The sequence below is a fragment of the Lactococcus sp. S64 genome (genome assembly GCF_016516525.1).
Classification (GTDB): domain Bacteria; phylum Bacillota; class Bacilli; order Lactobacillales; family Streptococcaceae; genus Lactococcus; species Lactococcus lactis.
Window position 1 is genome coordinate 57,672 of the sequence record NZ_JACVUQ010000008.1, and the last position, 49,063, is coordinate 106,734.

At 34.6% G+C, this 49,063-nt stretch carries 49 protein-coding genes and 1 pseudogene (1 of these 50 running past the window's edge); 8 read left to right on the top strand and 42 right to left on the bottom strand.

Annotated elements, in window-relative coordinates:
* The 16 genes from aroA to IAE51_RS09315 form a co-directional block, all read right to left on the bottom strand.
* On the bottom strand, positions 1 to 545 hold the beginning of the coding sequence (gene aroA, locus IAE51_RS09240; RefSeq protein ID WP_103055050.1) for a 3-phosphoshikimate 1-carboxyvinyltransferase. 748 nt of this gene lie to the left of the window's left edge; 545 of the gene's 1,293 nt are visible here — the first part of the coding sequence; it begins with the start codon at positions 543 to 545; its stop codon lies beyond the left edge, outside the window.
* Between the two features lie 120 nt (positions 546 to 665).
* Entirely contained in the window at positions 666 to 1,730 is a 1,065-nt protein-coding gene (locus IAE51_RS09245) for a prephenate dehydrogenase (RefSeq protein ID WP_200095217.1), read from the bottom strand.
* Positions 1,731 to 1,732: 2 nt separating this feature from the next.
* Positions 1,733 to 2,608 (bottom strand): HAMP domain-containing sensor histidine kinase, encoded by an 876-nt coding sequence (locus IAE51_RS09250; RefSeq protein ID WP_003132784.1) that lies wholly within the window; start codon positions 2,606 to 2,608, stop codon positions 1,733 to 1,735.
* A complete protein-coding gene (locus IAE51_RS09255; protein ID WP_003132782.1) occupies positions 2,595 to 3,266 on the bottom strand; it encodes a response regulator transcription factor in 672 nt (223 codons plus the stop codon). The genes IAE51_RS09250 and IAE51_RS09255 overlap by 14 nt, the downstream gene beginning before the upstream one ends.
* Positions 3,267 to 3,268: 2 nt before the next feature.
* Positions 3,269 to 4,333, bottom strand: a complete 1,065-nt coding sequence (locus IAE51_RS09260) for a VanZ family protein (RefSeq protein ID WP_058203951.1) — start codon at positions 4,331 to 4,333, stop codon at positions 3,269 to 3,271.
* 180 nt (positions 4,334 to 4,513) lie between these two features.
* The gene (locus IAE51_RS09265; RefSeq protein WP_029344276.1) at positions 4,514 to 6,514 is read right to left on the bottom strand and encodes an FtsX-like permease family protein; all 2,001 of its coding nucleotides are present in this window, start codon (positions 6,512 to 6,514) and stop codon (positions 4,514 to 4,516) included.
* Positions 6,507 to 7,286: an ABC transporter ATP-binding protein gene (locus tag IAE51_RS09270; RefSeq protein ID WP_012898329.1), complete on the bottom strand. Its 780-nt coding sequence runs from the start codon at positions 7,284 to 7,286 to the stop codon at positions 6,507 to 6,509. The genes IAE51_RS09265 and IAE51_RS09270 overlap by 8 nt, the downstream gene beginning before the upstream one ends.
* 14 nt (positions 7,287 to 7,300) lie before the next feature.
* On the bottom strand, positions 7,301 to 7,444 hold the full coding sequence (locus IAE51_RS09275) for a hypothetical protein (protein ID WP_014570691.1): 144 nt from the start codon (positions 7,442 to 7,444) through the stop codon (positions 7,301 to 7,303).
* A 30-nt stretch (positions 7,445 to 7,474) separates the two neighbouring features.
* A complete protein-coding gene (locus IAE51_RS09280; protein WP_200095219.1) occupies positions 7,475 to 7,834 on the bottom strand; it encodes a YxeA family protein in 360 nt (119 codons plus the stop codon).
* A 119-nt stretch (positions 7,835 to 7,953) separates the two neighbouring features.
* The gene (gene aroC / locus IAE51_RS09285; protein WP_058223215.1) at positions 7,954 to 9,120 is read right to left on the bottom strand and encodes a chorismate synthase; all 1,167 of its coding nucleotides are present in this window, start codon (positions 9,118 to 9,120) and stop codon (positions 7,954 to 7,956) included.
* A gap of 30 nt (positions 9,121 to 9,150) precedes the next feature.
* On the bottom strand, positions 9,151 to 9,747 hold the full coding sequence (locus IAE51_RS09290) for an HAD family hydrolase (RefSeq protein WP_200095221.1): 597 nt from the start codon (positions 9,745 to 9,747) through the stop codon (positions 9,151 to 9,153).
* Positions 9,748 to 9,751: 4 nt separating this feature from the next.
* Entirely contained in the window at positions 9,752 to 10,351 is a 600-nt protein-coding gene (locus IAE51_RS09295; RefSeq protein ID WP_200095223.1) for a DUF1054 family protein, read from the bottom strand.
* 111 nt (positions 10,352 to 10,462) lie between these two features.
* A complete protein-coding gene (locus IAE51_RS09300; protein ID WP_200095225.1) occupies positions 10,463 to 11,386 on the bottom strand; it encodes a DMT family transporter in 924 nt (307 codons plus the stop codon).
* A gap of 110 nt (positions 11,387 to 11,496) precedes the next feature.
* Positions 11,497 to 12,567, bottom strand: coding sequence for a 3-dehydroquinate synthase (gene aroB / locus IAE51_RS09305; protein ID WP_058203548.1), 1,071 nt, complete (start codon positions 12,565 to 12,567; stop codon positions 11,497 to 11,499).
* On the bottom strand, positions 12,564 to 13,424 hold the full coding sequence (locus IAE51_RS09310; RefSeq protein ID WP_012898335.1) for a shikimate dehydrogenase: 861 nt from the start codon (positions 13,422 to 13,424) through the stop codon (positions 12,564 to 12,566). The genes aroB and IAE51_RS09310 overlap by 4 nt, the downstream gene beginning before the upstream one ends.
* Before the next feature lie 167 nt (positions 13,425 to 13,591).
* Entirely contained in the window at positions 13,592 to 14,248 is a 657-nt protein-coding gene (locus IAE51_RS09315; RefSeq protein WP_003132768.1) for a VTT domain-containing protein, read from the bottom strand.
* A 380-nt stretch (positions 14,249 to 14,628) separates the two neighbouring features.
* Here IAE51_RS09315 and IAE51_RS09320 point away from each other — a divergent pair, with 380 nt between their 5' ends.
* The gene (locus IAE51_RS09320) at positions 14,629 to 16,773 is read left to right on the top strand and encodes an amino acid ABC transporter substrate-binding protein/permease (protein WP_017864907.1); all 2,145 of its coding nucleotides are present in this window, start codon (positions 14,629 to 14,631) and stop codon (positions 16,771 to 16,773) included.
* Positions 16,774 to 16,788: 15 nt separating this feature from the next.
* Complete coding sequence (locus IAE51_RS09325; RefSeq protein WP_003132766.1) at positions 16,789 to 17,532, top strand: amino acid ABC transporter ATP-binding protein; 744 nt, start codon at positions 16,789 to 16,791, stop codon at positions 17,530 to 17,532.
* A 108-nt stretch (positions 17,533 to 17,640) separates the two neighbouring features.
* Here IAE51_RS09325 and IAE51_RS09330 read toward each other — a convergent pair whose 3' ends face one another.
* The 22 genes and pseudogenes from IAE51_RS09330 to IAE51_RS09435 form a co-directional block, all read right to left on the bottom strand.
* The gene (locus IAE51_RS09330; RefSeq protein WP_200095226.1) at positions 17,641 to 19,560 is read right to left on the bottom strand and encodes a hypothetical protein; all 1,920 of its coding nucleotides are present in this window, start codon (positions 19,558 to 19,560) and stop codon (positions 17,641 to 17,643) included.
* Positions 19,561 to 19,581: 21 nt separating this feature from the next.
* Entirely contained in the window at positions 19,582 to 20,223 is a 642-nt protein-coding gene (locus IAE51_RS09335) for a hypothetical protein (protein WP_021722181.1), read from the bottom strand.
* A 115-nt stretch (positions 20,224 to 20,338) separates the two neighbouring features.
* A complete protein-coding gene (locus IAE51_RS09340) occupies positions 20,339 to 20,764 on the bottom strand; it encodes a F0F1 ATP synthase subunit epsilon (protein ID WP_004255278.1) in 426 nt (141 codons plus the stop codon).
* 184 nt (positions 20,765 to 20,948) lie between these two features.
* Positions 20,949 to 22,358: a F0F1 ATP synthase subunit beta gene (gene atpD / locus IAE51_RS09345; RefSeq protein WP_010906126.1), complete on the bottom strand. Its 1,410-nt coding sequence runs from the start codon at positions 22,356 to 22,358 to the stop codon at positions 20,949 to 20,951.
* 132 nt (positions 22,359 to 22,490) lie between these two features.
* A complete protein-coding gene (locus IAE51_RS09350; protein ID WP_017864910.1) occupies positions 22,491 to 23,360 on the bottom strand; it encodes a F0F1 ATP synthase subunit gamma in 870 nt (289 codons plus the stop codon).
* A 15-nt stretch (positions 23,361 to 23,375) separates the two neighbouring features.
* Entirely contained in the window at positions 23,376 to 24,878 is a 1,503-nt protein-coding gene (gene atpA, locus IAE51_RS09355; RefSeq protein ID WP_004255265.1) for a F0F1 ATP synthase subunit alpha, read from the bottom strand.
* 186 nt (positions 24,879 to 25,064) lie between these two features.
* Positions 25,065 to 25,592 carry a F0F1 ATP synthase subunit delta gene (locus IAE51_RS09360; RefSeq protein WP_012898339.1) on the bottom strand — a complete coding sequence of 176 codons (528 nt, stop codon included), beginning with the start codon at positions 25,590 to 25,592 and terminating at the stop codon, positions 25,065 to 25,067.
* 1 nt (position 25,593) lies between these two features.
* The gene (gene atpF, locus IAE51_RS09365; protein WP_010906128.1) at positions 25,594 to 26,100 is read right to left on the bottom strand and encodes a F0F1 ATP synthase subunit B; all 507 of its coding nucleotides are present in this window, start codon (positions 26,098 to 26,100) and stop codon (positions 25,594 to 25,596) included.
* A gap of 14 nt (positions 26,101 to 26,114) precedes the next feature.
* The gene (gene atpB, locus IAE51_RS09370) at positions 26,115 to 26,828 is read right to left on the bottom strand and encodes a F0F1 ATP synthase subunit A (RefSeq protein ID WP_004255255.1); all 714 of its coding nucleotides are present in this window, start codon (positions 26,826 to 26,828) and stop codon (positions 26,115 to 26,117) included.
* Positions 26,829 to 26,872: 44 nt separating this feature from the next.
* Positions 26,873 to 27,088 carry a F0F1 ATP synthase subunit C gene (locus IAE51_RS09375; protein ID WP_004255250.1) on the bottom strand — a complete coding sequence of 72 codons (216 nt, stop codon included), beginning with the start codon at positions 27,086 to 27,088 and terminating at the stop codon, positions 26,873 to 26,875.
* Positions 27,089 to 27,272: 184 nt separating this feature from the next.
* Complete coding sequence (locus tag IAE51_RS09380) at positions 27,273 to 28,049, bottom strand: alpha/beta hydrolase family protein (RefSeq protein WP_058206315.1); 777 nt, start codon at positions 28,047 to 28,049, stop codon at positions 27,273 to 27,275.
* A gap of 284 nt (positions 28,050 to 28,333) precedes the next feature.
* A pseudogene (locus tag IAE51_RS09385) lies at positions 28,334 to 30,542 on the bottom strand (DNA internalization-related competence protein ComEC/Rec2).
* Positions 30,523 to 31,170, bottom strand: a complete 648-nt coding sequence (locus IAE51_RS09390) for a ComEA family DNA-binding protein (protein WP_058223210.1) — start codon at positions 31,168 to 31,170, stop codon at positions 30,523 to 30,525. Before IAE51_RS09390 ends, IAE51_RS09385 begins: the two are co-directional and overlap by 20 nt.
* A gap of 59 nt (positions 31,171 to 31,229) precedes the next feature.
* Complete coding sequence (locus tag IAE51_RS09395) at positions 31,230 to 32,591, bottom strand: ABC transporter permease (RefSeq protein WP_021214597.1); 1,362 nt, start codon at positions 32,589 to 32,591, stop codon at positions 31,230 to 31,232.
* A complete protein-coding gene (locus IAE51_RS09400; RefSeq protein ID WP_004255238.1) occupies positions 32,588 to 33,520 on the bottom strand; it encodes an ABC transporter ATP-binding protein in 933 nt (310 codons plus the stop codon). Before IAE51_RS09400 ends, IAE51_RS09395 begins: the two co-directional genes overlap by 4 nt.
* Before the next feature lie 104 nt (positions 33,521 to 33,624).
* On the bottom strand, positions 33,625 to 34,023 hold the full coding sequence (locus IAE51_RS09405; RefSeq protein WP_004255236.1) for a hypothetical protein: 399 nt from the start codon (positions 34,021 to 34,023) through the stop codon (positions 33,625 to 33,627).
* A gap of 113 nt (positions 34,024 to 34,136) precedes the next feature.
* A complete protein-coding gene (locus IAE51_RS09410) occupies positions 34,137 to 34,700 on the bottom strand; it encodes a GNAT family N-acetyltransferase (protein WP_004255233.1) in 564 nt (187 codons plus the stop codon).
* Between the two features lie 172 nt (positions 34,701 to 34,872).
* Positions 34,873 to 36,051, bottom strand: coding sequence for an SLC13 family permease (locus IAE51_RS09415; RefSeq protein WP_012898345.1), 1,179 nt, complete (start codon positions 36,049 to 36,051; stop codon positions 34,873 to 34,875).
* Between the two features lie 380 nt (positions 36,052 to 36,431).
* Positions 36,432 to 37,088, bottom strand: a complete 657-nt coding sequence (tenA, locus tag IAE51_RS09420) for a thiaminase II (protein WP_004255229.1) — start codon at positions 37,086 to 37,088, stop codon at positions 36,432 to 36,434.
* 35 nt (positions 37,089 to 37,123) lie between these two features.
* Positions 37,124 to 37,429 carry a CHY zinc finger protein gene (locus tag IAE51_RS09425; RefSeq protein ID WP_200095228.1) on the bottom strand — a complete coding sequence of 102 codons (306 nt, stop codon included), beginning with the start codon at positions 37,427 to 37,429 and terminating at the stop codon, positions 37,124 to 37,126.
* A 16-nt stretch (positions 37,430 to 37,445) separates the two neighbouring features.
* Complete coding sequence (locus tag IAE51_RS09430) at positions 37,446 to 38,417, bottom strand: biotin--[acetyl-CoA-carboxylase] ligase (protein WP_200095231.1); 972 nt, start codon at positions 38,415 to 38,417, stop codon at positions 37,446 to 37,448.
* 5 nt (positions 38,418 to 38,422) lie between these two features.
* Positions 38,423 to 38,992, bottom strand: coding sequence for a biotin transporter BioY (locus IAE51_RS09435; protein WP_004255224.1), 570 nt, complete (start codon positions 38,990 to 38,992; stop codon positions 38,423 to 38,425).
* A 143-nt stretch (positions 38,993 to 39,135) separates the two neighbouring features.
* On the opposite strand from IAE51_RS09435, the gene IAE51_RS09440 reads away from it, so the two are divergent.
* Genes IAE51_RS09440 through IAE51_RS09465 form a run of 6 tightly spaced genes read left to right on the top strand, consistent with a single transcriptional unit; the run spans position 39,136 to position 43,741 of the window.
* Positions 39,136 to 40,377: an AMP-binding protein gene (locus IAE51_RS09440; protein ID WP_200095233.1), complete on the top strand. Its 1,242-nt coding sequence runs from the start codon at positions 39,136 to 39,138 to the stop codon at positions 40,375 to 40,377.
* Positions 40,367 to 41,515, top strand: a complete 1,149-nt coding sequence (locus IAE51_RS09445; RefSeq protein WP_200095235.1) for an acetyl-CoA C-acyltransferase — start codon at positions 40,367 to 40,369, stop codon at positions 41,513 to 41,515. The genes IAE51_RS09440 and IAE51_RS09445 overlap by 11 nt, the downstream gene beginning before the upstream one ends.
* Complete coding sequence (locus IAE51_RS09450; RefSeq protein ID WP_195936205.1) at positions 41,512 to 41,862, top strand: hypothetical protein; 351 nt, start codon at positions 41,512 to 41,514, stop codon at positions 41,860 to 41,862. Before IAE51_RS09445 ends, IAE51_RS09450 begins: the two co-directional genes overlap by 4 nt.
* A complete protein-coding gene (locus tag IAE51_RS09455) occupies positions 41,837 to 42,130 on the top strand; it encodes a hypothetical protein (protein WP_015426950.1) in 294 nt (97 codons plus the stop codon). The genes IAE51_RS09450 and IAE51_RS09455 overlap by 26 nt, the downstream gene beginning before the upstream one ends.
* Complete coding sequence (locus IAE51_RS09460; protein WP_233611054.1) at positions 42,127 to 42,873, top strand: SDR family NAD(P)-dependent oxidoreductase; 747 nt, start codon at positions 42,127 to 42,129, stop codon at positions 42,871 to 42,873. The genes IAE51_RS09455 and IAE51_RS09460 overlap by 4 nt, the downstream gene beginning before the upstream one ends.
* Positions 42,874 to 42,895: 22 nt before the next feature.
* Positions 42,896 to 43,741 (top strand): nitronate monooxygenase family protein, encoded by an 846-nt coding sequence (locus IAE51_RS09465; protein ID WP_200095239.1) that lies wholly within the window; start codon positions 42,896 to 42,898, stop codon positions 43,739 to 43,741.
* Positions 43,742 to 43,817: 76 nt separating this feature from the next.
* Here the strand turns inward: IAE51_RS09465 and esaA are convergent, their stop codons facing one another.
* The 4 genes from esaA to IAE51_RS09485 form a co-directional block, all read right to left on the bottom strand.
* Positions 43,818 to 46,625, bottom strand: a complete 2,808-nt coding sequence (gene esaA, locus IAE51_RS09470; RefSeq protein ID WP_200095241.1) for a type VII secretion protein EsaA — start codon at positions 46,623 to 46,625, stop codon at positions 43,818 to 43,820.
* Positions 46,626 to 46,719: 94 nt separating this feature from the next.
* Entirely contained in the window at positions 46,720 to 47,034 is a 315-nt protein-coding gene (locus tag IAE51_RS09475; RefSeq protein WP_200095243.1) for a DUF4176 domain-containing protein, read from the bottom strand.
* A gap of 17 nt (positions 47,035 to 47,051) precedes the next feature.
* Entirely contained in the window at positions 47,052 to 47,924 is an 873-nt protein-coding gene (locus tag IAE51_RS09480) for a hypothetical protein (RefSeq protein WP_200095245.1), read from the bottom strand.
* The coding region (locus tag IAE51_RS09485) for a hypothetical protein (protein ID WP_200095248.1) at positions 47,917 to 49,063 on the bottom strand (1,147 nt) is incomplete at its 5' end. The genes IAE51_RS09485 and IAE51_RS09480, both read right to left, overlap by 8 nt.

Genomic DNA, 49,063 nt, shown 5'->3' on the forward strand with positions numbered 1-49,063 from the left:
CCTTCTGCCTGTAAAGCAGCAAAAATTACAGCTGATTTTACCTGAGCCGAAGCCACCGGAAGAACATAGTCAATTGCCTTCAAATGCGTGCTTCCTTTAATTGTCATCGGTAATTTAACCTTATCAGTTTGACCAGTAATTTCTGCCCCCATCAATTGTAAAGGAGTTGCTACACGATCCATTGGTCTTTTTGATAAACTGTCATCACCAAACAAAGTAGTTTCAAAAGGAAGGCCTGCTAAAATTCCCGATAAAAGACGAGTTGAAGTTCCGGAATTTCCCATATCCAGTGCTTTTTCAGGAGCCTTAAGTTCTGAAATTCCTTTACCGTGGACAGTAATCACCTCACCCTTATCTTCAATCTCAACTCCCATCGCACGGAAAGCTTCAATAGTAGATAAGACATCTTCTCCACGTAAAATATCATAAATAACAGTTTTTCCTTTAGCAATAGAGCCAAACATAATACTACGATGTGAGATTGATTTATCTCCTGGAACTTTTAAACGTCCTTTTAAGCCTTGCGAATTTATCTTTAATTTCATTATATTATCCTAAACATTTTTTAGTATTTATTATAGCATAAAAGGGCGCTCAGAGCCCTTTTATTTTCAACAATTTTTCCTAAGATTTTAAGACTAAGAAAGTCCTATCTTTAATCTTTATCAAACAACTGTAAAATCAGTTGCTTTTTCAATAATTTCTCGTGCTTCTTTTAAATCTTCCGCTCTCTTAAATGAAATTTGAAGTTGACCATGAATATCTTCGCGATTTTCTTCATTAATTTTTACATTTGTTATTGAGAAATCTTCTAGTAAGCCTAAAACCTTTAAAACAACTCCTTTTTCATCGGGAACCGAAATAAATAAATCATAAAAGTTTGGCAGAGCCCCTTTATGAATTTCCATGGCTTGACGGATTTTTTTACCTTGTTCAAAAAAGTGTTCTATAGCCGCAGAATCTTCATTAGCAATTTTTAAAGCAATTTCATCTAATTGTTTTTTGAAATTTTCTATTCTATCAATCGTAATTTCTGGATTTGATAATAAGACACTTGTCCACATCAAACCGTCAGCCTCTGCAATTCTAGTTAAATCTCTAAAACCACCAGCCGCTAAATGTTTCACTAAAGGATGTTCTTTTGAAAAATCATCTGACTGCCAAACAAGGGCCGAAGCCAAAATATGCGGGAAATGAGAAACCTGCCCAGTGACTCGGTCGTGCTCTTTTGCATCTAAAATAATAAATTTGGCATGAAGTCCTTTAAGTAAATCACGTAATTCTTGGTTTTCTTGGGTCAAAACATAATAAGCATTTTCAAATAAATTAATATCTGCCGCCATTACTCCTGATTTATGAGAGCCAGCCATCGGATGTCCACCGATAAATCGTACTTTGTCTTCATCAAAAAGTTGATTTGCCAGTTCAACAATTTCGCTCTTGGTTGAACCTGTATCTGTAATCAAAAGACCTTTTTTTAAATTCAAAGTTGCTAGCTTTTTCAAAAGCTCCAAAGTGGTTATAATTGGAACAGCCAAAATAATAATATCTGCTTTTTGAGCTCCTTCAACTAAGCTAACTTTAGAATCAATAATTCCGCGCTTTTGAGCAATTTCTTGAATGTTCTCACGATCAGAGCCAAGAATTTCAAAATCAGGATGAGCTCTTTTTATCCCTAAGGCAATTGAACTTCCAATGAGACCAAGTCCAATGATTAATATTTTTTTCATTTTTATTCTTTCGTTATTGTCACAGACGTCCCATTTCCAATTTCAGAGTTAATTGAAATTTCAAATTCTAATTTATCTAAAATTAATTTAGATAAATAAAGTCCAAGACCTGTTGACTTTTGTTGAATCCGACCATTATATCCAGTAAATCCATGTTCAAAAAGGCGAGGAAGGTCTTCTTTTAATATCCCAATCCCACTATCTTGAATGATTAATTCACCAGTTTTAATTTTAATTAGAATCCCACCTTCTTTGGTATACTTTACAGCATTATTCAGTAATTGCTCAACAGCCAGACTCAACCATCTTTGGTCACTATTGACTAACCATTCACCTTCAATTTGGATTGAAAGGTTTTTCTGAATAAAAAAGCTACTATATTTTTTGACTAATTCTTTCACAAGTGAAGCCATACTCACTTTTTCAAATCTGAAATCAGTAGCTAAATTATTAATTCTTTGATATTCCAGAAGAATTTTTAGATAATTTTCTAAAGAAAAAACCTGATTCTTCAGCTCCTCACTATTAACTTGAGTTTGAGTCATTAAATCAATAGCTGCCAAAGGGACCTTCATCTGGTGCGACCAGACCCTGATAATATCTTCCATTTCACGCTCAGCAAGATTTTGTTGTTCTAACTTTTTTTGCAACTCTTCGTTGTCTTTCACTACTCTCTCAATAGCTTCACAGTTTGCTTTCCATCGAAAATAGGATGAGATAAGGTAAATAATAAAAATAATGACAGCAAATAAAGTACTGTTAACAAATGCCATCATTGGTAGATGCCAAAGCCAAAATGTCACAATATAAATAGCTGACATAAGCAAAAAGACACCAATTTGTGGAATTTTAGACTTAAAAAATTTAAACCAGAGCATAACCACTTCCTCTTTTTGTCATAATATGCTTATCAAAGCCAATTTCACCAAGTTTTTTGCGTAAACGAGTCATTTTTACATTTAAAGTATTTGCATCAATAAATTCATCTGTTTGCCACAACTCTTGTAGAATTTTTTCCTTGGTCACCACTTCACCATTTCCACGAAAAAGAAGAGTTAAAATTTTATTTTCAGAACTTGTTAGCTCAATTTCTTCGCGTTCACCTTCTTGAGTTGAAATCAAAGTATTTTCAGATAAAACATAACCAGCAAATTCTAACTTTTCAATCCCTGAAAAAGAATAACTTCTGCGCAGTAAAGCTTTTATTTTTGCATTTAAAATTTCTAATGAAAATGGCTTGGTTACAAAATCATCAGCTCCTTGATTCATAGCGGTTACTTGATTCATGTCATCCGATGCCGAAGAAATAAAGATAATAGGAATTTGGGAAAGCTTTCTTAATTCATTTGTCCAATAAAAACCACTATAAAATGGTAGCCCAATATCCATTAATACTAAATCTGCTTCAAATTCCATAATTTCTTGTTTTACTGCTCGAAAATTGGAAACACTTCTGACTTGAAATTCTTTTTCTAAGGCAATCTTAATTGCTTTCACAATAATTTCATCATCTTCTACAATAAATATTTTAGTCATATTCACTCCTCATTTGTTTTCAATTTTGCTATCATTTCTGTATCACTCACTCTTTCATACCAAAGTTTTCTTGTTTTCGAGAGAAAAGCAATTAAAACATCTAGTAGAGGTAAAAGACTCAATCCTAAAAAGAGTAAAATAAGTAAAAAGTTTTGTCCCAATTGTTCCTGAGGTATTGTACCTGAACGTTGAAGAAAATATTCTGCTGAGACAATCAAAGCAAAGTTTCCAAAAGATAAAAATTGGCGCAAAGCAATTCTGAAACGATTTTTAGCTTTTATTTGAATTCTCAATAATAATTGACCTGGCGTTGCTTTGAGAACTAGCGGGACAAGTCCTAAAATTATTAATTCTGAATAATAGCCTGTTGGAAGAAATAGACTTCCAATGATAAAAATAAGAACCAAATCAACTAAAAAGGCAATGAAACGTCTTGAAAGACTAACTCTTGAACTTTCAACCTTAGTTGCATCCAAATCTGGTAAAAATCGACTAAAAATAACCGCAATTCCAAATCCAATTAAACTTCCAAGCGTATTAATCATTAAATCATCAACATCAAACAAACGATAAGGTCGAGGATATAGTCCAAAAAGAGCTGACCTTTGGATAAGTTCAAATGATAAAGTTAGCAAAAAGCTTAAAACAAAAGTTTGTTTAAATGAGCGTTTAAATAAATATCTTAAATAAAGGCCAAAAGGCAAGGTTAAAAGTAGATTAAAAAATGGTTGGATAAATGTTGAATCTTTTAGAGCTGCAAGCCAAGTTGAAGGTTCATTTATATTAAAAGGACTATATAAAATAAATTGACGAACAAACTCAAATGGAACTAAGTTTTGCTTTGGACCTGTCATTTTTGCTACTTCACTCACAGGAGGAAGCGGGAAAATTGTCATGGCATAAGCGCAAATGAGATAAAGAATAAATGAAAAATTGACAAAAAAGCGCCAAAAATTAATCCGACCATACCGACGATATTGTACAATCAAATATGGAATTAATGATATAAATAAAAATATAAAAAAGAGAAGAACTCCAATTTGAATTGAATGAAGATAGATCGTCATATTTTCCTTTCCCTAAAGGTAACTATTTTTCTCTAACAAAAGATACATTTAGTGCCGAGAAAACCATTGTTTTTGTTCCTTTTATTATATCAAAAGTAGCTCTCTTTTGTAGCTTTTTCCTTCCCTTGTTTCTTCTATATGGATTTAAACAAAAAAAAAGGCATATTTATGCCTTCTTTTTTATCTTTCAACAATTTTGTAGTAAACACGACTCGTTGCCTTATAAATGAGATAATAAATAAGGGCAAGAATTGCAATAGTGACTAAAGAAATTGTTAAAATAACGGAACGATCAGTAATATCAAACAACATTATTATTTTTTCAATCATGAGATAAGCACCGGCAAAGTGACAAATAGTAATAACTAGTGGAAGGAAGAATATCATACGAACTTGAGATTTGATTGTTTTTTGTACTTCTTCTTTTGAAAGTCCCACTTCTTGTAAGATTTTAAATGAGCGTTTATCTTGTGCCCCTTCGGAAAGTTGTTTGTAGTAGATGATTAATGCAGCTCCAAGAATGAAACTAATTCCTAAAACAAATCCAACAAATACAAGTCCACCAATTTCAGCACGCTGGTCTTGCAAAGCTTCACTACGATAAGAAATTGTTAAATCTTTATTATTTTTAAATTCTTCTTTGAAAGCTTTTGTAAATCTCTTTTCATCAACTGGTTTAAGGTCAAAAAGAATCGTTGTATTTGCTAGATTTTCAAAACCTTGTTGACCACTTATAGCCTTATTAAAATTAGCAAGCGCTTTTTCAAAAGCTTGGTCATTAGCGAAAACAATCATCATATTCTTAGATGAAATTGTAGATGTACTACTTGAAGGGAAATCTTTAACTGACTTGAGATTTTCCTTAACCTCATATGTTTGACCATACCAAGTTACTTCTTTAGGATTAATTGTTGAAGAATTTTTCTTAGATAAATCTATGAGTAAAACTTGATTATCTTTTAAAGATGGAATTTTTTTATTTCCTAAGGATTGTAAACTTTGAATAGTTGTCATTGTCGCATAATAAGAATCCTTATCAAATGACCTTCCTAATTTATTTGAAGTAATAAATTTATCTTTAGAACTTGGAGTTTTATCAACTTGTAAGTCTTGGACGTAGTATAAATTGGCGATATTATCAATATCTATTTTTTTACTATCTGCGGCACTTTTAATTCTATCAATAGTTTCTTCTCTATTCTCATTAGGAGAAACGGAGAAAACTTGTGCTTCTCTTGTATAGAATGTTTTAACCATGTTCTCAGTGCCGAGGAAAACTCCTAAACTAACTACCACCGTCACAATAGTCATTGATAACAAAATTGTGATATTTCCTAGACCAACTGCATTTGCTTTCATTCGATAAAGCATAGAGCTAGTTGTGATGAAATTATTTGGTTTATAATAACTTGGGCGTTTCTTTTTGAGTTTAAGGTACCAAACAGTGAAACTAATATAAAAGAGATAGGTTCCAAAGATAACCAACAAGACAGCGATAAAGAATTTCAACAAAGCTGATATAGGATTATCCACAGTTAGAGCGATATAATAACCTGCTCCAAGAAGAATAACAGCAGCAATAGCGAAAAATAAATTTGATTTTGGTTCTTTTTCGCCTTTCGACTCTTCTCTTAGAAGATCAAGACTTGAAGAGCGCCAGATAATCCAGACTCCAATCATCATTAATATTAAAAAGAAAACAAAGAAGAGAATGGCTAGTATAATAATGGCACCAGGGCTAATAACTAAGTTAAAGTAATTTCCCCCAATCATATTTACAAAAACCAAGAAGAGAAATTTTGAAAAGGCAATTCCACAAATTGTTCCAACAATTACAGTGATGATATAGCTTAAAAGCAACTCTAAAAATGCTACTCCAACAATTCTTGTTTTACCAAAACCAAGAATATCATAGAGTCCAAATTCTTTAGAACGTTGAGTTTGTAAAAAGCGATAACTATAAATTAAGATAAGAACTGCAAAAATTGATAACACAATTAATGCAAAACTCATAATTTGTGAAAGTGAACTTCCCCCTCTTAATTTATGAATTGAGGGGGATAAGGCGATTGATGCAGTAACAAAAATCATTACGAACATCGTAACTGAGGCCATTAAAAAAGGTGCAAAACTTTTAAATCCCTTTTTGATGTTATTGGCCGCAAGTTTTAAACTAAGCATTTAAGGACACCTCCTCATCCTCTGATGCTCCCAAGAAAGCAGTCATTGAAAGAGTAATTTCTTTTGCAAATTCAGTTGAGCTTTTTTCACCACGATAAAGTTGATGGTAAAGAACACCGTCTTTTATAAAAAGAACACGTTTCGCATGGCTTGCAGCTAAACTTGAGTGAGTAACCATGATAATGGTTTGACCACTATCATTAATTTCTTCAAAAAGGTTGAGTAAGTCTTCTGAGTTTTTAAAGTCCAAAGCAGCTGTGGGTTCATCGGCAAGAACTAAATCAGGTTGGCTAATCAAGGCACGTGCTACAGCAACCCGCTGTTTTTGTCCTCCTGAAAGTTCAAAAGGTTGTTTTTCTAAGAGATTTTCAATGTTTAGTTTAGGTGCGAGAATTTTTAGTCTACTCTTCATTAATTCTACGCTTGATTTTGATAAAACGAGTGGAAGGTAAATATTGTCTCTGACGTTAAGGGTATCAAGTAAATTGAAATCTTGAAAGACAAAACCGAGATGATCACGTCTAAATGCAGAAATTTCTTTATCTTTAATAGCCGTAATGTCTTCTTTATTTAAGAGTACTTGTCCAGAAGTTGGTTTTTCAAGAGTTGATAGGATATTCAACAAGGTTGTTTTTCCTGAACCAGATTCCCCCATAATGGCAATATATTCGCCTTCTTCTACACCAAAATCAATGTCAACTAGGGCTGTGGTTTCTTCTTTTGAAAATCTTGTTTTAAAAATTTTCTTGAGATGTTTTACTTCGAGTAACATGTTTTTCTCCTATCTTATCTTTCAATTTCGTTCTTTTTATTTATTTTAGCTAAACGTGTTCGCATTGCCTTCATGGAATAAAGGAGGCAAGCGCCCATTAGTGAAGACAAAATAACTGTAATGGTCATTAGCATAATATTAATTTGCAAAAATGTCATGTTCTTTCCTCTTTCTTTCTGAGACTATTTTTATGAGTTATTATTTAATTTCTTAAGGGCTTCTTTAGGAACCTCTGACTTTTTAACTTCTTCCCAAGAGGTTACTCCTTTAACGGAATTAACTGTTAACTTCAGGTAAGCTTCTTTACGGAGATTGTGGTCTGCCATAAAGTTAACTTTTTTCTCCTTACCATCTTTTTGATACGAATTTATATCATAAATATATTCCGTATATTTATCGCCTGAATCTGTTCTTCCACTTTTTTCTTTGCCATTTTTGGTAATTTGAACATAGTAAGTTCCTCCACCATAAGTTACTTTGTACCATGCAAATCCCGATCCACCGATAAGGACGATAAGTGCTAATATTCCAAAAAATATTTTTTTCATTTTGTTCTCCTTAACTTTTCTTGATAAGTTCATTGTAACAAGAAATATTCGTCTGAAAACTTACAAATTCGTAAGTTATTTATTATATAAAAAAAGCCAGAGACTGGCTTATTTTTTTCTTAATATTCTGATAAACGTTTTTTGTAGTTATCCACAGCAATTTTCAGTTCATTCATTGTATCTGAATTAAATTTATCACAGATTTCTTGAGCGACTACCGTTGCTACTACATTTTCCATCACAACTCCTGCTGCTGGAAGAGCGGTTGGGTCAGAACGTTCTACACTTGCTTTGTAGGGTTCATGGCTTTCGGTATCAATAGACATCAAGGGTTTATACAATGTTGGAATAGGTTTCATGACTCCACGGACGATGACTTGTTCACCATTTGTCATTCCTCCCTCAAAACCGCCTAACTGATTACTTGAACGAGTGTAGCCTTTATCCTCAGACCAGATGATTTCATCCATCACTTGACTTCCTGGTCGTTTTCCTGCTTCAAATCCAAGTCCAAATTCAACTCCTTTGAAGGCATTGATAGAAACAACCGCAGCAGCAATTTTTGCATCCAACTTTCTGTCATATTGGACATAAGAACCAAGACCTGCCGGAACTCCTTCTACTCTGGTTTCAATTATTCCACCAATTGTATCTCCAGCTTTTTTTATTTGGTCGATGTAATTGCGTAATTCTTCTGCTTGACTCTCATCAAAAATAGACAAATCGCTAAGGCCAGCTGTCTGACGAATCTCTTGAACACTTAAATTTTCTGGACTTGTAATTTCTCGTCCGCCAAAATTTACGACATGATTAGCTATTTCAATTTCTAATTCGTGAAGTAGTTTTTTTGCCACAGCTCCAACCGCAACACGCATTGTTGTTTCACGCGCTGACGAACGTTCTAAAACATTTCGTAAGTCTTCAAATTCATATTTCATTCCGCCAACTAAATCGGCATGTCCTGGGCGTGGTTTGGTCAAACGACGTTGTTTTTTAATTTTATCTTCAACATCTTGGGCTGCCATAATCTGTTCCCAATTCTTGAAATCACGGTTTGTAACATTAAGTGTAATCGGGCTACCAATTGTTTTTCCGTGTCGAACGCCTGAAGTAATTTCAACTTGGTCAGACTCAATTTTCATCCGTCCGCCACGACCATAGCCGCCTTGACGACGTTTAAGTTCAATATTAATATCTTCTGCTGACAATGAGAGACCGGCTGGCACTCCTTCAATAATTGCTGTAAGTCTTGGGCCGTGAGATTCTCCCGCTGTAAAATAACGCATTTTATACCTCCATTTTTAGTAACTTTTTACTTATTTCATTTCAAAAATTTGAATAATATCTGTTAATTTATTAATTTGCTGTGAATTTTTTGCTGAAAGAAAATTGATTGATTGAATGCCACTATTATGGGCTGCTTCAATATCAAGGATTCGGTCACCAATATAATAGGTTTCTTCAGGCTTTAATTTATACTTCTCAAGTAAATAATTGATTGCTTCAGGATGAGGTTTTCTTTTAAATCCATTTTCAGAAGTGACTATTTCTAAAAAATAGGGGGAAATTTCCAGCTGATTAAGCAAATCATAAGCATTTTTGCCTTTGTGAGTATAAATGAAATTTTGAATCTTTTCTTTTTGAGTCCAATCTAAAACGGCTTTTGCACCAACCATTAATTTAATTTCGTCATTTTTAGCTGTTGAATTTGTCGTGAAATCTTCTTTTATTTCTTGAAAAGGAACGGTTTGTTCTTTTAGTAAAGCATTGACTGACTGACCTTTTATAAAATTATATACTGTTTCTCGGTCAAATGGTAGGTTAAAGTTTGCAAATGATTCGGACAAGGCTTCTAAAAACACCTCATAGCTATCAATTAGTGTTCCATCTAAATCCCAAATAAATGTTGTCATTAGATTATGCCTCCATTAATTTTTGATAAATCGGTAGGAGTTGGTCAATTGTTTCTATCATTTCCGCTAGAATTATTGAGTCCTCTTTGCCGTTAAATCTTTCTTTAGGCCAAAGCCGTCCAATTTCCAATTCAGATTTTTTTACTTTTCCTAAGCGTTCAGCGGCTTCTCTAAATGCTGACAGGGGATAAATTTCTGCTTTTGTATGGTCCTTTGAGATTACGTAATCTTCTGTCAGTAACTTTTCTACTGACAGATTTGTCAGTAAGTTGGCGTATTCTTTTTGCTTTTTAGGCTGGTCTATCATTGATAAATAAATAAAAACGTAATCTTCCCAAATTCCTAATTGAAAATGGGCTTCCATTTTATAACCACGGACTTTTGTGGAAATTGCTGACCAAGTGTTTTCAGGCGCATTTGCTGTTCTTCTGCGATGTTGAGCGATGTGAAAGTAAAATTCTTGATTTGGAATTTTTACTGACAGCTCTGTCAGTAACTTTTGACCAATTTCAGAAAAAACAGGTTGAATTTCAGAACGAATCTCAGTCATTCTTGGTTCTAAACCTTCTATTTTAAAAATTTCAAATGATTTTTGAGTAAACATTTTAGAGTGATTATCCTCAATTTTCTAAGTTCTTTTATAGATATTACTGCTTAGTGAACGCGCAGACGGAAGGCAGTGAGCGTGAAGTCCTGTTCCATATTACTAGCTACTTTATAAAAATTTAATGAATATTATTCCGGTCAGCATAATTAGAATCCCAACAATTTGCCAAATTTGAATGCCATATTTACTTGAGCGCCACCAACCAAATTGTTGAACCAACATACTGCCTAAAATTTGTCCAATCAAGCCCATCATAATTGTCAGCCCTGCACCAATTTGCGGAACAGCAACGACTGTTGCAAAAACGAATGAGGCTCCTAAAAATCCACCAATTCCATTCCAAGGTTTTGCTTTTTTTAATTCTGAAATTTTTGGCAAACGGTGGTCAATAAAAAGAGACACGATAAAAATAGCTAAAAATCCAATGAAGAACGAAACAAAGGCTGCTTGTGCAGTATTTTCAAGTAAAACTCCCAATCGGCCATTAATTGCTTGTTGAGCAGCCGACATTGCCCCAACGATGACCGCCCAAATTCGCCAGCCTAGTAAGTTAGTTTGGTGCGTTTCTGCTTCTTTTTCTTTTAAATTAGGAAGAACAACCGCGACAATAACACCAGCTAAAGTAATAACAATTCCCAAAAAGCGCATCAGAGTCATCGGAAGTTGCATGGCATGAAACCAGCCAAATGAATCAATAAGTGTCCCCATCAATATTTGACCCAAAATAGGTAAAATCACTGTTTGGACAGCTCCTAATCTTGGAAAAAGTAAAACATTAGACGTTAGGAAAATCCCACCAAGAACCCCACCAATCCATATCCATGCTGGGTGTGAGCCAACAAATTGAAAACTAGGAAAAAGTGTTTGACTTGTCACTATAGTGATGATTCCTAAAAAAATCGAACCAACAAAGTTGGAAATTCCAGAGGCTAAAAATGGTGAGCCAACAATTTTTCGTAAATCCGCATTGATTGGATTTTGATTAGCAAGTAAAAAACCGCCAACTAAAGCAAAAGCTAGGTAAATATACATCGTTTCTCCTTTAAATAAGTGTTTTTACAGCTTTTATAAAAGCTGGGAGTTTTTTAATGCTACCACATTTTTGTAATTTTTAGATAGGGTTCCTCTCCGAATAACTCAAGTTATTTTTTGAGATAGTCTTTCATTTCTTCAAAAGTCACTTCATTAATTTTAGCAGTGCCAATTTCAGGAACAATAACGGTTTTGATGATTCTTCCTCGTGCTTTTTTATCATGAGTTAAGGCTTTAAACAAAAGCTCTTCATCCCAAGGTTGATATTCGTCAGGTAAACCAAATTTTTTGACCATCTTTCGGATCTGGTCAGTAATTCCTTTGGGCATAAGACCTTTGAGTTCGGCAATTTTACTGATTTGAACCATTCCAATAGCAACTGCTTCTCCATGCATCACTTTTCCATAGCCTGCAGTATTTTCAACAGCATGTCCAATTGTATGACCAAAGTTCAAATAGAGCCGTACACCATTGTCTAATTCATCATCAACAACCACTTTTCGTTTTACTTCACAAGACCGATAGATAATTTCTTCAATCTTATCAAGCTTTTTTACCAAATCATCCGCTGACAAGTCTGTCAGTAAATTCCAGAGGTCTTTGTCAGCAATTAGGGCGCACTTGATGACCTCCCCCAGTCCTTCACGGAATTCTCTTTGACCGAGCGTTTGCAGAACTTCTGGGTCAATTAACACGCCGTCAGGCTGTGTAAAAGTCCCAATCATATTTTTAGCCATTTTGGAATTAATTCCTGTTTTCCCACCAATAGAACTATCCACTTGGGCGGTCAAACTTGTTGGAATTTGTAAGAAATGGATGCCACGCATGTAAGTAGAAGCTACAAAACCAGCTAAATCACCTGTTACTCCACCACCGAGTGCAATAATTCCGTCAGAACGAGTCAATCCAAATTCGGCACAAAAGTTCCAAGCATTTTCGGCTGTCAGTAAATTTTTACTAGCTTCTCCTTCCGGAAATTCAAAAGTTGCCACTTCAAAACCTACTTTTTCAAGTTGGTCAACAACTTTTTGACCATAAAGTCCATTGACATGATTATCAGAAATCAAAACAATTTTTTGCTTCTTCCACAATGAAGAAACCCAAGTTCCAATATTAGCCAAGGCCCCATTTTCGATGATGACATCATAGGGATATTCTGGTAAATTCACATTTAATTTCATGCTTCTTTCTCCATTTCTAATGTAATTTCTGCAACAGGCATTTTTTTACCTGTCCATAAATAAAAGCTTTCCGCCGCCTGTCCAATGAGCATGCCAAGTCCATTTTCAGTTTGAGCTCCTTGCCCTTTTGCCCAACGTAAAAATGGTGTTTCTCTAACTTTATAAATAGCATCTACCACCAAAAGTTTTTCAGGAAGAACTAAGCTCTTTTCCAGCGGCAAAGATTCTCCATCCATTCCAACTGAGGTTGCATTTACTAATAAGTCGGTCTGTTTCAACTCTTTTTGTAATCTATCAGCTTCAGATAAGTCTGTCAGTAAAATTTCAATCCCTGTTTTTACTGACAGCTTTTCCAATTTCTCTTTTAGCGGAATATATGAGGCCGATTTTCTTGCTGCGACCACAATTTTTTTAGCTCCAGACAAAGCTGCCTGAGCAATAATTGCAATTGCTGCACCCCCTCCACCAAGAATAAGCATTTGTTTATTTTGGATATTGAAATGATATTTTTCTAAACTATTGAAAAATCCTATACCATCTGTATTGTGTCCAATTAATTTTCCTGATTGATTGACAACTGTATTAACAGCTCCAATTAATTCAGCTGCCGGACTCAATTCGTCCATAAATGGAATAATTTCTGTTTTATAAGGCATTGAAATATTAAGTCCATACATGTCCAAAGTACGAACATTATCCACAATAGCTGGCAATTTTTCAGCCTCAACTTCCCATGCTAAATAAACACCATTTTCATTCGTTAAATCAAAAGCCAGATTATGAATAAATGGTGACAAGCTGTGTTTAATTGGGTTTGCTACAACAGCAGCCATACGAGTGTAGCCGTTAATGTTCATAAAAATTCTCCAAAATTACTGATGAAACTACTAATATATCCATAATTGCGCAAGACGCAAAAGGCTCAACTATGCTAGTGTCTTTGTCAGTAAATTCTATTGTCATTGACATATCAATCGATAAAAAAAAGGACTGACAGTTTTGTAAGTCCTATTTTATCATAAAGTTAAGCTTCCTTGCGACTTCCAAGAACGCGTTTCAAAATGCCAATAATTGCCGGTAGTAGTGACACAAAGACAATAGCAATCATGATGATTTCAAAATGTTTTTTAACAAAAGGAATTCCACCAAATAAATAGCCTGCACCTAAGGCAACAATAACCCAAGCAAAACCACCGATGAAGTTAAAGAAAATAAACTTTTTATGTGGCATTTTACCAGCACCAGCTGTAAATGGAACAATCGTCCGAATGATTGGCATGAATCGCCCTAAGAAAATGGCCCAAGAACCCCATTTTTCAAAAAATTGATGAGCTTCTTCCATATATTCTGGTTTTAAGAAACGAGAAAGCCATTTATGTTTTGGAATGACATCCCCAAATCTTCGACCAATTTCATAATTCAACAGATTAGCAATGAAGGCAATAATCCCCATCACCAAAATCAATAAGCCAATAGATAATTTTCCGTTTGACATTGCTGCCAAAGAACCAACAAAAAATAAAATGGAATCCCCAGGCAAGAAGGGGAAAATCACTAATCCTGTTTCAATAAAAATAATCGCCCCTAAAACAACATATATCCAAATATGACCATTAGGCATCTGGGCAAAATTAGCCATCCAGTCATTAAAGAAACCAAAAATCGAAAGTTGTACAAACATAATATTCCTTTTCAAAAGTTAAAAATTCTTACAATAGTTTTGTTTACTTAAATAGAATACATCCATAAAGAATTCATTCAAGCACTCGTTCAATTTTACAACAAAAAGGGCCTTTTGACAATAACAACTTTCTTATAATTTATCAGAGAAATCTCAAAACTAATGGTCAAACAATGTCAGAAAACCTAACATCAGCTTGCTTATAAGCAACTTTTGTGGTATAATTTTTCCAGAATAAAATAAACTGAGCTTAGCTCCTAATAAATATAGGAAACTAAAAGAATGTTATTCCAACACTTATTTAGAAGAACATTTTTTTAATTTTCATTTTTTTATATTTAAAAGAAGACAAGCTCAAATCTCATATTCGAGGAGACAAAATGAAGAAATTATTTTTCGCTCTGGCAATGATGCTTGCCACTGTTACAGCTTTCCTAGTCGCACCTTCGGTTAAGGCCGAGACAACTGTAAAAATTGCATCCGATAGCTCATACGCTCCATTTGAATTTCAAAATGGTCAGAAAAAATGGGTAGGGATTGATGTTGATATCATGCAAGAAGTTGCTAAAATCAATGACTGGAAATTAGAAATGTCATATCCTGGTTTTGATGCAGCTCTCCAAAACCTTAAAGCTGGACAAGTAGATGGTGTAATTGCAGGAATGACAATCACTGACGAACGTAAAGAAACTTTTGATTTTTCAAATCCTTACTATACATCAGCATTAACCATTGCTACAACTAAAGACTCTAAACTTTCTGATTACAGTGATCTTAAAGGTAAAGCAGTTGGAGCAAAAAATGGGACTGCTGCACAAACATGGCTTCAAGAAAATCAAAAGAAATATGGTTACACAATCAAAACCTATTCTGACGGTGTTCATATGTTTGCCGCTCTAAGCTCTGGTAATATTGCTGGAGCAATGGACGAAGTTCCAGTTATTTCTTACGCTATGAAACAAGGGCAAGATTTAGCAATGAACTTCCCATCAATCTCCCTTCCAGGAGGCTATGGTTTTGCCGTAATGAAAGGCAAAAATTCAACGCTTGTCGATGGTTTCAATAAAGCACTCGCTGAAATGAAATCAAACGGAGATTATGATAAAATCCTCAAAAAATATGGGATTACTGCCACTAAAAAAGCAACCCCTAAAAAAGATGTTTACACCATTGCTTCAGATAATAGCTTCGCTCCATTTGAATTCCAAAATGATGATAAACAATTCACTGGTATCGACGTTGACTTGCTTAACGCTATTGCTAAAAACCAAGGTTTCAAACTAAAATGGAATTTCATCGGTTTCCAAGCAGCTGTTGACTCTGTTCAATCTGGACATGCTGACGGAATGATGTCAGGAATGTCAATCACTGATGCTCGTAAACAAGTTTTCGATTATGGTAGTCCTTACTATTCTTCAAACTTAACTATTGCCACATCAAGTACAGATGACTCTATCAAGTCATGGAAAGACCTTAAAGGTAAAACTCTTGGTGCTAAAAACGGAACTGCTTCTTTTGATTATCTTAATGCCCATGCAAAAGAATATGGCTACACTGTAAAAACTTTTACTGATGCAACAACCATGTATTCATCATTGAATAACGGTTCTATCAATGCTCTAATGGATGACGAACCCGTCATTAAATACGCCATTAAACAAGGGCAAAAATTTGCCACTCCAATTAAACCAATTCCTGACGGACAATATGGATTTGCTGTTAAAAAAGGAAGCAATCCAGAGTTGATTGAAATGTTTAACAATGGTTTAGCAAATCTCCGTGCCAATGGTGAATATGATAAAATCATTGATAAATATTTAGCGAGTGATGCTAAAACAATCCAATCAAGTGCAAAAGAAAATACTTTCTTTGGTATTTTACAAAATAACTGGGAACAAATTGGCCGTGGTCTACTCGTTACTCTTGAACTTGCCATTCTCTCATTTATCTTAGCAATGATCGTCGGAATTATCTTTGGACTCTTCTCAGTAGCTCCAAGCAAGATTCTACGTACAATTGCACGCATCTATGTTGACCTTAACCGTTCAATTCCGCTTTTAGTGTTAACAATCTTTATCTTCTACGGAATTCCTAACCTGTTACAAATCATTACGGGTCACCAATCACCACTTAATGAATTTACAGCGGGTGTTATCGCCCTTACTTTGAACTCTTCTGCTTATATTGCAGAAATCGTTCGTTCTGGTGTTCAAGCTGTACCTTCTGGACAAATGGAAGCCAGTCGTTCACTTGGTGTGACTTACCTGACATCAATGCGCAAGGTTATCTTACCTCAAGCCATTAAAATTACAATCCCTAGTTTGATTAACCAATTCATCATCACATTGAAAGATACAACATTAGTTTCAGTTATCGGACTTGTTGAATTGCTCCAAACAGGTCAAATTATCGTGGCACGTAACTTCCAAGCCTTCCGTGTTTATGGATTAATTGGTTTAGTTTACATGATTGTCCTCCTCTTCTTGATGTGGATTGGACGTCGCGTAGAAAAAAGAATGAAATAAGGAGAACATACTAATATGGGAATCAATACTCAAATCGAAGTCACTGATCTTCACAAATCTTTTGGAAAAAACGAAGTTCTAAAAGGAATTACAACAAAATTTGAAAAAGGTGATGTAGTCTGCATCATTGGCCCTTCAGGTTCTGGAAAATCAACTTTTCTTAGAGCTTTAAATGGGCTTGAAACAGCTACTTCTGGCGATATTATTATTGACGGATTTAACCTTACTGATAAAAATACAAATCTTAATCTTGTTCGTCAAAACGTTGGAATGGTTTTCCAACATTTCAATCTTTTCCCAAATATGACTGTGATGCAAAATATTACTTATGCTCCAGTTGAACTGAAAAAGATGTCAAAAGATGATGCAGATAAAAAAGCAATTCAACTTCTTGAAACAGTTGGCTTGTTAGATAAAAAAGATGCAATGCCTGAAATGCTTTCAGGAGGTCAAAAACAACGTGTTGCTATCGCCCGTGCCCTCGCAATGAATCCTGACGTTATGCTCTTTGACGAGCCAACCTCAGCACTTGACCCTGAAATGGTTGGTGACGTTCTAGCCGTTATGCAAAAATTGGCCGAAGAAGGAATGACAATGCTTATTGTTACTCACGAAATGGGCTTTGCACGTAAAGTTGCTAACCGCGTAATCTTTACGGATGGTGGAGTTATCTTGGAAGATGGTACACCAGAAGAACTCTTTGATAGCCCAAAACATCCCCGTTTACAAGACTTCTTATCAAAAGTTTTGAATGCATAAAATAGAAAAATCCCATTAAAATTTAAATGGGATTTTTTTATTTATTCATTCTCTATTTTATTATAAATACAAGTGTTTTTGAAAAAATAAAAACCAGAGCTCTGGTTTTTATTTTTTTACTATTTTCAAAAATTTATAAAACTTATTAAATCCTGTAATTGTTCCAATAGCAACTACACCGCCAGCAAATATTCCAGCTGTTCCTGCCACTTGTATTTCCAAATTATGAGCTGACACGTTTGGATATTTAGACTGCTCGTTATTTATTGCTACAACAGATGATTGAGGCATTTGGGAAATCTCTGTAGGCATTTTTAAAGGCAGTTTAAGTGGTGAATCAATCTCTTTGTTTACTTCTTTGAAGGTATCATTTGATTCACTATTAGGTTTCTCATTTTTATGAATTGCTTCTTTTTTTATAGTTTCTTGTTCCTGTGGTTGATCTACTGTTGTTGAATCCTTGCTAGTTTGTTTACCTTGTTCATTTTTTCTTTTTGCTGTAGAACTCTGCTTACTTGAATTGTTATCACTTGTGGTAGGTACAACAACTTTTGAAACAATGAGTGTAAAGTGCAACTCTTGATTTTTATATTTCTCACCTGAGATTGCATCTTTTAAAGTAGCATATTGCTGACCATCAGTTGTCACTACTTTCGAAATATAGTAATTGTCCGGTAAATTAGGGAGTTCAGGCATAATAACTGCTTCATTTATCTCACCTTCAGTATCATTAATTGTTGGCAGTAAAATCGACTGGTCTACCACATCAGAACTATATTGATAATTAAAATATGCTTTTCCAATAGGAAGCTTCTTATAAGTAACATTAATTACATTATTTTCCGCATCATTATTTGCCACAACTAAAGGAGGGGCAGACACAAAAATATACCCGGGTATTTCTGGCGTAAGGAAAGAAAAGGTATTTATATCAACAATATCCCTGAGCTGTTTACCTAACACCTTAATTGTATCTCCCACATTAGCGTTTATAATGGAAGGGGAAAAATTTGTTATTGGTTGGTTGGTATCTTGATCAAGATAGTTAACCTGAACACTCTGCGTTCCTTTATAAGCATTAAACTCATCTTCTGTACTCGAATAGGTCAAACGTCCAAAATTACCTCCAGTCGAGCCAATTATTCCCAGTGACATTGAACGAGCAACTGTTATTTTTTCCGAAAGAGTTGTAGCTTTCCCCCCATTTTCTGACGAGATTGTATATGTTAATTCCCCTGTTACATTCTTATCATTAGTAAGTGTGCTACTTGGCTGCCAATCTATTTTCATATTTTCAGTAATTGTACTTCCAGTATTTGGAACTGAAGTGGTTGGATAAGCCTGTTTAATTAACTCCCCCAAATTATTTGTCTGACGAATTGAAACATTGTTGGATGCCGCGTTTTCTGTACCAGATCCGTCTAAATCTACATCAGAGTTTTGATATAGATCTCTACCCATGAAGATTGAATCTGACAGGCCACCAATACCCAAATACTTTCCAACAACATTTGAAGTCCCATCGGCAGCTAAATTTGATTTCAAATTATTTGCAATAAAATCTGTAGATTTTGGTGTTAAGATAAATCCTAGAGAATCACCAGCAGCAAAAGGGTCTGTACTAGAATTAGCTTGTAATGAAAAATTACCCGAAAAGCTGACTTTCTGAGTCATATCAATCGCACCATTAAATAAAGCATATCCAGCAGATTTAGACTTATTATTTACTAAATTCACTGAAAAGGTAGACGTTTCTACAGTCTCAGCTGACCCTATATTTGTCCATAACGCCGAATTCTGATTCGACTGCGGAGGATAGATATGGTTTCCAGTATCAAAACTCTGATCTGGAACTAGCTGAGAAATTGTAGTATCTGCCTGAACACTCTTGTAGAAAGCATCATTTAAAAAATGGAATGACAGTGTATAAGTGAAAATTATTATAAAAAGAATCAATTTTGAACAAAAATTAATTTTCTTTATTAAATAAGAAGTTGTTAACTTAAAATATTTGTCGTTATTGTTCAAACTTAATTCCTTTCTTATAAATTACTGTAATTGACTTTCACTCACTAACTGCCTTGATTTAAGAAGAGCACTCTTTTCATTCATAATTAAATCACGAACTTGCAAATCTTGAGATTCTAATTCTAATAAGTTAATCGCTTCTGATAAATTCTTAACTTCTTTATCTTCTATACATCCGATGATATAATTCAAGCTTCGCGAATTAAGATATTTTTCTGGTAGTTGAGGCACCTCTAAAATTTCTTCTTTTAGAATCTGGTTTATTTTTTTTATAATTTCATTTTCTTTTTTTTGATATTTTTTCAAAAATAATCTTTTAACCATTCTTTTCCCTAAAGGAAAATAGTCTCTCATCCATAACCATTGGGAGCCTATACGTATACCATTACCTAACACCAGGGCAACAAAACTGATTGAGAACATTCTTACAAAAACTTCTGTGGCACCTGTTTTTGCTGCTACTCTCCCAAACATACCAGATTTTTCGGTCATAAACCAAACAATTAAAATCGAAGAAATGAGAAATCCTAGAAAAATTGCTTGCCACTCAACCTGACGGGCGACTCGTCGTTCATAATTTTGTTTCAGCTCATCTGAACTTTGCAAAAGTTCTTCTAGCTTTGTTAGTACATCCAATAGCTGATGACAATAATCAAGAATCACGTTGCCCCTCTCTAATTTGCAGTATTTTATTTAAAGAACTCCATCAATTTTAACATGTTTGTCTTTATTTTGCAATCTTATTCCCTTAAAATAAAAAAACACCCGTAGGTGCTTTTTATCTATGAGACGAAACATTCAACCGGTTAAGCGCTCGGTGGAGTGCTACTTCCGCTCTATTTATTTCATCTGATTTCTTCTCAGCTTTAGCAACTTCAAGTGCTTTTTCAGCTCGAATTTTTGCACGTTCCGCACGTGATACATCAATATCACGATTACGTTCTGCAGAGTCTGCAACAATTGTTACAAGACTATCTTTTATTTCGATAATTCCACCATTTACTGCAATATAATCAACATGTGTTTCATCATCTGGACGACGAACTTTAAGTTCATCAATTTCAAGTCCAGCAATCGTTGAAATCATATTTGGCAAAATACCAATTTCACCATTCGTAGTTCGAGCAGTAATGTAATTTGCATGGTGATCGTAAATCATACCAGCAGGGGTAATTACTTGAAGTGTCATGACGTTTTCAGACATTCGATTCCTCCAATTTTTTCTATGAAAATTTAAATTACAAAGATAAAAAATACTTTTCTAAAAACAAAACTCTAATAGTCACTCAAATTTTACAATTCAATCAACTTTTACTGACAGAATTTTTTGTCAGTAATTTTTTTAGTCAATAGAGTATTTTCACTTTCTCAATTCATCAGAAATCGAATTAATAACCCATTGATTTTGCTTTTTCGAGTACATCTTCAATTGGACCTACACCACGGAAAGCATCTTCAGGGACTTCGTCATATTTACCTTCCAAAATTTCTTTGAAGTCATGAACAGTTTTGTCAATTGGTACATATGAACCAGGTTGACCAGTAAATTGTTCCGCAACGTGGAAGTTTTGCGAAAGGAAGAATTGGATACGACGTGCACGTCCAACGAGAATTTTTTCATCGTCAGACAATTCATCCATACCAAGAATGGCAATAATATCTTGCAATTCTTTATAACGTTGGAGGACACGTTGAACTTCCATTGCCACTTCATAGTGTTCTTCACCAACAATTTCAGGTGTAAGCGCACGTGATGATGAAGCAAGTGGGTCAACGGCTGGATAAATACCCATTTGTGTCAAACGACGTTCCAAGTTAGTTGTTGCATCCAAGTGAGCGAAGGCTGTAGCTGGCGCTGGGTCAGTATAGTCATCGGCAGGGACATAAATCGCTTGGATAGATGTAACAGAACCCTTCTTAGTAGAAGTGATACGTTCTTGCAATTGCCCCATTTCAGTAGCAAGTGTTGGTTGGTAACCAACGGCAGAAGGCATACGTCCCAAAAGGGCAGAAACTTCTGAACCAGCTTGTGTGAAACGGAAGATGTTGTCAATGAAAAGCAATACGTCTTGACCTTGAACATCACGGAAATATTCCGCAATTGTCAAACCAGTAAGGGCAACACGCATACGTGCTCCTGGTGGTTCATTCATTTGACCAAAGACCATGGCAGTTTTTTCAATAACGCCTGATTCTTTCATTTCCCAGTAAAGGTCATTCCCTTCACGAGTACGTTCCCCAACACCAGTAAACACAGAAATACCTCCGTGTTCTTGGGCGATGTTGTGAATCAATTCTTGAATAAGGACGGTTTTACCAACTCCGGCACCACCGAAAAGTCCGACTTTACCACCTTTAAGGTAAGGTGCAAGCAAATCGACAACTTTAATCCCAGTTACGAGAACTTCGTTTGCAGTTGACAATTCGTCAAATGTTGGAGCTTTTTTATGGATAGGATTACGTTCTGCATCAGCAGCAAATTCTTCCCCACCGTCAATAACATCACCAAGGACGTTAAAAACACGACCAAGAGTGGCTTCCCCAACAGGAACGCTGACTGCTTTACCTGTATCAAGGACTTCAAGTCCACGAGTCAAGCCATCAGTAGATTCCATAGCGATTGTACGAACTGCACCATCACCAAGTTCCAAAGCAACTTCAAGAGTAATTTTTGTTTTTAGGCCATTGACATCTTTGTAGACAATCAAGGCATTGTTAATCTCAGGCAATTTGGCATCAGAACCAAATTCCACGTCAACGACGGGACCGATAATCTGAGTAATTTTACCAGAACTCAATGTTTTTCCTCCTGTTTTTATTTTCTGTCAAAGAACAGAATTTCTATTCATTTTTATGTTTGTCAGTAAAAATTTTACTGACAAAAACAATTAAGATTCAAAGCCATCACTGACAGAATTCCTATCAGTAAATTAAAGCGCTGAGGCTCCTGCAACGATTTCCGTAATTTCTTGCGTAATCGATGCTTGACGAGCACGGTTGTATTGAATAGTCAAATCATTGATAACAGAGTGAGCATTATCAGTTGCAGTACGCATTGCTGTCATACCTGCAGCATGTTCTGCTGTCTTAGCATCAACGATTGAACCATAAATCATACTTTCAGCGTATTGTGGCAACAATTGGTTTAAGATTGTTTCACGATCTGGTTCTAATTCAAATGTTTCAAGAGATGGTTTTTGTTGTCCTGATTCTTCAAAAGAAATAGGCAACATTTTTTCCATACGTGCATCACTTACCAATGAGTTCACATGATGATTATAGCAAACATAGAGTTCATCGAATTCTTCTGCTTGATATTCAGTTACCGCTTCTGTAACAATCGCTCTAACTTCTTCAAAAGTTGGTTGGTCTGAAAGACCACGAAGGACATAAGAAACTTTAACATTGCGTGCTTTGAAGAAATCTGCTCCAGTACCGCCAAGTGCAAGAATAGTATATTCACTTTCATTAGCATGACGTTTACGGATAGTATTCATGACAGATTTCAAAATATTTGAATTATAGCCACCGACAAGTCCACGATCCGAAGTAATTACAAGATAGCCAGTTTTTTTGACTTTTCTTTTTATCATCATTGGATTCTTTGCTGGCTCTTTGTCTGAGGAAACTAAATCAGTTGTAATTTTACGAACTTTTTCAGCATAAATTTGAAATGCTTTGGCATGAGATTCAGCTTTTTGAAGTTTCGCAGCGGAAACCATTTGCATGGCTCCAGTTATTTGACTTGTTTTCTTCGTTGAGGCAATCTTAGTTTTTATTTCATTAAGTGAAGCTCCCATTAGTTAGCCTCCTTATTAATAATTCGTTGTATTTTTGAATGCTTTAATTGCTTCGTCGAGTTTTGCTTCTTCTGGCAAATCTTTAGTTTCAGTAATCACGTTCAAGAGTTCTGCATAATTTGCATCGAAGAAATCGAACATTTTTGTTTCAAAATCAAGAACGTCATCAACTGGAACATCATCAAGATGACCATGAGTCAATGCATAAAGAATTAAAACTTGTTTTTCAACAGCCAGTGGTTTGTGCAATGGTTGTTTCAAAACTTCAACGGTACGACGACCACGATTCAATTTTGCTTGAGTCGCTTCATCAAGATCAGAACCAAATTGAGTAAAGGCTTCAAGTTCACGGAATGACGCAAGGTCAAGACGCAAAGTACCAGCAACTTTCTTCATGGCTTTGATTTGTGCAGCACCACCAACCCGAGAAACTGAAGAACCAGCATCGATGGCAGGACGTACACCTGAATAGAATAAGTCATTTTCAAGGAAAATTTGACCGTCAGTAATAGAGATAACGTTTGTTGCAATATAAGCTGAGATATCTCCGGCTTGTGTTTCAATGAATGGCAGTGCAGTCATTGAACCACCACCAAGATCGTCAGATAATTTGGCAGCACGTTCCAAAAGACGTGAATGTAAGTAGAATACGTCACCTGGGTATGCTTCACGACCTGGTGGACGGCGGAGCAAGAGTGAAAGTTCACGATAAGCAACCGCTTGTTTTGATAAATCATCATAAACAACTAAGACGTGTTTACCGTTGTACATGAATTCTTCACCCATTGCAGCTCCAGCATAAGGAGCGATGTAAAGAAGTGGTGAAGGTTGAGAAGCTGACGCAGTTACGACGATTGTATAATCCATCGCACCGAGTTTGCGGAGCGTTTCAACTTGTGTACGAACAGTTGATTCTTTTTGTCCAATCGCAACGTAGATACAGATCATATCTTGACCCTTTTGGTTCAAGATTGCATCAATAGCGACTGATGTTTTACCTGTTTGACGGTCTCCGATAATCAATTCACGTTGTCCCCGTCCAATTGGAACGAGGGCATCAATCGCTTTAAGACCAGTTTGCAATGGTTCAGAGACTGATTTACGTTGCATAACACCAGGAGCTTTTGCTTCAACAGGACGAGTTTTACCAGTATTAAGTTCTCCAAGTCCATCAACAGGTTGTCCAAGTGGATTTACAACACGTCCGATGAGTTCTTCACCAACTTGGATTTCCATGATTTTACCTGTACGTTTTACAGTGTCACCTTCACGAATTGAGAGGAAATCACCAAGTACGATAATACCAACGTCTGTCGCATCCAAGTTTTGCGCCATACCAAGGACACCATTTGAAAACTCAACAAGCTCACCGCTCATCGCATTTTCAAGGCCATAGGCACGGGCGATACCGTCACCAACATAGGTAACGACACCAGTTTCAGCAACTTCAAAATCTGGTGTGAAATTTTCAATTTGTTTTTTAATCAGTGAGCTGATTTCATTAGCTTTAATTGCCAAAAATATGCTCCCTTCTAGAAATTTTTACTAGTTCAAGGCTATTTAGCTTTAAACTGCAGTTATACCGTTTGAGCATGATAGGTAAGATTTGAAATTACCTTTATATGTTCTCAAAAGTTTAACAGTATGATTTTGAAAAATTTTCCACTGAGTTTTGAGCAGAGAAAGAAAATTTTTCTATCCTGATTAGAGGATTTCAGCGGCGATTTTAGCCAATTGTGTTTTTAGTGAGGCGTCAATAATTTTTCCACGAGAATTCACAATGAATCCACCGAGAATTTTTTCATTGACTGTGTTAATTACTGTTACTTCATTTAGGTCAAATTTTGCTTTCGCCATAGCTGTAAATTTTTCAATCTGAGCATTTGTCAAAGCAATGCTTGAAACCACCTCAACGTCAGCAATCTTAAACATATCATCTGCTGCATTTTTAGTTTCATCAAGTATTTCACCCAAATCTCCTAAACGACCATTTGAACGAACGGTATTAAGGAAATTTGACATTACTTCTGAAGAAGTTTGAAGTAAAGTATCAATCAATTCAGATTTTGCAGAGAATGAATAAACTTCGCTACTTAAAAAAGCAGCCAAGTTATCTTCTTTGAAAAGTTGAATCATTTCGCTAACTTCAGAAAGAATTGCTTCAAGTTGTCCTTTTTCTTGGGCAACTTCTAGTAAAGCTTTACTGTATTTTTGTGAATTTACTTTTGTCATCTTATTCTCCTAACTTAGCGAGATAAGAGTCGATTAATTCCTGTTGTGCAGAAGCATCTAATGATTGTCCAATAAGCTTTTCAGCAATTTGAACTGAGATGTCCGCAACATCGCCTTTAACTGTGTTAAGAGCTTCTTTGCGTTCTTGCTCGATATCTTCTTGCGCACGTTTTTTCAAACTAGTTGCTTCTTCATTTGCTGTTGCAAGTACTTTCGCACGGTTTTGTGAGGCAGTATCGTTTGCAACTTGAATGATGTTAGCAGCTTCTTCTTTTGAACCTGCAAGTTCTGCTTGACGTTGTTTAACCAAGTCAGCAGCTTGTTTGTTGTTCGCTTCTGCTGCATCGATATCATCAGATATTTTTTTCGCACGACTTGCAAAAACACTAGTAATTGCATTCCATGCAAAGAGGCGCAACAATACCAATAAGATAATAAATGCACCAGATACAACGATGATGTTACCGAGAACGGTATTCGGAGCAGCTTCTAATAATAATGTTGACAATTTCTACTCCTTTCTTAATGTTCTGCTATAATTTTGTGGCTAATGTACAAGTTTGTCAAAAGGACAAAGACATAAGCTTGGAGGGCTGAAATGAAAAGTGAAAAGCCAATCCATGCAACTTCAAGAATCCACGCAACTGGAAGCATCCACATGGTTGATTGAATCATACCGGCGATAAGACCAAGCATGATTTCACCCGCGAAGATATTCCCATAAAGCCGTAAACCAAGTGAAAGTGCATTTGTAAATTCTTCCAGAATATTCATTGGAAGAAGACCTTTCGGATCTTTCCAGAAGGCAACTTTGAGGTAACCTTTAAAACCGAATTTTTGTACACCTAGTGTATTTGACATTACAACAACAAGTAGTGCAAGAGTCAAATCGACTGTTGGATTTGCAGTTGGTGATTTCCAAAGGGAAACATCACCTGGCGTACTAATTTTGGTTACTAGCCCAATGCAGTTGGCAATAAGAAGGAAAGAAAAGAGGGTAAAGTTCATGAGCGCAAAGCGTGGTGCTTCATGAGGGCCGACGTTATCTTTGGAAACTCCATTGACAAAATCAACAACCCACTCAAGAACATTTTGTTTACCTTTGGGTTTGAGCTGCATATTGCGGCTCGCCCAGAATACCAGACCGAACACAATGAGGACAGTCACAAAAGTCATTACTGTGATTGTTCCATCAAATGGAATTGGCCCAATATTAAAGGTCCATGTTGATTCCATACCTGTTCTTCCTTTCTGTTTTTAAAATTTTGTTGAGAAAAATTTTAACGGAAAAGGAATGCCATAGCAAGGGCGATGAAGAATGTACCTTCGACGAAGGCAATACCCATGAACATTGAACCACGAAGTTTTCCTTCAAGTTCTGGTTGGCGTGCAACGGCTTGGAGGAAGTTTGAAACGATAAGTCCATCACCGATAGCGGCTCCGAGTGCTGCAAGACCGATAGCAATTGCTCCAAGAGCGGCAAGTGTAATTGTCATTATAGACCTCTTTCTATATTGCGATTTCGCAAATTTATTTTACTAAGAAATTCTACTACTATTCGTAGTTTTTGTCAAAGACAAGCATGAGAATTTCATCATTTCTCTCATTTTTGTCTTTGTAAGCGTTTGATAGACAAAATTTTTAAATTTTGTACTGAATAAACAGAGAAAATTTTTTAGATTAGCTCAAGCGTTCTTCTTGTTTATAATTTATTGGGAGCCATTTTAATACAGATTCGATTTTTTTGGTCCAATAATACCATTCATGAACGCCGTCTGAGCTTTCATAAGTAATATCGAAACCTAACTTTTTCAACTCAGCTGTCGCGTATTCATTTCCCGGAAAAAGAAAATCTTGTTTCCCACACCAAGCGTAAAGTTTGGGTTTGTTTTCTTGTTTTCTGTCTGCCAAAGATAAAATTTCATTATCTGACCCTTTAAAAGTTTCCCAATTTCCAAAAATTCCTCCCCAGTAAGCTGGATTTTCTTTGAAATTTTCTTCCATTCCGTCAAAAGTCAAAACGCCAGACAAACTAGCCGCATAACTAAAATAGTCAGTTCCTAATGCGAGACGATAAGCTCCATATCCTCCCATTGATAAACCAGCGATAAAGTTTTTTTCTCTTTTTGTGGATAGATTTGGGAAAAAATTGTTAATTACTTTGGGAAGTTCATGAGCAATCGCATCAAAATAATTCATACCATATGTGGTGTTCACATAAAAGCCAAGATCCGTTGAGGGCATGACAATTGCTAAATTAGTATGCCGAATCAATCGTTCAATTCCTGAACGAATTATCCAAGAATTCTCGTTTCCGCTCATTCCATGCAAAAGATAAAGCACCGGAATATCTGTTTGGGTAAAATCTTCCACTTTACTTGATTCAGGATAAATAACATTAACTTTTCGATTCATCCCAAGAACTTCTGAATAGTATTCGATATTAATTACTGCCATAAAATATCTCCTTAATAAATTTATGTTGTTGTCATTTGTTGACAACTCTCTACCTATTAAAAGTGGATTTTCTTCAATCCCTTAATTTTGAAATTTCCTTTCTCTTTTATTCTGACCTTCTTTCACTTTTTTTCAAAGTGTGCGCTGTGAAGTCATTACTCCATTTTATTTTTGGGGTACATTAGAAATCAAATAATGGTAGTATTTTTACGTTTCTACAGGCCTTCAACGTCTTCTTTATTGTAACATTTTATAGATGTCTTTTGCTCACTTTTTCCTTTCATTTATCTAACTGTTTGGATTCGCCACTGTTGATTGATTTGCATTAGTTTAAGCGCTCCCTTTTGATCGGTTCTCAGTATTCTGATTTGGTTTTTTTAATGTTTCTAAAGTTTCTTGATTGGGATGTCCATATCGATTTTTCTCTCCAACCGAAATGAGGGCAAGTTTGGGATTAATTTCTTTAATAAAGTCAGAGTTTGAACTTGTTTTACTGCCATGATGACCTACTTTTAAGACATCAACTTTCAATTTAGGATAATTCTTGAGCAGTTCTTTTTCTCCTTCTTGTTCTAAATCCCCTGTAAATAGAAATTTTGTATGATAAAAATTTCCATAAGTCACGATAGAATCATTATTATCCCCTTTTCCTGTATAACCATTTGATAAAACTTGTAAAGCACTATCAAAGATTGGAATTTTATCTCCAACTTTACTGATGTGAATCGCAATATTTGCTTTCTTCAATTTTTCTACAAAATGATTATTTGTCAGTTCACCGGGGCTAACCCAAATTTCTTTTATTTTTATTTTATCAGCTAAATTCAAAAAATCTCCAACATGGTCAGCGTCCGTATGCGTCAAAATGAGCTGGTCGATTTGACTTACTCCAACAGATTCAAGATATGGAATGAGTGTTTTTTCGGCATTTGTTTGACTTTGAGGTTTTTGCCAACTTTCTTGCGGAAGGGCTAATCGTCCGCCTGTATCAATCAAAATTGTTTCTTTATTAAATTTATCTTGCAAAAAAATACTATCTCCTTGACCAATATCAACTGCTGTGATACTGGGGTAAATTGGATTTTTACAAATAAAAAAACTACAAACAATTAGGCCAGCAAAAATTATTTGTCTTCTTTTCTTAAAGAGATTATCAATTAACAAACCGATTAGGAAAAATAAGATTAATAATTCAATTGGCCGGGGATTCCCTAAAACCAAAGGATAATGTAAGGGTAAATCAACCTCATGAATTAGCCATTCTAGAATTTGAAAAATATGATTTATATTAAAATTATAGCCAATTAGAGACAAGAGAAAAGTGCCTAATAGTAAAGGCAATAAGATTACATCAAATAAAAAGCCAAAGCCAATCGTCAGTAAAATTGAAAAAGGCTGAAAGATATGAAAATCCAAAATGAGTAAAGGTAAAACACTCAAAGAAATCACTGATGATTCTGTCAGTAATTTTCTTATTCCTTTTAGTTCTGAAAATTTATGATTAATCATTGAAATGACAAAAGAATAAAATAAAGTTAGTTGTCCTCCTGTTGTCAGTAAAAATTTAGGACTGACAATCATCAGAAGAAAGGTTGTCACTGCTAGGTTATCTAAAGGATTTAGACGAATATTTTTTTGAAATAAAGCTCGTAATACTGAAACCGAAAATCCTGTCATAAATGCATAAAAAATTGAAAAGGGAATTTGCCAAATATTTAATTTTTCTCTCGTTATTCCTAGTCGAAGAATAATTCTACGAAACCAATCAATGAAAAAATTAACTTGCATTCCCGATAAGGCAAAAAGATGAATAATTCCTAATGAACTGTAAATGTCTCCTATTTGATTAAAATCTTTACTTAAAAAGCCAAAAAGTAAGCCAGTCATATAATCATTCATTGGCTTTGGAAAATGAGTTTGTGACCAGACAATTGCTTTTCGTCTTAAAACATGGAGGTCAAAAGTGTCGTTTAAAACTATTTTATTAATTTTATCAATCGTAATTTGCCGATAAATATCCTGGCTCGCTAAATACTTTTGATTATCGAATCCATTAAAATTTCTTTGTTTTTCTGGAATTTGAAGGTTTCCTGTGAAACTCAGCTGACAATTTTGACTTAGATTTTGATAAAATTTTTGTTCTTTTTTACTTTTTAGAGTCTCGTAAACTTGATAATTTTGGCCTCTTTCTTTTCCTTGAAAACTTAATAAATCACCATTAACTTGGATAGTGTCGGGGATCATTGTAATTTTGGAAAGAGTGGTTGGCTGATTTTCATTATTCTTAATCGTATCCATTTTTACTACTAAGAAAAAACTTCCCATAACTAATAAAAGTGGGATGACTAAATAATATTTTCTATATAAGGCAAGTAAACTTGAAAAAATGAACAAAATGAGACAAATTAAATTAAAATCGAAGATTAAAAAATACAAGATAACAGAAAGATAAGCTAAAAATATCAAAGGAATTTTATTCAAAACACAACTCATCTTTCAATTTTTCTAGTGTTTTATCTCCAAAACCAGAAACTTTTCCCAAGTCTTCAAGTGATTTGAAATCACCATTTTTCGTCCGAAAATCGATGATGTCTTGAGCTTTTTTCTGACCAACACCTGTTAATTTTTGTAGTTCAGTCACATCTGCTTGATTGATATTTATTTTTTCAGTGGTTGTTGAGACTTGACTAGTGACCGAATTAGCAGAGCTATCAGTATTTTCTGTGCTTGAATTTTCACCAATTTTTGGGACATAAATTACTTCTTCATCTTTTAATTTTGCTGACAGATTAATTGATTTCTGGTCAGCTTGGTCAGTAAAACCACCAGCTTCCTTAATTAGATCAACTAGACGTTCATCTGACGAAATTTGATAGACATTAGGCTTTGTTACCGCACCTTTTAAATCAACCATAATTTTACTGACAGATTTTTCATTAGGTTCACTAAATTTACTGACAGAGCTTTGCCTGCTGACAGAACTTAAATTTTCTACTGACAGATTTGTAGTTGGCTTTTGACCGTTGGTTAAAACGTAAAAAATCCCACCAGCAATGAGCCCACAAACAACTAAAACAATCATTTTCCAATATTCTTTTACTTTTTCTAAAATCTTATCCATACTTTTATATACGAAAAAACTCTTGGAAAGTTTCCAAGAGTTGAATTATAAAATATTTTTTATTTAAAGATGAATCGATAAGCCAAAATTATTAGAATGATAATGATGACAAGAGCCAGACGCAATGGAGAATTTCTCCGCCATGGATTTTTCTTTTCACCATTTTCACTGACCAGTCTGTCAGTTGTTTTTTTCTTTGAATTTCGACCTGTCAGTCCTTTAAAAAGTTGACTCATAATTTTTTCATCACTGTAAGAAAGAACATTTCGCGCATAAATTTTCTCACCCGCTTTTGCTATGGCAAGTGTTGCTAAAAGTTGTAATCCAAGAGCAATCCAGGCTTCTGTCGTTGTTGAATATTGAATAGCCAGTCGGCTAGTCATCAATGTTGGACTGATAAATGGAATAAAACTAAGAACTTTCAAAACAATATTCCCCGGAACAGTCGAGCCAGCAATTCCCCCAATATAACCAATCATCGCTAAAAAAGCAATTGGCTGAGTAGCTTGTTGCACCTGAGCTTGTTCATTAACCAGAGATGCCACAATTGACGCGAGAATTAAATAACCTAAAATCCCAATTAAGGACATGGCTACCAAATAAATTCCGAAACCGAAAGTAATCCCAGAAAGCATGGCACCAATTGCTTTAATCTGATCTAAATTTTTGATAAAAGGATAAGCAATTCCAAAACCAAGCACATAAATTCCAAGCTGAGTCGCTAATAGTAGAATTACACCAATAATTTTCCCATAATACTGTACGTTTGAGCTAGTGGCCGCGAGTAACGTCTCCATAATTCGACTAGATTTTTCATTACCAATTTCCTGTCCGATGATTCCCACATACATCATCATCAATGTGAAAATTAAAATCGAGGCAATGGAGCCAATTGCGATATTCGCGCCAGTCTGTCCATCACCTGTTGACTTTTGTCCAGAACTTGTTTGTGTTTTCATTGTAAACTTAGCTGGACTAAGAAGGTCTTGAACATCAGCGGCTGACAGATTGAGACGTTGTGCTGTTTTTGAAATATTAACTTGAGTCAGCGCAGTTTGAAAACTTGATTGGTCAAATTTGACACTTGATTTATTATCAGTGACAATGGTATAAGCTCCATTATCTTCGGTTAAAAATCCATCAATTTTTCCGGAAGAAAGGTCTTTCTTAGCGTCATCTAAAGAAGACTCGTTACGAATATCTGCTTTTAAAGTGTCATTTTTAGAAAGAATCTGAGTTAGAGCAGGATTATCGACTACAGCCATTTTTGGACTTTGATTAGCCCCGCTACTGATGACTAAACCGATAATTAAATAAATCGCTCCTAGCAAAAATGGTGAAAGGACAAGTGCCCAAAAGCCCACTCCTTTGACACGACTTCGGTAAATATTTTTTGCAACAAGCCAAGTTTGATTTTTCATTTTATTTCCTCACTTCTTGCACTTAAATTTTCTTGATTGTTCTCAGCTGCTTCCATTCGGAAAATTTCATCTAGTGACGGTGGAGACTGAACAAATGCTTGAACATAGCCATCTTTAGCCACTTTTTGGAAAATTTCACGTCCAACTTCTGCCTCAGATATTTTTATTGAACGACCACTTCCTCTTTTTTCAATTGATTCAACTCCTGTAATTACAGAGAGCTCTTCATTGGGCAGATCAGACTCCAAATAAATACGGGTACGGCCATAAGAAGCTCGAATGGCTTCAACCGTTCCATTTAAAATTGTTTGACCGCCTTTTAGCATTAACAAATGGTCAGATAAAAGCTCAACATCACTCATATTATGGTTAGAGAAAATAACCGCCGCTCCCTTATCACGACTCCGTTTAATCTCATTTCGCAAGAGTTCTGTATTCACTGGGTCAAGCCCTGTAAATGGCTCATCCAAAATCAAAAATTCAGGCTCATGAATCAAAGTGGCAATGAATTGAATTTTTTGGGCATTCCCTTTAGAAAGGGTTTGAACTTTGTCGGTTGGTTTACCAACGACCTCTAAACGTTTCATCCAGTCTTGTAACTTTATCCGGGCATCTGCTCGTTTCATTCCATGGAGTTCCGCAAAATAAAGAATTTGGTCTTCAACTGTCATCTTTTGATAAAGACCACGTTCTTCGGGTAAGAAACCAATTTTTTGCTTGATTTCTTGCGTAATCGGTCCATCTTGCCAAGTAATTTTCCCTTGGTCAGCTGATATAAAATTAAGAATCATCCGAAAAGTCGTTGTTTTCCCAGCACCATTTTGACCAATTAAGCCCATAACTTCACCTGGTTTAACAACCATATTGAGATTATCAACAGCGATTTTATCACCAAAGCTTTTTCGAACTTTGTCAATCTTTAATGTCATAATTTTCCTTACTCTTCCTTTTTTTCTAATTATATCATTTTATTTTCACTTTTAACCTCCTTTTCCCTCTTAGGTAAGACAAAAAATGTCTTAATTTTGTCATTTTAATTTTCTTTCTTCATTTGACCTCTAAATCCTAAAAAACTTAGGCTCAAAAGGAGCATGCTTGCAAAAAAAGCAGGTCCAGCAGAACTAAAACTACTCATACCCCACAGCCATCCTTGCCCCTGAGCTAAATAAACTCCTGTGTTGATTAAGTCAATTAGAAAAACTAAACTCAGAATGAGCCACAAAACTTTTAAGCTTTTCATTTTCCGAGATTTTATCCCCAGATGCCAAATCCAAAAAGCAGCAAAAGTAAAGATTAAACTTCCAAAAAGATAAATGAGCTCAACGGATTGAAGCCAGTAAAAATGCTGACTCTCAAGGCTAAAACCAATAACTGTCAATAGTCCTGCAAAAATCAGGACGGGGATAAAAATGGACCAGATAAATTTGTTCATTTTTTCTTCCTTTCTACTTTTAATTTATTTAATTTTATTTAATTTTATTTTAATATTTTTCTTACCAAACACAAAATGTTTTACTTTTTCAATAAAATAATAAAAAATCTTGACTAATTAGCCAAGATTTTTTCTAGTTCATTCTCTGACAAATCTGTCAGTAATTTTATCGCAGTAACTTTATCAGTAGTTTGGAGAGAGCGTTCTAACCAAACAATACCATACCATTGTTCAAACTTATAACCCGCTTTTGGAAAAAGTCCAATTTGTTCAAAACCAAATTTTTTATGAAATGCAACACTTGCTGGATTTGGATAGGTAATACAAGCATAAGCACGCTGATAATTAAGTACCGATAAAGCTGTCAGTAACTTTTGATAAAGGGCACTACCAGCGCCATGTTGCCGTTCATTTTCATCTAAATAAATTGATAATTCAACCACCCAATCATAAGCCGCCCGTTCTCGATAAGCGCCAGCATAAGCATAACCAATGATTTTGTCATTTTCAATCGCCACAATATAAGGATAGCGACTTCCTATTTTTTCAATTCGCTTTTCAAATTCTGCAATCGTTGGGACTTCATACTCAAAAGTAATGGCAGTTTTTTCAACATAAGGTTTATAAATTTCTAAAAGTCTTTTAGCATCAGACTTTTTCGCTAATCTAAACTCCATTTCCTTCTCCTTTACATTTTTAACTATTATACACCATTTATTAATTACTGACAGAAATTTCTACACATTTTTATTTAACATTTTTTTATCAGAGATAAATAAAAAATTACTGACAGCTCTGTCAGTAAAAATTTTCCATAATAAAAAAGCTGGATGCTCCAACTTTTACATCTTAACCAACAATTGTCACAATGACTAAACCAATCAAAGTTAGAATCACAACAAATCCTGCATTTACAATTGTAAAATATTTTACAAATCCTCGCGTTTCACCACGCGCATTCATTCTAATAACTTTGTAAGCAATCAGCGTTGCCATTGACGAAACAATTGTACCAATTCCCCCAATATCAGCTCCAAGCACCAAAGAAACAGCATGAGGAGTGAACGGAGAAATCAAAATTGGGGCCGCGATATTAGAGATAAATTGACTCATAATCACAGTTCCTAAAAAAGAAGCCTGCGGTCCAACTAAAGTATTACTGATAAAATCAGTCAACACACTGATATTAGCAATATTTCCTACAATCAAAAAGAAAAAGATAAATGTAAATAAAAGATGATAATCAATTCCTTTAAAAAGTCTCGGACGATAAATTAACACAACTAAAGCAACAATTGCTCCAGCAAGATAAAAATTCACATAGCCAAAAACAGAAGCTGCCATCAATAACATCAAAACAACAAAAATAGAAGTTTCAACTTTATTAAATTGCGTCACTTTAGTTTCAATCACCAAAGGCTCATTATCAATGAATTGACAAGCAATCATCAAAATCAATAAACCCAAAATCCATAAAGCGCCTGTTCCTTTAAAAAAGTCCAAATTAGTTAAAGCGGCACCACCATGATGTGCTGCTACTTTATAAAAAGAATACAAATAAAGATTATGCGGATTACCTTGCGGAAGTAAGGCAGAACCAATGTGACAGGCTGGAACAATCAATGCTGCTCCAATATAAACTGACTTTCGGTTTTTAATTTCTTTAGTAATCGCTAAATAGAGCGGTAAAACCGTCAAAATTGTTAAATCATTTGTAAAAAAAACGGCTAAAAAGAAGGTAAGTAGCGTCGTAAATCGAACGAGCTGACGCGTTGTTGTACTTCTTTTGACTAAGGATTGTCCCAAATACTGTAACAAACCTGTTTCTTTAAAACCACCGATTACAAGCATCAAACCTGAAACCGTAACGATGACGTGATAATTAAAGAAACGCGTTGTCACTCCACCCAAACTAATGGCAATAATTGCAATAATAAACGAAATCAGAAAAACTTTGTCCACTAGAAACCAATTTTTAATGGCCGTCCATACTTTTTGGGATTCGCGCTGAGTAGCTGAATGTTCCACTACTTCTCCTAACTAGCATATAAAATTTTGCACCACAATAAATTATAACATCTAAAGATGACAGTGACAAGCTTTTTCTCATATAAAAGTAAATTAATTTCAAAGGGACTTTTTCAAGTAGAAAATACATTTATTATCCATAGATTCCATCTAAAATTTCATCAAAAAAATCCCCCTGACTAGGAGGGATTTGAAAGAAATTAAGCTACTCGCTATAGCTTATTTACGTAACCATGACTTTTAGGTAAACGCTTTCCTATAAGGATAAATATATTTTATCATTTTGTGTATCCGTTTGCAAGAATTAACTGAAATAGATTTAATCTTTTTTTATATTAGAAGTCATATAAGACTTTTTAACTTTTACAGAAAAATTTCAACTACCATTTTTCTAAGACCAAAGCCATTTCCCAAAAATCAGCCTCCATTTTACTACTAATCAAAAAAGCCTCAAGCATCTGTTCTTGCTCTTGTTCATCACTTTCTTGATAAAGCCGATTAATAATATCACACTCTTTTGCGATTTGGACGGTAGCTTCTTCACTCGCATAGGTTTCAATCCATTTTTGATACAAAGGATTGGGCGACCCCACCTCAATTAATCGTAAACCAATTTCATGATATAGCCAAGCACAAGGCAACATTCCCGCAATTGCACTATTAACAGAGCCATCAATAAGCTGACGATACATATGAGAAACATAATGATAAGCAGTGGGAGCAACCGGCGTTTCTAAAATTTCTTGTTCACCAATCTCTAATTCTTTAAAAAATCCCTCGCGAACAAAAATCTCTCCATTTTTTAGTTCTTCGGCATTTAATCTTAAATGTGCTTGAATCTCTTCACTAGCAGATTTCTTGGCAATAAGAAAATATAACTTACTAAAATGTTCGAGATAATAACGGTCTTGCAACAAATAATAGCGAAAAACCTCAGGAGCTAATTCTCCACTCACTAATCCTTGAATAAAAGGATGCTCAAAACTTCTTTCCCAAAATATTGATGATTTTTCTCTTGCTAATTCAGTAAATAACATTTCATTTCTTCCTTCATAATATTAAAAACATATGCCTATTCATTAAAATAAACTTGCCAATGTCGATGACAATTTGGATTAAAAGCGGAGCTGCACTTGATACACTCTCCTCGCGAATAATCATTAAAATTTAATTTTGTTCCACAATGGCCACAAAGTACTGGAAAGTCTTCTTTATCAGTAGCCCTAAATAAATGATTCTCTAATTCATCGTGACAATGATAACAAGAAAAATACTTTTCACAGTCTGAACATTTTAGGGTGACAATATCATTTTCTTGATGATAATGAGTACACCTGCCTTCCTCATCTATCACTTTCCCCCAGATTTTTTCTCGCAATAAAATTCACCTTTCATTACCAATCAACTTTCACAACTTCGCCACTTTTAAAAGTTTGTATTTCTCCTGATTTTGCTTTTAAAATCAAGCTTCCGTCATCAGAAATTCCTTCTACTTGTCCATTAACAGCTTTTGTTCCCAATTTTAAAGTCACATTTTTACCAAACAACAATGACCTCTTGCGATATTCATCAATTAAATCTGGCTGTCTATAATTTGCAAAATTATTTATCACTTCTTTAGCCATTTCTGCTAAAAGCTGATTTCTGTCTATCTTAAACTCAGGATTTATTCCCTGAGCCTTTTCGGATAAATCTGCTGGAAAATCTTTTGTTGACAGATTTAAGCCAATTCCCATAATGAAATTTCCAGCAGAGCTTGATTCTAAATCTAAAGCAGCTTCAGTGATAATTCCGCCAACTTTATAGGTCCCCAAATAAATATCATTAACCCATTTGAGTTGAAAGTTTTTATCTTTATAAAATTGTTCAAGGACCTTGACAACGGCCACAGCCGTACTAGTCGTCAATAATCCTATTTTCAAAATATCATGACTGGGGTTGGGTAAAATGAGACTAAAATATAATCCAGTATCACTTGGAGAATAGAAATTTCGGCCACGCCGACCGTGTCCCTCCGTTTGATTATTTGCAACAAAAATAAAAGGTTGTTTGACCTCATGTGAAGACAAATATTGCTTCGCTAACTCTTGCGTAGAAGTCACCTCATCAAAAACAAAAATTTTATCTTCAAATTTCATTCCACTATAAAAATTTATCGTATCTTCATCTAATGAATCATTTCCAACATACTTATATCCCAAATTTTTACGACTTTCGATTTGATTGCCCTTGCGCTTTAAAGTATTAATTGCTTTCCAGATACTTTCTCGACTAAGCTTTAGCTCCTCAGCTAATTCATCACCCGAAACCCAGTTTCCTTTTTGTTGAAGAAGTTTTAACAAGACAAATTGTTTTGTTGTTCGCATAATTATCACTTTCTAAAATACATTTCAAAGCCTCCTTCTTTTCTAAGACGTCGCACGATAAGAACAGTCAAAATGGCTTTGATACAATCACCAGGAATAAAAACTAAATTAGAAATCAACGAAGTAATTAATGGAATATTAGATTGAATAGATAGCCAGATTGCTCCGACTAGATCAACAAAAATAACTCCAAACACTAAAACAATGATTAATTCTCCAATCCAATTCTTTGAAGCTGTAATTTGCAATTTCTTAAGGAAAAAACCTATTAAAAATGGTGTAAAAAGCCAAGCCATTCGGTAGCCTCCCGAAGGCCCTAAAAAGCTCGCTGCTCCGCCATTTCCACCCGTTAAAACAGGTAAGCCAATTAAAGCTAAAGTAAGAAATGCTCCTACCGAAATTGTACCATATTTGGGGCCAAGAAGTCCCCCAGCCATCATTATTCCCATATTTTGCAAGATAATTGGGACAGGAATAAAACCAATTGGTATTCCTGGTAAAAATCCTAGAATAATAATAAATGCAGTCATAAAGGCTGAATACGTTAATGTTTTGACTTTTTGATTCTTAGTCATATTTGCTACTCCTGATTTTATATTTTACAATAAAAGAATTTTTTATTATACTGATATCATATCAAACAGTAACCCTTAAATCAAATTTAGGTTAACTGTTAATTTTATTGTTTGCTTTTTATTCACACAAAGGAAAATTTTAGATGGAAAAAAATAAATTTAATTTTTCAAAACTGGCCGCACTTTTTACTGATTATCCAGCTCTTAAAATAGACGAAATTTCATATAGCTACCAACAAATCAATGATTTAATACAAAGAAAATTAACAGATTATAGCCACTCCTCTAAAACTGTTATTACTCTAATAAATGATAGTCCCTTGAATTTTATTATTGATTTTCTCGCAATTATCGAAAGTGGAAATTATCCACTTGTCGTGGATAAATCTTTTAAGAAAAAGTCTTTTGAATTCGGACTTATCCCTGAGGATACTTTGTTTTTAGCAAGTACATCTGGGACAACTGGACCGCCCAAAATCTATTATCGTAACTGGGAATCTTGGAAAATGGGTTTTGAAGTTTGTGATGATTTATTTCATTTGAGCAACTCACAAGCTCTTGCAGCTACTAGCCCACTCACTACTTCATTAGGACTTCATACACTCATGTGTGCTTTATATCTAGGAAAAACCTTCCTAGCAATTACAAATCCTTCACAATTTATAAATATTACGGAAAACTATGCTCTCTTTACCGTCCCAACCTATCTCTTAAATAACCTCAATGAATTATTTGCTTTAACTTCTCCAGAGATTATTTTTTTAGGTGGAGGAACACTGAGCCCAGAGGCGATTAATAAAGTAAGAAAAAAACTTCCGCAAACTCAAATGATTGAGTTTTATGGAAGCTCTGAAACAAGTTTTATTTCATGGCAAGCAGTTAATGAGGGTAAAAAAACATCATCTGTAGGAAAACTCTTTCCACACGTAGAGCTCACTTTAGGACCAAAATATCGTCTTACAGTTAAAAGTCCTTATTTATTTTCTGGCTATCTTAATCAACCTTATCCACAATCATGGACAACTGATGATTTAGGAACCTTAAAAAATAATCATCTTTATTTATTTGGACGTCGGTCTGACATTATCGAACATGGTGCAAATAAAATTTTTCCAGAAGAAATTGAGCGTATGGCAAAAGATTTATGTGAAGACTGCATCGCTTTTGGAGTTTTTGATGAAAGATATAGTCAAAAAATTGCTCTACTACTCTTAAATCCTATCGAGAAAGAGAAATTAATCAAAATACTAGCTCAAAGACTTCCTAAATACAAACTTCCTCAAATATATTTAGAAACTCCCACTCTTAATTTTACTAAAAATCAAAAAATATCCAGAAAAGAATTAGAAAAAGAATATTTTAGAGGTGTCTATCATGAGCTTTAAAAATCCCGTCGGTATCATAGCAGCAAACCGTTTACCTATAGGAAAAATCAATGGTTTTTATAAAAAAATTTCTCCTGAAACTTTATATCAAAATCTAATTAAACAACAGTTTAATAAAAATCCACTTCTCAAAAAAGCTGATATTGACTATATTATTTTGGGAAATGTTACTAATCAAGGAGGAAATTTAGCTCGACGTTGTGCCTTAAAAGCAGGATTTTCTAGCCAGGTCCCAGCTTTTACAATTGACCAGCAGTGCGGTTCTGGACTGACAGCTATGATTAGCTCTGCAAACTACATTATTTCTGGTGAAGCTTCCATTATTTGTACAGGAGGGGTAGAAAGCACATCTCAAGCCAATATTGTGCTTGATTCAGAGAGTCATCAGCTGATTAACCGATTTAAAATGGCTCCTGAACCCTATGAAGATTTCGACATGGGAACAATTGCCGATATGACAGCCCTAAAATACAATATTTCTCGTAGTGTTCAAGACCTTTACGCTCTAAATAGTCATAAAAAAGCGACTCAAGCTATTGAAGGAAAACTTTTAGAAAATGAAGTTTTTCCCTATCAAGATGAAGGATTTACAATAAGTAGCGATCAAACTGTTCGTCCTAAATCCTCAATGGAAGCTTTGAGCAAATTAACCCCTGCTTTTACCACTAACGGAACAGCCACTGCTGGAAACTCTTGCCCAATAAACGATGGTGCTTCTTCAATCATATTGTCATCCACTAATAATCCTTTTGATTTTCAGGGCTATTATTTAGGACAAACAACTGTTGCATTATCTCCATCAGATTTCTTATTAGGCCCAATAAAAGCAACTGAAAAACTTTTACAGAAATTTAGCCTTAAACTTAATGATATTGAGGCTATCGAATTAAATGAAGCCTTTGCCAGTCAGGCCATTTTATTCCAAAATTATTTTAAGCTTGATGATACAAAATTAAATGCTTATGGTGGTGCTCTTGCATTTGGTCATCCTTACGGTGCAACTGGTGGCATTCTAATTTCTCGACTCTTAAATCGCCTAAACCAAGTGCAAAAACCATGTCTTGGCATCGCAACTTTGTGCGTAGCTGGAGGTATGGGAATCAGTGTACTGATAGGTAATCACTGGTATCAAAAATGATTTTAATCGCTCAAAAAACTCTTCCAAGACATTTTAAATTAGAGGGCCAAAAAAATTTTCTCTCCTTACTTCCACAATTGTGGCAAGAATTAGAAGGAATTCCCTACAGTCTTAAAAATGGAGAAAATTGGTTACTATCCGAAGAAATTATTCGATATCCATCTTCTAATTATTCATTTGATAAACTGAAACTTTATTTACTAAGTGAACACATCACTCGTCATTCAAAAAAATATATAATCAATCTAAGTCTTGAAATAACTAGCAATACAAAGTTATTGGCACAAATTAACCTAAGTCTATTATCTGAGGATTCCTGGAATGAAATTATACAAAAAAATCAATAAGGCTGATTTAATTGATTATCTTCAATCAGTTAAAGATACCAATTCTTTACACTACGGTAAAAATCCCATTATACCTGGAAATTTTTTATTATTTATTTTAGAAGAGATGTATCAAGAGTTCTATTCTGTGCCTTTATCATACTTAAAAGCAAATTTCTGCTCACCAGCCTATTTGAATGAACGCTTTTGTTTTATATTTAATCAAAACGCTTTTCAAATTACTGACAGAAATCAAACATTAATCCTAAAAGGAGAATGGAAGCAATGAACAAACGAACAATTTTGATTACCGGTGCAACAAGGGGAATCGGCTGGGCAATTGCTCAGAAAGCTGCTCAAGCCAATCACAAAGTCATTTTAACTAGCCGTGACCCACTTAGTTTAAAAAGTAGAGCTGAAGAATTGAACAAAAAATTTCCCAAAACAGAAATCCAAGCTATTCCACTAGATGTTTCTAATCGCTCTAGCGTTGCTAATGCAGCCAAATTAATAAAGGATATTGATATTCTAATTAATAATGCTGGAATTACTGCTGATAGTACTTTTAAGAAAATGATCCCAGAAATTTGGGATGAAGTCATTTCTGTCAATTTGACTGGTGTATTTAATAGTACTCACGCTTTGCTTGATAAAATCAATCAAGGTGGACAAATCATTACACTAACTTCAAAATCAGCTTTATTTGGTAACTTTGGGCAAGCAAACTACGCGGCGTCCAAAGCCGGCATCATTGCTTTTACGAAAACACTAGCTAAAGAATTGCAAAAAAGTATGATACGAGTAAATTCTGTTTCTCCTGCTGCCGTAACTGATATGACTCTACCAGTATTAAAAAGTTTAAAAGAAACTTATGGTCAGAATATCCCTGATGAATGGAAAATGGGTTCAAGCTCTGATGTCGCTAATTTTATTATTAATGATTTAATTGAAAGTGAAATGACAGGCAAAATTTTTTCCGTTAACGGCTCTGAGATTGGCTATTGGCAAGAACCTACATTTCATAAACTTTAATAAGGAATAGAAAGAGAATTAAATGACTTGGTATCACGAATTAGGAATAAAATATCCTCTTTTTCAAGGTGGAATGGCTTGGGCTTCTAATGCTGAATTAGTAGCTGCTGTTTCAAACAATGGAGCTTTGGGAATTATTGGTAGCGGCGGACGGACAGCAAATGAACTGAGAAGAATGATAAGAAAAACAAAAACTCTCACTTCACAGCCTTTTGGCGTTAATTTAATGTTACTCGATAAAAATATCAAGCAACTTTTAGAAGTGATTTGTGAAGAAAAAATATCAGTAGTGACAACTGGTGCAGGAAGTCCTAAAGAAATTATTGATACTATAATTGCTAATAATATCAAACTTTTCCCTGTGGTTCCCAATAAAGAAATTGCCCTAAAAATGTTAAAACTTCCTATCTTCGGAATCATTGTAGAAGGAAATGAAGCAGGAGGTCACGTGGGGAGCCAAAACTTGGCCTCACTTCTCAAAGAAATTGCTCCAATCTGTCCCTTACCGCTCATCGCTGCTGGTGGAATTTATGATCACCATACTGCTTCTTTGGCTAATATTTTAGGTGCAAATGGAGTACAAGTTGGCACCGCCTTTTTATTGGCAAAAGAATGTCAAATTTCACCAATTTACCAAGAATTAATCTGCAAAAGTGAAGAAAATGGAACAAGTTTAATCTCAGATAAGAATGGCCATCTGACCAGACTATTAAATATCTCATCAGAATATCCTTTAAATAAATCATTGAAAGCCGCAGTAGAAAAAGGTGATTTAATCAATGGTGCATTTATGGCTGGTAGCTCTTCTGCTTATCTTGAAAAAATTGAGCCTGTTGAAACTATTATTCAACGAATTATGAAAAAATAATTGATTTTTAGGCTTCAACCAAAAATAAAAAATGCTATCCATTATTTTAGATAGCATCTTTTTTTAACTGATTATGTCAATTATTGATATTTGTCTGTTTTCGATTTGATATCATTCTTGAAATCATTGTTCCAAGTATTCCAATCATCACTCCAATAATTAACAGAAGTGGCCATCTCCAATCAAATCCTTTCTTGACTGAAGTGAAAGCACTGGTAAGATTTTTGATACTCAAAGGTTGTGCAAAGAAATCAAATAATTGATTTTTATCAGCTTCCTGACTGTGAGTATTAGCTAATACCTTACCGAAATTCTTATTATAATCTTTACTGTCTTTAAGTGAAGTATTTCCTATATTTAAAAGATTATCAGTATTTTTTAACAACTTTTCAGCAGAGGTTTTTGTTTCTTGAGTTGTTGTAACCATTTGGGTAAACTCATTGCCATTATCTTTAATCAATTGAGCGCTTTTAGAAGTTTCGTCAGCACTTTTAGCTGTTGAAGTTGATAAATCTGAAATAGTTTTATACAAATCATCACTTGCTGCTGTATCTTGATAAAGAGCCGTATCATCAGAGTTATATTCTTTCCAAGATTTTAAAGCTAAACTTTGATTTCCGTTTTTCTTCCATGAATCATACTGTTGATTAATTGAAGTCATCGTTGTAGAATACCAATCTTCCAAATCTTTGATTTTTTGATTGAAAACATCATTTGGTAAGTTTTTAGCCAAAATATCTCTGTTTTTAGTTAATACATCAATACTTGCATTCAAGTCTTGAATGGATTTAATTAAATCATCAATATTATTATGTCCACTCTCTTTATAGTTTTGAACATCTTCATCGCTTAATTTATCTTTACGTTTAGCAATATCAATATTTCCATATAAATAATAAATAGACTCTTTGGATAAAATCTTAAAGTCAGCAAGACTAGCAGGATTTGGAAGGTTTCTTAACATGTCAGACAAGTCATAACTTGGCTTTCCATAAATCCAAGTTATGAGATTAGCAGTATCATCAATTTGGCCTAATAAGTCAGCAATCTCTCCAAATTTATTTCCTCCTAGATATTCTGAAATTTCATTTGCTGGGAAAAGAGTATAAGTTGCCGAAGTATTGTTCTCATTACCATTTACACCCCACGAGAACTCAACTGTGGTATTAGAAATTTTATTTAATAAGACATTATAATAAATGGTAAAGGTTGAATCAGAATCATTTGGCTCGTTTGTTACGCTTCCATCAGAATTAGTTTTTTCATGGTCTTTATTATAAAGTAAAAGTCCACTAGTGCCATCACCTTTGATCTGACCATCATTTGTTGCATTAGAAGACTGATCATCATAATTCACTTGAACATTTGCTGGTGAGTTTGTTTTAAGACGATAGCTCTCTCCTTTTGGTACTTTTATTGTTAATTTTTGTGTAAAGCTTTGTTCATCCCTATCAACTGCAGGAGCATCTCCAAATTTCGCTTGTCCAGGACTTAAATTAGGGATTACACTTCCATAACGATTAATCAAATCTAGTTCATTTTCATACTTAGCTGTAGTGATTCCATTTGCTTGCATAGCAGTAAACAAAGCTGAATAATCTTGACTTGTCCATGCGATTTTAGATAATGAATAGTTCAATTTATTCATATAATCAGTTGAACCAAAGCTATCTGTCTGAACAAATGAGCTTCCTAATTTTTGAGCAAGTGCTTCTCTAGCATTATCATCTTTTTGATAATCATCTGCTATCTGTTCATCATCAAAATTTGAATTATTCAATCCTGGACTAGTTTTAGCAAAAAATTGTGTGTAAAGTTTATTTTCTAAGTCAATTAAGTGATCTCGGTTAGTTGTTAGACTTTCAATTTGGTTATTGATATCATCATGAACACCAGTAATTACCGTATTATAATCTTTCACTTGATTTTGCAGATTAGTTAGGACTCCTGATTCAGTAGTCTCATCTTTTTTATAGAAATTAAACAAGTTATTAAGTGTATTAGTATGTGAATCATCAAATTGTTTAAAATACACTTTTTGATCATCTTCTGACTGATTAGTGATTCCTTGATTTCCATTTTTAAGATTGACATCAGTGATTTGTTTTTGAGTATTAAAATATTGTTGTAGCCCTGTTAATTGGCCTGTGAAGGTTTTACTAGTTGAATCAAGCATTGATTGAGTTGATTTCGTAAAACTGTTTTGAGATGAAATCCACGCGCTATTTTCTGATTTCAATCCATTGGCAGAAGAAATCACAGAAGAATAATTTTGGTTAGTGGATTGAAAAGGACCATAGACCTGATGAGATAAAGTCGATAAGACGTTATCTTGATTCGTAATTACATCATTCATATTATTCTGTGCTTCTGAAATATTCCCTGCCACAGAAGCGTAGTACATTTTAACAATGTTTTGATTAAAATCTTTTAAGACACTCGTAATTTTATCATTAAGAATATTTTGAGATAAAGCGGACTGACTCGCTTGTAATTTATAGTTGACTTGCGACTTAATCGGATTAATATCTTGTAAAGTCAAAATATCATGAGAAAAAGCTTGGGGAATATAAATGACAGCATCCACCGATTTATCGGCATAAGCACGGTCAGCTACAGAACGTGAGACGACTTGCCAGTTATATTTCGTATCACCTGAGACTAAGCTAACAAAATCCTTCCCAAAATGATAGTCTTTTTTATTAAAAGTTGACGAACTATCTTCATTGACAAGGGCAATGGTTGGTTTTGAGACTGTCTTCTGGGTTTTACTACTCCTACTTAAATAGACCACCGTAGCAATAAGGAGTATCGTCACTATCGATAGTAAACTGATGATAATCCAACGTGTTTTCTTAAACTTTTTTTCTAGTTTTTTATTCATAAATTTTCCTTTTTATTTCAACTAATTACTACTAACGACTGTTCAAGTCATCACTAATAATTAGTAGAAGTGTCCCTACTAATTACTTATCAAACTAGAAACCAAAAGTTTCATCAGTTTGAGACTTATTTTCTTTATCCAAGTCTTCTTTCCATTCTTCATAGACTCTGACATATCGTTCTTCTTCTTCATCAGAAAATCCTTCAAAAATGATTTGGTCAATATCTTCATTATTGAAAAATAACGCATCTTGTGGATCAATTCCATTGGGATAAACCACTCCAACATAATCACTAAAACTTTGACCATCACCATTATCAAATGATGCACCGCGTCCAACAACCATTAGTTTTGCAGTACCTTCCTTCAAATAAACGATTGAACCGAGTGGTAATATTTTTTCTGACATTTTAATTTCCTTTTCTTTTACTTTAATTTCTTTTTAGCAATTCTTTTCGCTTTACGTTTCCCATACCATTGCTCATCTGTGACTCGCCATAAGACACGATATTGTTCCGCATACTTTGCAAAATAGAAACTGCTAACAAACATTTTCATTGGCCCTACACTAAATAGTGTAAGAATTCCAAAATAAATCGGTCCTGCAAGCATCCAAACGAAACTCCATAATGTAAAACTCCCCCACATTCCCAGTCTAACTGTAAAGATATTAATCAACAATAAAGCGAATGGGACAAGCCAAATCTTTTTCAGAAATGCCCATATCTTAGAGATATAGGAAGACTGTTCATCGATACTTTTTTTATATAACTCTTGCTTTATACTATTAATTCTTGACGCCATACAACTGAAGAAAAATGACAAGCCATACACGCAAATGAGTGTAAAGCCAAGCCAACCTGTTGCACCCAAAGTAGCTCCTAAAAGCATTGGCATCAGCGAGAAATCTAGTAAAATAATCAAAAATAAAAGATTTAAGATACCAAACATCCGCTGTACCATATAATTTTTTTTAGGAAAAAAATTTAAAAAAATTGTTATTCCAATTATCAGTAGGATAACTAATATCAGCGGACGAAGAAACATAAAATATTGTCCGCCATACACAATCCATTTTAAATCACCTTTAGTCATGCCAACTGTCTCTGGAAATCCAATTCCTAAACCATATGATATTCCTCCTAAGAAGAACCAAGGAATAACTAAGAACAATCTTCGAGATAGTTTTTCAGAATCAGATATCCCTAAATCATAATAAAAGGGTCTATTTTTAGAAAATAGATTAGGACTGAGTGTTTTAGACTCATCAAATGATGCATTGAACAATGTCTTATCCATAAGCGTGTTTACCTCCTCCAAGGAAGGAGGTGACCTTATTCCATGCACCTTTTGCTGCTTTACCGACAGTTTTACCTACGTCATCAGCTTTATCAACTAACCAGTCTCCACCTTTTTCAATTTTTCCGTAAACCCAATCCTTTGATCCTCCTGGTATAGCCCCCCAAATAGAGTTAACCGCTCCTAATGCAAATCCAACCCCTGCTCCAATAGGACCTCCAACCGTTGCTCCTGCAAGTGCACCTTCAATAGGTCCAGCACTCTTCAACTGATTAACTCCTGCATGAACAACAGACTTACCGGATTTTTGGAATACATCTCCCTTTTCTTTATTAAAATCTGTGACAATATCATAACCTACAACAAGTCCCATGCCAACCCAACCAGCTTTGCCAGCCACTTTTCCTAATGGCTTCAGTTTTGCTAACTTAGTTCCTGCAGTTATTGCACCTTTCTTGACAAAATCTGAAGCCCATCCTGCATATTCACCCAATGGCTTCGTATATTTAGCCATCCCTTTAAAGTCTTTTAACTTTTCTATGCTTTTTAGAAATTGATTAAAGCTTCCATCCATTGAAGACAATAATTTCTTAGCTGCTGGATTATCCAGACTTCTTAATTGTTTTTTTATAGAACGCCAATCTTGCATCAAATAGTTGAAAGTCTTTTCTCCGTGCAAGCCAAAACCTATAAATTTTCCTCTTGTAAGACTACCCGGTTTCATCATAGCCATAATAGCAAGAAAATTCTTAGCTCCAAATGTATTTTTACCCATTTTATTTTGCAAAGAATGATAGATATCCATGAAATCTTTATACGGCATTCCCGCCCGTTTTGCTGCTTCTACAAGTTCATTTTTACTTGGTTCTACATTTTTAGATTTATTAAACCAAGACTTATCCATTCCTTCTGGTAAACTGTAAGACCCATCTGAATTAATTTTACTCCCATTGAGCACCATCACCCCTTGCATGGCAACCTTCAAATTTGAGACACTATCATGAAATAGATGATTAGTTTGAGAATTAAATTGGCGAAGTTTACTTAGCTTTTCTTTCGTTTTACGAATTTCTTCCTCAACACTATTGCCCCAACTAGACAATTGATTTTTGGCATCTGTAAACTGATGAATAGCATTA

Excerpts from the sequence above, each read along its gene's own strand:
- IAE51_RS09475 (WP_200095243.1), bottom strand. The coding sequence starts at position 47,034 with ATGTCAGAAAAAATATTACCACTCGGTTCAATCGTTTATTTGAAGGAA.
- IAE51_RS09360 (WP_012898339.1), bottom strand. The coding sequence starts at position 25,592 with ATGACAAAAGTAAATTCACAAAAATACAGTAAAGCTTTACTAGAAGTT.
- IAE51_RS09275 (WP_014570691.1), bottom strand. The coding sequence starts at position 7,444 with ATGACATTTTTGCAAATTAATATTATGCTAATGACCATTACAGTTATT.
- IAE51_RS09465 (WP_200095239.1), top strand. The coding sequence starts at position 42,896 with ATGACTTGGTATCACGAATTAGGAATAAAATATCCTCTTTTTCAAGGT.
- esaA (WP_200095241.1), bottom strand. The coding sequence starts at position 46,625 with ATGAATAAAAAACTAGAAAAAAAGTTTAAGAAAACACGTTGGATTATC.
- aroB (WP_058203548.1), bottom strand. The coding sequence starts at position 12,567 with ATGAAATTAAATGTGAATTTACCAGAATATCCCTATGATGTCATCATC.
- IAE51_RS09445 (WP_200095235.1), top strand. The coding sequence starts at position 40,367 with ATGAGCTTTAAAAATCCCGTCGGTATCATAGCAGCAAACCGTTTACCT.
- aroC (WP_058223215.1), bottom strand. The coding sequence starts at position 9,120 with ATGCGTTATTTTACAGCGGGAGAATCTCACGGCCCAAGACTTACAGCA.
- IAE51_RS09410 (WP_004255233.1), bottom strand. The coding sequence starts at position 34,700 with ATGGAGTTTAGATTAGCGAAAAAGTCTGATGCTAAAAGACTTTTAGAA.
- IAE51_RS09450 (WP_195936205.1), top strand. The coding sequence starts at position 41,512 with ATGATTTTAATCGCTCAAAAAACTCTTCCAAGACATTTTAAATTAGAG.
- IAE51_RS09325 (WP_003132766.1), top strand. The coding sequence starts at position 16,789 with ATGGGAATCAATACTCAAATCGAAGTCACTGATCTTCACAAATCTTTT.
- atpB (WP_004255255.1), bottom strand. The coding sequence starts at position 26,828 with ATGGAATCAACATGGACCTTTAATATTGGGCCAATTCCATTTGATGGA.
- IAE51_RS09405 (WP_004255236.1), bottom strand. The coding sequence starts at position 34,023 with ATGAACAAATTTATCTGGTCCATTTTTATCCCCGTCCTGATTTTTGCA.
- IAE51_RS09350 (WP_017864910.1), bottom strand. The coding sequence starts at position 23,360 with ATGGGAGCTTCACTTAATGAAATAAAAACTAAGATTGCCTCAACGAAG.
- IAE51_RS09400 (WP_004255238.1), bottom strand. The coding sequence starts at position 33,520 with ATGACATTAAAGATTGACAAAGTTCGAAAAAGCTTTGGTGATAAAATC.
- IAE51_RS09310 (WP_012898335.1), bottom strand. The coding sequence starts at position 13,424 with ATGAACATTAACGGCTACACTCGTATGGCTGCTGTTGTAGCAAACCCA.
- IAE51_RS09460 (WP_233611054.1), top strand. The coding sequence starts at position 42,127 with ATGAACAAACGAACAATTTTGATTACCGGTGCAACAAGGGGAATCGGC.
- IAE51_RS09440 (WP_200095233.1), top strand. The coding sequence starts at position 39,136 with ATGGAAAAAAATAAATTTAATTTTTCAAAACTGGCCGCACTTTTTACT.
- IAE51_RS09250 (WP_003132784.1), bottom strand. The coding sequence starts at position 2,608 with ATGCTCTGGTTTAAATTTTTTAAGTCTAAAATTCCACAAATTGGTGTC.
- IAE51_RS09340 (WP_004255278.1), bottom strand. The coding sequence starts at position 20,764 with ATGTCTGAAAACGTCATGACACTTCAAGTAATTACCCCTGCTGGTATG.
- IAE51_RS09260 (WP_058203951.1), bottom strand. The coding sequence starts at position 4,333 with ATGACGATCTATCTTCATTCAATTCAAATTGGAGTTCTTCTCTTTTTT.
- IAE51_RS09290 (WP_200095221.1), bottom strand. The coding sequence starts at position 9,747 with ATGACAACATTTATTTGGGATTTAGATGGAACACTAATTGATAGCTAT.
- IAE51_RS09315 (WP_003132768.1), bottom strand. The coding sequence starts at position 14,248 with ATGTTTGTACAACTTTCGATTTTTGGTTTCTTTAATGACTGGATGGCT.
- tenA (WP_004255229.1), bottom strand. The coding sequence starts at position 37,088 with ATGTTATTTACTGAATTAGCAAGAGAAAAATCATCAATATTTTGGGAA.
- IAE51_RS09245 (WP_200095217.1), bottom strand. The coding sequence starts at position 1,730 with ATGAAAAAAATATTAATCATTGGACTTGGTCTCATTGGAAGTTCAATT.
- IAE51_RS09265 (WP_029344276.1), bottom strand. The coding sequence starts at position 6,514 with ATGCTTAGTTTAAAACTTGCGGCCAATAACATCAAAAAGGGATTTAAA.
- IAE51_RS09480 (WP_200095245.1), bottom strand. The coding sequence starts at position 47,924 with ATGGATAAGACATTGTTCAATGCATCATTTGATGAGTCTAAAACACTC.
- IAE51_RS09395 (WP_021214597.1), bottom strand. The coding sequence starts at position 32,591 with ATGAAAAATCAAACTTGGCTTGTTGCAAAAAATATTTACCGAAGTCGT.
- IAE51_RS09300 (WP_200095225.1), bottom strand. The coding sequence starts at position 11,386 with ATGTATATTTACCTAGCTTTTGCTTTAGTTGGCGGTTTTTTACTTGCT.
- IAE51_RS09455 (WP_015426950.1), top strand. The coding sequence starts at position 41,837 with ATGAAATTATACAAAAAAATCAATAAGGCTGATTTAATTGATTATCTT.
- IAE51_RS09255 (WP_003132782.1), bottom strand. The coding sequence starts at position 3,266 with ATGACTAAAATATTTATTGTAGAAGATGATGAAATTATTGTGAAAGCA.
- IAE51_RS09280 (WP_200095219.1), bottom strand. The coding sequence starts at position 7,834 with ATGAAAAAAATATTTTTTGGAATATTAGCACTTATCGTCCTTATCGGT.
- IAE51_RS09375 (WP_004255250.1), bottom strand. The coding sequence starts at position 27,088 with ATGACAATTACACTTGCCGCTCTTGGAGCAATTGCTATCGGTCTTGCA.
- IAE51_RS09295 (WP_200095223.1), bottom strand. The coding sequence starts at position 10,351 with ATGTTTACTCAAAAATCATTTGAAATTTTTAAAATAGAAGGTTTAGAA.
- IAE51_RS09270 (WP_012898329.1), bottom strand. The coding sequence starts at position 7,286 with ATGTTACTCGAAGTAAAACATCTCAAGAAAATTTTTAAAACAAGATTT.
- IAE51_RS09435 (WP_004255224.1), bottom strand. The coding sequence starts at position 38,992 with ATGACTAAGAATCAAAAAGTCAAAACATTAACGTATTCAGCCTTTATG.
- IAE51_RS09320 (WP_017864907.1), top strand. The coding sequence starts at position 14,629 with ATGAAGAAATTATTTTTCGCTCTGGCAATGATGCTTGCCACTGTTACA.
- IAE51_RS09390 (WP_058223210.1), bottom strand. The coding sequence starts at position 31,170 with ATGGATAAGATTTTAGAAAAAGTAAAAGAATATTGGAAAATGATTGTT.
- IAE51_RS09380 (WP_058206315.1), bottom strand. The coding sequence starts at position 28,049 with ATGGCAGTAATTAATATCGAATACTATTCAGAAGTTCTTGGGATGAAT.
- IAE51_RS09430 (WP_200095231.1), bottom strand. The coding sequence starts at position 38,417 with ATGCGAACAACAAAACAATTTGTCTTGTTAAAACTTCTTCAACAAAAA.